The sequence below is a fragment of the Rhodococcus sp. NFXS4 genome (assembly GCF_058139645.1).
In genome coordinates this window covers 1,990,219-2,047,889 of the sequence record NZ_CP192221.1, presented here as the reverse complement: position 1 = coordinate 2,047,889, position 57,671 = coordinate 1,990,219, and the positions used below count along the sequence as shown (strand labels likewise).

The following is a 57,671-nucleotide window of genomic DNA, read 5'->3' as shown; positions in this document are numbered from 1 at the left end:
GCGGTGATGCGGCCCGCTCCCCCACGCCGCGGTGCCGGTTCGGCGGCACCGGCGATCCGGTCGGCGAAACTGCGACGGACCCCCGCCACCACGTCGTCGTGGTCGACGTTGCCGGCGACCGCCACCACCATGCGCGGCGGGGTGTAGCGCCGAGTGTGGAACGAGTGCAGCTGATTCCGCGTCATGGACTCGATGGACTCCACCGATCCGATGACGGGACGACCGATGGGGTGGTCACCGAACAGCGCGGTGAGGAAGGCGTCACCGAGCAGGTCCTCGGGGTCGTCGTCGCGCATCGAGATCTCCTCGAGCACCACCTGGCGTTCGACATCGACGTCCTCGGCGCGGCAGCGACCGCGGAGCACCACGTCCGCCACCAGGTCGAGTCCGAGGTGCAGGTCCTCGTCGAGCACGTGCGCGTAGAAGCACGTGTGCTCCTTGGACGTGAACGCGTTGAGCTCGCCGCCGACTCCGTCCATCACCTGCGCGATGTCCAGAGCCGTACGGGTGGGGGTGGCCTTGAACAGCAGGTGCTCGAGGAAGTGCGCGGCACCGGCGACGGTCCGGCCCTCGTCGCGCGAACCGACGGCGACCCAGACGCCGACCGAGGCGGACCGCACGCCGGGAACGAACTCCGTGACGACTCGGACGCCGCCCGGCAACACCGTGCGGCGGACGCCGGACGGTTCGGGTGTACGCACACGGCGGCGCGGCCGGGAGCCCGAGAGCTCCGCAGACCGCGCCGCCGCGTTCGTGTACTTCTTACTCAGCGCTGACCTCGTCGGAGGTGGCGACCTGATCGTCGGCCGGCGCGGCGGCTGCCGCGTCGTCCTCGACCGGGACGAGGCTGATCTTGCCGCGGTTGTCGATGTCGGCGATCTCCACGCGGAGCTTCGATCCGACGCTGACGACGTCCTCGACCTTGTTGATGCGCTTGCCGCTGCCCAGCTTGGAGATGTGCACCAGGCCGTCACGACCGGGGAGCAGCGAGACGAACGCGCCGAATGCCGTGGTCTTGACGACGGTTCCGAGGAACCGCTCGCCGACCTTGGGCAGCTGCGGGTTCGCGATGGCGTTGATCATGTCGATCGCGGCCTGTGCGGACGGGCCGTCCGCAGCACCGACGTAGACGGTGCCGTCATCCTCGATCGAGATGTTGGCGCCGGTCTGCTCGGTGATCGAGTTGATCATCTTGCCCTTGGGCCCGATGACCTCGCCGATCTTGTCCACGGGGACCTTGATCGCGGTGACACGCGGTGCGTACGGGCTCATCTCGTCCGGCGCGTCGATGGCCTCGGCCATGACGTCGAGGATCGTGACGCGCGCGTCCTTGGCCTGCGACAGCGCACCGGCCAGAACCTGCGACGGGATGCCGTCGAGCTTCGTGTCCAGCTGCAGGGCGGTGACGAACTCGCGGGTGCCGGCGACCTTGAAGTCCATGTCGCCGAACGCGTCCTCCGCACCGAGAATATCGGTGAGGGCGACGTAGCGGGTCTCACCGTCGACCTGGTCGGAGACCAGACCCATGGCGATGCCGGCGACCGGTGCCTTCAGCGGCACACCGGCGTTGAGCATGCCCAGCGTCGACGCACAGACCGAGCCCATCGACGTGGAGCCGTTGGAGCTGAGCGCCTCCGAGACCTGACGGATGGCGTAGGGGAACTCCTCCTGGCTGGGGAGCACGGGGAGCAGCGCGCGCTCCGCGAGGGCTCCGTGGCCGATCTCGCGACGCTTCGGCGATCCGACGCGTCCGGTCTCGCCGGTGGAGTACGGCGGGAAGTTGTAGTGGTGCATGTAGCGCTTGCTGGTCTCGGGTCCGAGCGAGTCGATCTGCTGGGCCATCTTGACCATGTCGAGGGTGGTGACGCCCAGGATCTGGGTCTCGCCACGCTCGAACAACGCGCTGCCGTGGGCGCGCGGGATGACGGCGACCTCGGCGGAGAGCTCACGGATGTCCGTGATGCCGCGGCCGTCGATGCGGAACTGGTCCCGCAGGATGCGCTGACGCACGAGCTTCTTGGTCAGCGAGCGGAACGCTGCGCCGATCTCCTTCTCGCGGCCCTCGAACCGGTCGCCCACGCTGGTGAGGATCTGATTCTTGACCTCGTCGAGCTTGCTCTCGCGCTCGGTCTTGCCGGCGATGGTGAGTGCCTCGTTGAGCGGGATCTGAGCCGCACCCTCGACAGCCTCGAACACGTCGGACTGGTACGCGGGGAAGAGCGGGAAGTCGCCGGTGGGCTTGGCGGCCGCCGTGGCGAGCTGCTTCTGCGCCTCGCACAGCGATGCGATGAACGGCTTCGCTGCTTCGAGGCCCTCGGCCACGATGGCCTCGGTGGGCGCCTGCGCGCCGTCCTCGACGAGGGCGATGACCTTCTCGGTCGCCTCGGCCTCGACCATCATGATCGCGACGTCGGCGTCCGCACCGGTGCCCGAGACGACGCGGCCGGCGACGACCATGTTGAACACGGCCTTCTCGAGCTGCTCGTTGGTGGGGAACGCGACCCACTGCTTGTCGATCAGGGCGACACGGACGCCGCCGATGGGGCCGGAGAACGGCAGGCCCGCGAGCTGGGTGGACGCCGACGCGGCGTTGATGGCCACGACGTCGTACAGGTCCTTCGGATCGAGGCTCATCACGGTGATGACGACCTGGATCTCGTTGCGCAGTCCGTCGACGAACGTCGGACGCAGCGGCCGGTCGATCAGGCGACAGGTCAGGATGGCGTCGGTGCTGGGGCGTCCCTCACGACGGAAGAACGATCCGGGGATGCGGCCGGCGGCGTACATCCGCTCCTCGACGTCCACCGTGAGCGGGAAGAAGTCGAAGTGGTCCTTGGGGTGCTTCGAGGCGCTGGTGGCCGAGAGCAGCATGGTCTCGTCGTCCAGGTATGCGACGACGGCGCCGGCGGCCTGCTTGGCCAGCCGGCCGGTCTCGAAGCGGATGGTGCGGGTGCCGTACGACCCGTTGTCGATGACGGCGGTGGTCTCGAACACGCCCTCGTCGACCTCGGTGGCCGCTGCGGTGTTCGTGGTGGTCTCTGACATGGAAGTCTTCTCGTCCTCTCGTCTTCGCCGTGCCCACCCGGGCGCGCACTCGAACCCGGTGGTCCGGTGCGGCGTCCCCGAGTCGACGTGCGAGCGGAGGCGGCCCACGATCGAAGTCCCCCGGGCCGGGTCGCGCTCCGCGCGTCCGGAAACCGAGAGACCACTACCGAAGACCGACACCGCGACGTGTGTCGGGGACGAACGGCTGATGGTGCTCACCGCCGAGTCGGCGGCCTACCTGTGGTGCTGTGCACTCCCGGAGAGGGAGTACTGCTGTGACACTACCGGTCCACGACGAACGGCCGACGAGGAACAGCCGTGGGCTGCCTCGCCGGCGCGATCGCGTGAACCATGACGGAAATTATCGACGCAGTCCCAGACGCTCGATGAGCGAGCGGTACCGCGCGACATCGACCTTCTGCACGTACTTGAGCAGACGACGACGACGACCCACGAGCAGCAGCAGGCCGCGACGCGAGTGGTGATCGTGCTTGTGCACCTTGAGATGCTCGGTGAGATCCTGGATGCGCTTGGTGAGCATCGCCACCTGGGCTTCCGGCGATCCGGTGTCCGTCTCGTGGACGCCGTACTCGCCGAGGATCTGCTTCTTCTGTTCGGTGGTCAAAGCCACAGTGAAACTCCTGATGCAGTGCCGTCCGCGCGTGGATGGTGCCGCACCCGAGGGCGCGGTGTTGCAGCCGCCGCGGACCGCAGCGAACAACAGTCGTCCATCCTACCTCAGTGGCCGAGGCCCGAACGACACCTCTTCATTCAGGCGTCCAGGGCGGCGAGGATGTCGCGGGCACGGTCGACGTCGAGATCCATCTGCGCGATCAGCTCGTCCACCGAGGCGAAGGCCTCCATGCCGCGCAGACGCTCGACGAAGTCCACCGCGACGTGCTGCCCGTAGAGATCGGCGTCGCCGTCCAGGACGAACGCCTCCACCGTGCGGGTGCGTCCCGAGAACGTGGGATTGGTCCCCACCGACACCGCTGCGCGACAACGCTTTCCGGGAGTCACGGTACCCATGATCGGTCCGGGTCCGAGCACCGTGAACCACGACGCGTACACCCCGTCCGCCGGGATGGCGGCGTGCATGGGCGGCTTGACGTTGGCCGTGGGGTAGCCGATGGTGCGGCCACGGCCGTCACCGTGCACCACCACGCCCTCGACTCGGTGGGGTCGACCGAGCGCGTCGGCGGCGGCCGCGACGTCACCGGCGTCGACGCAGGCGCGAATGTAGGTGGAGGAGAACGTGACCGACTCCTCGGCCAGCAGAGTGACACCGTCGACCGCGAACCCGAACCGCGTGCCGGCGGACCGGAGCAGATCGACGTTGCCGGCGGCCTTCTTGCCGAACGTGAAGTTCTCCCCCACCACGACCTCGGCGGCGTGCAGCCGCTCGACGAGGATGTCGTGGATGTAGCGATCGGGGGTGAGCTTCATGAACTCCGGCGTGAAAGGCATGACGCAGAAGACGTCGATGCCCAGTTCCTCGGCCAGTTCGGCACGCCGGGTGAGGGTGGTCAGCTGGGCCGGGTGACTGCCCGGACGCACCACTTCCATCGGATGCGGATCGAAGGTCATGAGCACACTCGGCACTCCGCGTGCCGCCGCCGATGTCACGGCGCGGTCGATCAATTGGGCGTGGCCGCGGTGTACGCCGTCGAACACGCCGATCGTCAGAACACATCTGCCCCAGTCGGCCGGGACATCGTCGAGACCTCGCCATCTCTCCACGACCAGGAGCCTACGGGCCGACGATCGACCGGTCACGTCCGGCGCACCGACGGCTAAGCTGTCGGCGTGCCAGCCCCTGCCCTCTCCACCGTCGCGCAGGACTACCTCAAGGTCATCTGGACCGCGAGCGAGTACTCCGACGAGCCGGTGAGCACCAAGATGCTCGCCTCCCGGATGTGCGTCTCGCCGTCCACGGTCTCCGAGGCCGTACGCAAACTCGCCGATCAGGGCCTCGTCGACCACGCCCGCTACGGGTCCATCACACTCACCGAGGCCGGGCGGCGCGCCGCCATCGGCATGGTCCGCAGGCATCGGCTCATCGAGACCTGGCTGGTCGAGGAGATGGGCTACGGCTGGGACGAGGTGCACGACGAGGCCGAGGTGCTCGAACACGCGGTGTCGGACCTGCTCGTCGAGCGCATCGACGCCAAACTCGGTCGGCCGTCACGCGACCCGCACGGTGATCCCATCCCTACCATCGACGGCACCATTCCCGCGCCGCCGGCGGTACCGCTCAGCGATTTCGTCGCGGGCCAGAAGGGCCACGTCACCCGCATCTCCGACTCGGATCCGGACATGTTGCGGTACTTCGATTCCATCGGCATCACCCTCGACCTGTCGATCACGATGGTCGAGCGCCGCGACTTCGCCGGGACCGTGGCCGTGCAGGTGGCCGACACGGTACTCGACCTGGGTCATGTTGCCGCCGAGGCGATCTGGATGACCACGGACTGACGCCGGACCGCCCCGACGAACTCAGGGGCGCAGCGTGGCCGGCCGCACGACCATCACGGTGCTGGCCCGCTTGCCGCGTTCCTGCACCAGGGCGATGGTGTGGCCGTTCTCGTCCAGTGCCGCGTAGATGCCGGGCATCCCGATCGGGTCGAGCCAGCGTCCCTGGCTCAACGATTCGGCCTCGTCCGACGTGACCGTCCGGTGCGGGAACGCCGTGCGAGCGGCAGCGTCGATGTCGAGGCTCACGTGCGGGTCGTCCCGCACCTCGTCGAGAGTGCGGGCGTGCTCCAACGTGAACGGTCCGACCCGGGTGCGCCGCAACGCGGTCAGGTGGCCGCCGACGCCCAGGGACGCACCCAGGTCTCGCGCGAGCGCCCGCACGTAGGTCCCGGACGTGCACTCGACGTGGACGTCCAGATCGATCACGTCGCTCCCCCGGCGACGCTCCAGGACGTCGAAGCGGGAGACGGTGACCGTGCGCGGTTCGAGCACGACGTCCTCGCCCTCCCGAACGAGAGCGTGGGCGCGCTTGCCGTCCACCTTGATGGCGCTGACACTCGACGGGACCTGACTGATCTTCCCGGTCAGCGCGGCGACGGCCTCGTCGATCCCGGAGTCCGTCACCGCACTCGTGTCCGCCGTCGACACCGTCTCGCCCTCGGCGTCGTCGGTGGTGGTGGCGGCTCCGAGGCGGACGGTCGCGGTGTACTCCTTGGTGGTCAGCGAGAGCAGACCCAGCATCTTGGTCGCTCGCTCGACACCGAGCACCAGCACCCCCGTCGCCATGGGATCGAGCGTGCCGGCGTGTCCGATGCGGCGCGTCTTCAAGGCCTTGCGACAGGCGGAGACGACGTCGTGGCTGGTGACTCCGCCACTCTTGTCCACCACCAGAAGTCCGGCGCCGTCGAGTCCTGTGGGGGGTTTGGGGTGAGCTGGCACGAGGGAGAAGTCTGTCAGAAGATCGCGGGAAGGCCGGAGGCCGGCCGTCAGAAGACCGTGATCGCAGTGACGACGAGGCCGTCGGAGACGGCCCAGCGTCCGTCGAAGGAGGTGAGCGGTGCGCCGCTGGTGGTGTCGCCGGGGACCAGCAGCCGGGAGCGGAAGGTACCGGTGACGGTCGAGCGTCCCGCCGAGCCGGCATCGCGCTCGAAGGTGATGTGCGCGTCCTCGAATCCGAGCCACCGCCCGGTCAGCGGGTACCAGGCCTTGTACGTCGCCTCCTTCGCGCAGAACAGCAATTTGTCCCACTGCACCTCGTCGTCGGTGCGGGTGGCCAGGACCTCACGCTCGGCCTCGATGCTCACGGCTTTCAGCACGCCGTCCGGCAGCGGTTCGTGCGGTTCCGCGTCGATGCCCACCGAGCGGACCTGCAACGCGTAGCCCACGGCGGCGGCGCGATAGCCGTCGCAGTGCGTGAGCGAGCCGACGACGCCGCCCGGCCACACCGGCGATCCCATCTCGCCGCGCAGGATCGGACCGGGCTCGAGTCCGAGCCGGCCCATCGCGAGTCGGGCGCAGTGCCGCGCCGAGGTGAACTCGCGCTTGCGCTTGTCGACGGCCTTCTCCACGAGATGCGCCTCGCGGGGGTGCGGGGTGAGACCGGGCGGATCCTCGAACAGCTCCTCGGCGACGACGCCGCGCGCGAGCAGCCCGCCGAGCAGGGAGGTCTCTCGTGCCGTCGTCACAGTCGCTTCTCCGCTCGCATCTTCTCCACTTCCGCTTCCATCTCCGGCGTGACCGTGAAGTGGCCGCCGAACTTGTTCAACGATCCCGGCGGGTACTCGGGGACCGGAAGGATCTGTCGCAGCACCTGATCCGGGAGTCCGCGGCGTTTCCACTCGCGCGGGTAGCCCACCGACACCTCCTCGAATCGGACGCCGTCGTAGTACGTCGTCCGTGGGATGTGGAGGTGGCCGTAGACCGCACACAGGGCGTTGTAGCGGGTGTGCCAGTCCTTGGTCGCCGTGGTTCCGCACCAGAGGGCGAACTCGGGATAGAACAGCACCTCGGTGGGCTGCCGCACCAGCGGCCAGTGGTTGATCAGCACCGTCGGGATCGAGGTGTCCACCTCGGCCAACCGCTTCTCGGTGATCGCCAGCCGCGCCGCGCACCACGCGTCGAGGGATGCGTAGGGCGTCGGGGTGATGAGGAACTCGTCGGTGGCCACCACGTTGCGGCTGCGCGCCAGGGCCAGACCGTCGAGCTTGTTCGTGGTGCCCGCGGGCAGGAAAGAGTAGTCGTACAACACGAACATCGGCACCAGCGTGACAGGGCCCACATATCCCGACCGGCCTCCGGCCTGCCCGACCTCCCCCTCCCACACGGGGAACGGGTCCTCGGGCGTCAGCACACCCAGTTCCCGGCACATCGTGACCAGGTAGTCGTAGCGCGCCTCACCGTGCATCTGTACCGGGTCCTTGACCGTGGTCCACAGCTCGTGGTTTCCCGGCACCCAGATCACGGTGTCGAACTTCGACCTCAGCTCGGCGAGCGCCCAGCGAATGTCGTCCGTCTTCTCCGACACGTCTCCGGCGACGATCAGCCAGTCCTCGGGGCTCTCCGGTTCGATGGCCTCGGTGACGGGCCGGTTGCCCTTGTGACCGACGTGGATGTCGCTGACGGCCCACAACTTGGCTGGCACACTCACGACCCTTCTGCGGTTGATGTTCGGCTCCCGACGGTATCGGTCCCCGTTCTGATCCAGGCGCCCGACGCGGTCCGCCAGACCACGGAGACCGCTCTCAGGCTGACGAACACCATCAGGCCCACCCAGATTCCCGGCAACCCCCAGTCGAGGATCGCCGCGAGCCAGATCAGCGGTAGGAATCCGACGACGGCGCTCGCGAGAGTCGCGTTCCGCAGGAAGACGGCATCCCCGGCCCCGAGCAGCACACCGTCGAGGGCGAACACGACGCCGGCGACGGGGATCAGCGCGACGAACAACCACCAGATGCCGTCGATGCTCGTCAGGGTCGACGAGTCGGACGTGAAGAGCGGCGGGATCACGGCGTGGGTGGCGGCGAACAGTCCTGCGAGCACCACGGCGAAACCGACGGACCACGCGGTCACCCGCGAGGCGAGCATCGACGCGGCGCGGCCACGGCCCGCTCCCAACGCGGCGCCGACCAGGGACTGTGCGGCGATGGCCAACGAGTCCAGCATCAACGCGACGAGATTCCACAACTGCAGAACCACCTGATGGGCCCCGACCGCACCGGCACCGAAGCGGGACGCCACGGTCACCGCGGACAGGAAGCAGGCCTGGAAGGCGAACGAGCGGAGCACGAGGTCCCGGCCGAGGACGAGCTGGCGGCGGATGATCGCGAGATCCGGCCGGAGCGAGCAGGTCCGCGGCCCGCGCATCAGGGCGGAGACGAACAGCGTCGCGGCGACGGCCTGGCCGATGACGTTGGCCACGGCGGATCCGACGAGGCCGAGGGCCGGAACGCCGATCAGACCGTGCACGAGGACGGGACACAGCACGGCCGACAGTGCGAGCCCCGCCACCACGTACCGCAACGGCCGCACGGTGTCCTGCACGCCGCGCATCCACCCGTTCCCGGCGAGCGTGACGAGGATCAACGGGGTGCCGAGCACGCCGACCCGGAGCCACGTGGTGGCCTCGGCGGTGATGTCTCCCCCACCGCCCAGCACCGACAGGATCGGATTCGCGAAGAGCTGGACCACCAGGATCAGCAGGAGGCCCAGCACCACTGCGAGCCACGTGGCCTGGACGCCCTCGTTGCGGGCGTCGTCGTCCCGGCCCGCACCGTGCAGCCGTGCCGCGCGCGCGGTCGTCCCGTACGAGAGGAACGTCAGCTGCGTACTCACCTGGGCGAGAACGAGGCCACCGACGGCCAGACCCGCGAGTGGGAGCGCACCGAGTCGACCCACCACCGCGGAGTCGAAGAGCAGGTACAGCGGCTCGGCCACCAGGACGCCGAGTGCAGGGAACGCGAGGCCGAACAGGGTGCGAGCGGACACCCGCCCGTCCACGGCGGAGCGATCGGTCACCCGAGCGCGGCGACCAGGGCGTCGACGTCGTCCTCGATCGGGCCCGTCGCGGTGTAGCCGGCGGAGAACTTGTGGCCGCCCCCTCCCAGCGCGGACGCCACGACGGAGACGTCGACACTGCTCTTCGCGCGCAACGACACGGCCCAGCCCGCCTCGTTCTGCTTGAACACGGCGGCCACCTCGGCCTCCGCGGTGGTGCGCACGATGTCCACGACGCTCTCGATCTCCTCGGGACGCAGTCCGCGAGAGTCCTCGAGCCGCACGATCGCGTAGACGAGCCCTCGCGAGCCGGCCGCGTCCGGCACCAGGCGCGCCGAGCCGAGGACGGCGCCCAGCATCGGCAGCCAGGCGAAGGGGTGGGTGTCGAGCAGGCGGCGCGAGATGGCGGCGCCGTCGATCCCGGTCGCGAGAAGTCGCTCGGCCAGCAGGTGGGAGCCCGGCCGGACCCAGCGGAACGATCCGGTGTCGGTCACGAGGCCGGCGAACAGGCAGTGCGCGAGGTCCCGGTCGATCTCGACGCCCCACTCGTCGAACAGCACGGCGACCACCGCTGTGGTGGACTCCGCACTCGCATCGATCACGTGATGCGTGCCGTAGAAGGTGTTGGACCGGTGATGGTCGACGACCAGGGACACGGCGCCGTCCAACCGGTCACCCAGTGACCCGAGCCTGCCTCGACTGCCGGCGTCCACGGTGACCACCAGGTCCGCGTCCGTCGGGACCTCGGCGGGCGGCACCAGGAACTCCGCTCCCGGCAGACCGATCATCGACTCGGGCAACGAGGCGGGCGCCGCGAAGGACACGGTCGGCCGCGCGCCGCGTCGCGAGAGCGCGACGGCCAGGGCGAGCGCACTGCCGATGGTGTCGGCGTCGGGTTGCACGTGGCACAGCAGAGTCACCGTCCGGGCGTCCTCGAGAAGACGGACGGCTTTCTGCATGTCTGCGCGCAGCGTGTCGGTCACCGGGGTCTCAGAGCTCGTCGGTGTCGCTTCGAGGCACCTTGTACGGATCCGGATCACCGGCGGGCTGCGCCCCCGCAGCGGCCTGAGCCACCTTGTCGTCGATCTGGCGGGCACGCTCGAGCAGTTCCTCCATGTGGCGCGCGGTGTCGGGCACCGTGTCCGCACGGAAGGTCAGCGTCGGGGTGAAGCGCACGCCGGTACCGGCACCGACCTTGGTGCGCAGAGCGCCCTTGGCCTTCTCCAGACCCAGAGCGGCAGCCTGGAAATCGGGCTCGGCGTCGAGCGTCTCGCCGCGCACGGTGTAGTAGACGGTGGCGTCGTGCAGGTCCGGGGTCACCTTGGTGTCGGTGACCGTCACGAACGACAGCCGCGGATCCTTGATCTCGTGATCGATGGCCGTCGCGACGATCGCACCGATGCGCTTGGCCAGTTTACGAGCGCGGGCTTGGTCCACCACGATGCGTCTCCTTCGTCCATCAGTCCTCTGGCCCGAACACTCGGCGCCGAACTGCGAGTAGTTGTAGTTCCGGCCTCTCGGCCACGTGTCGCTCGCACGAGTCGAGTACCTCGTGCAGGTGGGCGACGTCCCCGGTGGCGATGGCGACACCCACCATCGAACGACGGTAACGCTCCTGTTCCCCGGTCTCGGCGGCCGACACACCGAAGCGCTGCAGGGCAGCGACGACGGGCTTGATCACCGAACGTTTCTCCTTCAGCGAATGTACGTCGCCGAGCAGGATGTCGAGTTCGAGAGCACCGAGAAACACGAGCACCTCATCGATAGCAGGGTCGGACACCGTCTTCGACGAACGGGTGTGGCCCGCGGACATGCCGCGGGCCACACCTGTACGTTCTCGTCGATCAGTCGCGCGGCTTCTCCCGAAGCTCGTACGCCTCCACGACGTCTCCGACCTTGATGTCGGAGTACGTCACCGTCAGACCACACTCGTAGCCCTCGCGGACCTCGGTGGCGTCCTCCTTCTCGCGCCGGAGCGACGAGATGGTGACGAGCTCGGCGACCACGTTGTTGTCACGCAGCAGTCGAGCCTTCGCGTTGCGGCGCACCAGACCCGAGGTGACGAGGCAACCGGCGATGTTTCCGACCTTCGAGGAACGGAACAGCGCGCGGATCTCGGCCTGGCCCAGCGTGACCTCTTCGTAGACCGGCTTGAGCAGACCCTTGAGGGCCTTCTCGATCTCGTCGATCGCCTGGTAGATCACCGAGTAGTACCGGATGTCCACGCCCTCGCGGTTCGCCAGCTCCGTCGCCTTGCCCTCGGCACGGACGTTGAAGCCGATGATGATCGCGTTGGACGCCGACGCCAGGTTGACGTTGGTCTCGGTGACACCACCCACGCCGCGGTCGATGACGCGCAGTTCGACCTCGTCGTCGATCGCGATACCGACGAGCGCCTCCTCCAAGGCCTCCACGGTGCCGGAGTTGTCGCCCTTCAGGATCAGGTTGAGCTGCGACGTCTCCTTCAGTGCGGCATCGAGATCGTCGAGGCTGATCCGCTTGCGCGACTTCGCTGCCAGCGCGTTGCGCTTGCGAGCGTTGCGGCGGTCCGCGATCTGACGGGCGATCCGGTCCTCGTCGACGACGAGCAGGTTGTCACCGGCACCCGGCACCGACGTGAAGCCGATGACCTGGACGGGACGCGACGGGAGCGCCTCGATGACGTCCTCGCCGTGCTCGTCGACCATGCGACGGACGCGACCGTAGGCATCGCCGGCGACGATCGAGTCACCGACACGTAGGGTTCCGCGAGCGATGAGCACGGTGGCCACCGGTCCGCGACCACGGTCGAGATGTGCCTCGATGGCGACACCCTGTGCGTCCATGTCCGGGTTGGCGCGCAGATCGAGCGCCGCGTCGGCCGTCAACAGCACTGCCTCGAGAAGGGCATCGATGTTGGTGCCCTGCTTGGCCGAGATGTCGACGAACATCGTGTCGCCGCCGTACTCCTCGGCGATGAGGCCGTACTCGGTCAGCTGCTGCCGGATCTTGTCCGGGTTCGCGCCTTCCTTGTCGATCTTGTTGACCGCGACCACGATCGGCACGTCTGCTGCCTGGGCGTGGTTGATCGCCTCCACCGTCTGCGGCATGACGCCGTCGTCGGCCGCGACCACGAGGATCGCGAGGTCGGTGGCCTTGGCACCACGGGCACGCATGGCCGTGAAGGCCTCGTGCCCGGGGGTGTCGATGAAGGTGACCAGACGCTCGTTGCCCTCGAGCTCGGTGAGGACCTGGTAGGCACCGATGTGCTGCGTGATGCCACCGGCCTCGCCCTCACGCACGGTGGCGTTACGGATCGAGTCCAGCAGTCGCGTCTTGCCGTGGTCGACGTGACCCATGACGGTGACCACGGGGGGACGCTGCTCGAGCTCGTCCTCGCCGCCCTCGTCCTCGCCGTAGGTGAGGTCGAACGAGTTCAGCAGTTCGCGGTCCTCGTCCTCCGGGCTCACGACCTGGACGACGTAGTTCATCTCGCCGCCGAGCAGTTCCAGCGTCTCGTCGTTGACCGACTGAGTCGCCGTCACCATCTCGCCGAGGTTGAACAGCGCCTGCACGAGTGCAGCCGGGTTCGCGTCGATCTTGTCCGCGAAGTCGGACAGCGATGCGCCGCGAGCGAGACGGATCGTCTCACCGTTGCCACGGGGCAACCGCACGCCACCGACTGCGGGAGCCTGCATGGATTCGTACTCGGCGCGCTTCGCCCGCTTCGACTTGCGGCCACGACGGACCGCGCCGCCGGGACGACCGAACGCGCCTGCCGCGGCACCGCGCTGGCCGGGACGGCCACCGCCACCGGGACGACCACGGAAGCCGCCACCGGCAGGTGCGCCGGCACCGGGAGCGCCGGGTGCACCGCCGCCGCCACCGCGGTAACCGCCGCCGCCACCGGCACCGCCGGGACGACCGCCCGGTGCGCCGCCGGGACGACCCGGACGACCGCCGGCTGCGGGAGCCGGACGAGCCGAGCGGCTCGGCATGGCACCCGGGTTCGGGCGAGGAGGCATCGATCCGGGATTGGGACGGGGTCCGCCGGGGCGAGGTCCACCCTGACCTGCGGGGGGACGACCTGCTCCACCCTGAGCGGGTGCGCCGCCGGCCGGACGAGGTCCACCCTGGCCCGGAGCCGGACGCGGGGCGCCGGGTCGAGGACCGGCCTGTCCCGGAGCGGGACGCGGCGCGGGGCGCTCGACGGGTGCGGACGAGTAGGGATTGTTGCCGACGCGCGGTGCCTTCGGTCCCGGCTTGGGGCCGGGAGCAGCGGGCGCTGTGGGCGCCGACGCTGCCGGTGCCTCGGGGGCGGGTGCCGCCGGAGCAGCCGGTGCCGCGGGAGCGGCAGGTGCTGCGGGTGTCGGAGCCGGGGCAGCGGGTGCCGGGGCGGCGGGAGCCGACGGGGCCGGAGCCTGCGCGGCGGGCGCCTCGGGTGCTGCTGCGGCCGGTGCCTCGGGGGCCGCCGGAGCCGGCTTCGGACCGGGGCGGGGGCCGCCCGGCTTCGGGCCTGCGCCGTTTCCGGACGGACGGGCGCCGGTCGACGGTGCCGCGTCGCCGGACGCGGACGGGTAAGACTCACGGAGACGTCGCGCGACCGGTGCTTCCACGGTCGACGACGCCGACTTCACGAACTCGCCCTGCTCTTTCAGCCGAGCGAGTAGATCCTTGCTGGTGACACCGAGTTCTTTAGCCAACTCGTGCACGCGGGCCTTGCCTGCCACTGCTCTCCTCACTGAGAGGTCGAGCGCGGCTCCTATGGCAGGCGCCCGCACGACCTCGGGTTATCTCGAAACGATGTTCATCGTCGGTGCTTCACGGTGTGCTCATGAATTCGTGTACCTGTTCTCCTCGTGGCGCGGCGAGGTGCCGCGACCGTTCGGCCGGTCGATCGGGTGTGGTCCACACCGTCACGGTGCGAACTCTCGGGCAAGCGCGGACAGGTCCAGCGGACCGGTCACGCGCAAGGCACGCCCGAAGGCTCGACGTCGCTCCGCCTGCTGCAGACAAGTCGCGTCGGGATGCAACCATGCACCCCGGCCGGGCAGTCTGCGGCGATGATCGACCACGGCACCGACCGTGCCGGTGTCGGAGACGCCGGCGACGATCCGCACCAAGGCGGAAGGCGACTCGCGCTGTCTGCATCCTACGCACGTACGCACCGGTCCAGCTGGTGCGGACGCGGTGTCGTCGGACAACGCGTGTCGAGCCGTGTCACAGTCTAACGCGGATTCGGTCCGGTTCGGAACGTCGCCCGCTCGCGCGCGCCGACTCAGTGATCGTCCTCGGTCGGCGCGGCGTCGCTCCGGATGTCGATACGCCACCCGGTCAGGCGCGCGGCGAGCCGCGCGTTCTGACCTTCCTTGCCGATCGCGAGCGACAACTGGTAGTCGGGCACCACCACACGAGCGGCGCGGGCAGCCGCGTCGACGACCGTGACAGAGACAACCTTCGACGGTGACAACGCATTCCCGACGAACACGGCGGGATCGTCGTCGTAGTCGATGATGTCGATCTTCTCGCCGGCCAGCTCGCTCATGACGTTGCGGACACGCTGGCCCATCGGACCGATGCACGCGCCCTTGGCGTTGAGGCCGGACACCGACGTCCGCACGGCGATCTTCGACCGGTGTCCCGCCTCGCGGGCCACCGACACGATCTCCACGGACTCGTCCGCGATCTCCGGCACCTCGAGCGCGAACACCTTGCGGACCAGGTTGGGGTGCGTCCGGGACAGGGTGACCTGCGGGCCGCGAGTGCCGCGGGTGACGCCCACGACGTAGCACTTGATCCGGTCGCCGTGCTCGTACGTCTCACCGGGCACCTGCTCCGCCGGCGGGATGGTCGCGTCCACGCCCTCGGAGTCGCTGCCGATCCGCACCACGACCGTGCCGCGTGCGTTCAGCCGTGCGTCGGCCTGGATGACACCGCCGACGATCTCGCCCTCGTGCGTCGAGTACTCACCGAACGACTTCTCGTTCTCGGCGTCTCGGAGTCGCTGCAGGATGACCTGACGCGCGGTGGTCGCGGCGATGCGACCGAACCCTTCGGGGGTGTCGTCCCACTCGGAGACGAAGTTCCCGTTCTCGTCGGTCTCGCGTGCCATGACGCGGACCTCGCCACTCTTGCGATTCACGTCGATGTAGGCGTCGGACCGGTGACCGGCCGTGTGCTTGTACGCGGTGAGCAGCGCACTCTGCAGCGTCTCGATCACCGCGTCGATGGTGATGCCCTTCTCCGCCTCGATCGCGCGGAGGGCAGTCATGTCGATGTTCACGTCGTTATCGGCTTTCGTCGTCTGTGTCGTCGTCTTCGTCACCGGAGACGGGCTCCTCCGGCGGGTTCAGCGGATCGAAGCGTCCGGGCGTGACGCCGCCCGCCATCTCGAGCTCCGCAGGATTGGGCTTCTTGAACTCCACCTGCACGGTGGCCGACGTGACCGCGTCGAGCGGCACGGTGCGCAGCGTCGGACCGGTGCGCGAGCGGAGAACGAGATCCAGTTCGGTCGTACCGCCCTCCCAGGTCCTGAGCTCCCCGACGCGGGCGTCGATCGTCTCGTCCCCGAGCACGACGGTGACCATCCGGCCGCGAGCACGACGCCAGTGGCGAGGCTCGGTCAGGGGTCGGTCGACACCGGGCGTGGTCACCTCGAGGTTGTACGCGGTGTCCCCGAATTCGGTTGCCGCGTCCAGGATGTCGGAGATCTCGTGGCTCAGCCGAGCGAGCGCGTCGAGCTCGAATCCGGAATCCCGATCGACGATCACCTTGACGACGCTGTGGGCACCGGCCTTCGACACGGTGACGTCCTCGAGATCGAGATCGCCGTCGGTGAACCCCGGGCCCGCCACGTGTGCGGAGAGGAGTGCGACGACCCTCTCCCTGGATGGAACCGGCATCGCTCGACCACTCCTCGCTGAAGTTGTACAGCTCGCCACCGGCGAACTGGGAAGGGACCACGATACCGCGACCGGGGCGCGTCTCCCGACACGCTGCGTCGTCGCGCCGAGAGTGCTCGTGTCCGGCGCGGGGACGGTGTCCGTGTCTGGCACGATGACCGGGTGCCACCGACAGTTCCGCACCGACCGGTCTTCCTGCACGGCCGCAGTCTCCCGACGCTCTCGCGGCGCACGATGTTGCGCGGTGCGGCGGCAGTGGTCGCAGGCACGACGATCCTCGCCTCGACGGTCGCGTGCTCGGACGGTACGCAGGACGACGAGGCGGCGCAGCCCGATCCGCTCGCGGCTCATGCCGCCCGGGCCCGCCGCGACGCGGCCGCCGCGGCGGCGGCGATCGCGCAGAACCCGGCGGCGGTCGACACTCTCACCGTGATCGCCGATCAGCGGACCGCCCACGCCGACGCACTCGACACCGAGATCGCACGTCTCACTCCCCCGCCCACGGTGTCCGGGACCGCCACTGCGGCGACCGGCACTGCCGAGCCGGTGTCGGCTCCGGCTCTCATCGACTTGTCCACGGCGCTGTCGGACGCGGGCCGCAGCGCAGCCGACGACGCGCGTGCGCTGTCCGGTTACCGAGCGGGCCTGCTCGGGTCGATCAGTGCCGCGTGCACGCTGGCGTCCGCGGCGGTGGCCGGATGAGTGATCTCGGCCCGGAGCAGCAGGCCCTCGTGGACGCGCTGAACGTGGAGTTCGCCGCCGTCTTCGCGTACGGCGTCATCGCGGCGTTCTCGAACCCCACCCGCGATCCGATGGTCGCGCAGTACGCCGCCGACCACCGAGCGCGGCGCGACGGCACGATCGACGCCCTGACCGCGGCCAGCGTCACCGCACCGGAGCCCGCGGCCGGGTACACGGTGCCGTTCCCGGTGACCGACGCGGTGGCGGCGGCACGGCTCGCGGCGCAGGTCGAGGACGACGCCGCAGTCGCCTGGCGGTCGGTCGTCGAACGGGCCCAGTCCGGGCACACCCGCGACATCGGCATCGTGGCCCTCACGGACTCCGCTCGGCGTGCCTCGGCGTGGAAGGCGATCCTCGGCATCTTCCCGTCGACGGTGGCCTTTCCCGGCACTCCGGCGACCTGACTCCTCCGCCGGTCGGGACCTCGACTCAGGGCTGATCGGTCACGGCGGCGACGATCACCGCGGTGCCCGCGGTCCACGACGCCGCGGCGAGCCGTGGGTGACCGTCGACCATGTCCTGCACCGCCGTCCACGTCGCCCCGTCGGCGTCACCGGTGACCACCACGGCGGTCCCGGGTCGACCGAGCACCAGCGCCCACTCGAGGTACTGCACGGCCTCGGCCGCACCGGCCCTCGAGACGTCGGCGGACACCACACCGAAGGTCGTGTCGTCGTCCGTGCGGAGCTGCGGCAACGATCCGGCGGGATCGCCGGCGACGATCTCCACCCGGCCTCGTGCCGCCTCCGCGTCGGCCCGGACGGCCGCGACACTCTCGTCCGCGGCGAGCACCACGACGGATCCGCGCTCGCCGACCGCGTCGGCCGCGAGAGCGGCCGAGCGCCCGTGTGTCGGCGCGATCAGCAGGACTCGGCGAGCGTCGACGAGCCGGGTCAGGACGGCAGGGAGAGACTCGCTCGACGACGAGGTGCTCACACGGGTCGCCCGACCGCGCGCAGGACCTCCCGGCCCGCCGACTCGGCCGGAACGTCGCGAGCCTCACCGGTGAAGCGATCCTTCAGCTCGACGGTGCCGTCCGCCCAGCCGCGACCGAGGACGACGACGAGCGGCACACCGATCAGCTCGGAGTCCTTGAACTTCACACCGGGAGACACCTTGGGACGGTCGTCCAGGACGACCTCGAGTCCGTGCGCGTCGAGTTCGACGGCGAGCGCCTCGGCACCCTCGCGCGCGCCCACGTCCTTGTTGGCGATGACGATGTGCACGTCGGCGGGTGCGACGGACGCGGGCCACCGCAGACCCTTGTCGTCGTGCATCTGCTCGGCGATGACAGCCACCAGGCGGGACACGCCGACGCCGTACGAGCCCTGGAGCAGGCGGGTGGGCTTGCCGTTCTCGCCGAGGACGTCGACCGCGAAGGCGTCGGTGTACTTGGTACCGAGCTGGAAGATGTGGCCGATCTCGATGCCGCGAGCGGACACCAGTGCGCCGCGGCCGTCCGGAGAGGGATCACCGTCGCGCACCTCGGCGGCCTCGATGGTGCCGTCCGCGACGAAATCGCGGCCCGCGACCAGATCGACGACGTGCTTGCCCTTCTCGTTCGCGCCGGTGATCCACGCCGTACCGTCGACGACGCGAGGGTCGACGAGGTAACGCACGTCGTTGTCCTGCAAGGCCTTCGGTCCGATGTACCCCTTGACGAGGAACGGATTGGCGGCGAAGTCCGCGTCGCCCAGCATGACGAACTCGGCAGGGGCGAGGGAGGCCTCGAGGCGCTTCTCGTCCACGTCACGATCACCGGGAACGCCAATGGCGAGCAGTTCCCACTCACCGCCGGGGATGCGTGTCTTGAGCAGCACGTTCTTGAGCGTGTCCGCCGCGGTGACCGTGCGGCCGAGATCCGCACCGTTCGCCCAGTCGACGAGCGTCGCGATGGTCGGGGTGTCGCCGGTCTCGTGCACCGTCGGTTGCGGCAGGCCCTCGAGGGGGATCGACGGCGGAGCCGGCGTCGTGACGGCCTCGACGTTCGCGGCGTACCCGGACTCGACACACCGCACGTAGGTGTCCTCGCCGACGACCGATTCCGCGAGGAATTCCTCGGACGCGCTCCCGCCCATCGCACCGGACGTGGCCGCGACGATGACATAGCTGACACCGAGGCGCTCGAAGATTCGCTGGTACGCCTCGCGGTGGGCCTCGTAGGAGGTCTTCAGACCCGCCTCGTCCAGATCGAACGAGTACGAGTCCTTCATGACGAACTCACGGCCGCGCAGAATGCCGGCCCGCGGACGCTCCTCGTCGCGGTACTTGGTCTGGATCTGGTACAGCGTGACCGGCAGGTCCTTGTAGGAGCTGTACTCCCCCTTGACCGTCAGCGCGAAGAGCTCCTCGTGCGTCGGCCCGAGCAGCATGTCGACGCCCTTGCGATCCTTGAGCCGGAACAGCCCGTCGCCGTACTCGGTCCAGCGGTTGGTCACCTCGTACGGTTCGCGCGGCAGCAGCGCCGGCAGCGAGATCTCCTGGCCACCGATCGCGTTCATCTCCTCGCGCACCACCTGCTCGACGCGGCGCAGCACCCGGAGCCCGAGCGGCAGCCACGAGTACACACCGGGAGCGATGCGGCGGACGTAGCCGGCGCGCACCAGGAGCTTGTGGCTCGGTACCTCGGCATCGGCGGGATCGTCGCGGAGCGTGCGCAGGAACAGGTGGGACAGACGGGTGATCACAGGCGCACAGCCTAGTCCGTGGGTGTGTCGGTACCGTTCCTGCCGTGCTCGTTCTTCTGCCACCGTCCGAAACCAAGTCCGCGGGCGGCCGCGGTGATCCGCTCGATCTCGACCGGCTGTGGCTTCCGCAGCTCACCGACGTCCGATCGACGCTGGTGAACGCTCTCGTGTCGCTCGCCGACGATCCCGCGGCCTCCCGCACGGCCCTGGGACTCTCGCCGAAGCAGGACGACGAGATCGAGCGCAATGCGGCCCTGACGGTCTCGGCGACGAGACCGGCTCTCGAGCGCTACACCGGAGTGTTGTTCGACGCGTTGGACGCGGCATCGTTCACCCGGGCGCAGAAGGCCAAGGCTCGGCAGCGCCTCGCGATCGGGTCCGCCCTCTTCGGTGCGGTGCGAGCGGACGATCCGGTTCCGGCGTACCGGCTCTCGGGCGGGTCCGCACTGCCCGGGCTCCCCACGCTCCGCGCCCTGTGGAAGCCGGTGCTGCCCGCGGCGGTCACCGCCGCGGCCGACGGTCTCGTCGTCGATCTGCGCTCGGGAATCTACCGCGACCTGGGCCCCATACCCGGCGCGGTCACCGCCACCGTGCTCACCGAGCAACCCGACGGATCCCGCACCGTCGTCAGCCATTTCAACAAGCATCACAAGGGACTGCTGGCACGGGCGCTGACCGTCACCCGCGCGGAACCCACGAGCGCACGGGCCGTCGCCGCGGTCGCCGTCCGTGCAGGACTCCGAGCCGAGGTCGCATCGCCGACCGAGGTGATCGTGCTGACCGAATGAACCCGGTCCCGGAACTGCTGCAGCGCGGCGCCGATGCCGCCGTCGGTCGCACCGCCTCGCAACGCGTGGTGGACGACGTCGCGGACCAGTTGGTCGCCTGCACCGACGCGGATCCCCTCGCTCAGGGGTCCGTCACGCTCCTGTCCACGATCACGGCGCTGTACGAGGAGGGGTGGCAACCGCTCGACCTGCTGCACGTCGTCCGCCGCCACTGCACCGCCGAGGTCACCGGACTCGCCGCGGCGGCCCTCCTGCACGAGGCCGAACTCTCCGACGCCACCTCGCGCGCACCCGAGAGCTGGGTGCGCCAGGTCGAGGCGATCCGGGCGCTGCGCCCGGACGTCGAGTCGCCCGTCGACGCGTCTCCGAGTCTGCTCGCCGCGCGTCTGCGCCTCGGCGGTGCGTCCGACTACATCGCCGTCAGTGACCAGTGGATCGCCGTGCTCACGCTGCTCGGGCGGTGGCAGAGCCTGCCCCGACTCACCCGGATCGGCGCGCTGCCGTCGCAGTGGCCGTCGGCCCGGACCGCACACCTGCTGCCGCCCGACACCGTCGTCGGGTCCGGCATGCTCGGGCGCATCAGGGGGCTTCTCGCCAAGGCGGACTCGACCGAGTTCGAGGAGGAGGCCGATGCGTTCACCGCGAAGGCGCAGGAACTGATGACGAAGTACTCCGTCGACACCCTCGTGCTCGCCGAGGGCCGGACCGACGTCGTGAGCAGGCGTGTGCACGTCGACAATCCGCACGCGGATGCGCGTGCCCAATTGCTGCACGTGGTGGCGACGGTCAACCGCACCCGGGTGGTCTGGGACACCGATCACGCCCTCGCGACGGTGGTGGGTGCACCCGTCGACGTGGAGCAGACCGAGATGCTCTTCACCTCCCTCTCGGTGCAGGCGGCGCGCGCTCTGGCTCGCGCTCCCCGACCGGCTCGGCGGAAGAAGGCGGCATCCGGGTTCGACACCGCGTTCCTGTGGGCCTACGCCGTGCGGCTGGGTGAACGCCTCGCCGAGTCGGACGCGCTGGCCCTCGAGGAGGCGAGTCGACGGTCCGGCGATCTGCTGCCGATGCTGGCGACGCAGACGGTGGCCGTCGAGGCAGAGGTCGAGCGACTGTTCCCGGCCACCCGGTCGGTCCGTGGACCCCGGCTGGACCTCGCGGGATGGGAGTCCGGGCGCGCGGCGGCGAACGAGGCGGACCTGCCCGCCGACCGTCAGCGGTGAACCGCGTCCTGGGCTGCCTTGGCCTGGGCGACGTCGGCCGCGCTGTAGCGGATGAACAACGCCGAGACGGCGGCGACCGCGGCGAGAACGGCGCAGCCGAGAAGAGCGAACGTGTAGCCCTCTCCCAACGCGACGATCTCCGGCCGGGTCATGTCGACGGCCGAGCCCGTCCGACCGCCCAGTGAGAGCGTCTTCGACGCCGCCATCGCGCTGACCACAGCGAGGCCGAGTGGGCCACCCAGGTTCTGCGCGACGAGCGAGATGGCGGTGAGTGGCCCGATGTTCTTCTGGTCGACGTTGGCGATCGCGCAGAGCGGGAGGGCGATGACCGCCAGTCCGACGCCGAAACCGATGCCGCCGATGGGGAGGAACAGGTTCTTCCAGTACGTCGACTCCACCGTGATGGTCGACGCGAAGATCAGGTACCCGACGGTGAGGACCGCGCCGGTCGCGATGATCCAGCGTGGTGCGACCCGCGGCGCCAGCCACGACGACGCGACGGCGGCGAGCGCCATGCCGCCACCGAACGGGATGAACGAGATGCCGGCGCGCAGCGGGCTGTAGTCCAACACGTCCTGGACGAACACCGCGACGATCACGGTCATCGCGAACAGGGCGCCGCCGGAGAAGAAGATGGCGACGAAGGTGGCGACGCGGTCCCGGTCGCGGAAGAGTTCGAAGGGCAGCAGTGGGTTCCTGGCGCGCCGCTCGACGGTGAGGAACGCGAGCAGCAGGAACAGACCGACGACGATCGCGGTGAGGGTGACGACGTCCGTCCAGCCTCGTTCCGGACCCTCGACGATGCCGAACACGACACCGGTGGATCCGAGCGTCGCGAGGATCGCCCCCGGCACGTCGAGGGGTGCCCGTTCGCCGGCCGTCTCGGTGAGCGCGCGCCATCCCAGGGCCAGGATCGCGAGACCGATCGGCACGTTGATGAGGAAGATCCACCGCCACGAGACCTCGGTGAGCGCGCCGCCGATGATGAGACCGGAGAAGGAGCCGACACCGGTCATGGCCGCGTAGATGGCGATGGCCTGATTGCGGACGGGCCCCGGCGCGAACGTGGTGGCCACCAGTGCGAACGCCGTGGGCGACGCGACCGCGGCGCCGGCGCCTTGGATCACGCGGGCCAGCACCAGCATCGCCTCGTTCTGCGCGAGTCCGCAGGCCGCGGACGCCACCGTGAACAGCGCGACTCCGACGAGGAACATGCGCTTGCGTCCGAAGGCGTCGCCCATGCGCCCGCCGAGGAGCATGAGCCCGCCGAAGGCCAGGACGTACGACGAGACCACCCAGTTGCGACCGGCATCGCTGAGGCCGAGTTCGGCCTGCAGCGGAGCGAGCGCGAGGTTCACCACGGTGCCGTCGAGCACGGCCATCAACTGCATGCCGCTGAGCGCGATGATCGCGAGTCCGAAGGCCCGCTCGGTCACGGGATAGGTCATCGGCCGGGTCACGAGGCTGCGCCGATCACGGCCGCGGCGTCGAATCCCGCCACCGGTCCGATGACGATGATGGCCGGGGGGCGCACGTTCTCCGCACGCACCCGCTCGGCGACGGTGGTCAGATCTGCCCGCACCACCCGCTGCGACCGCGTCGTGCCCTCCTGGACCACCACGACCGGCGTGTCCGCGGGGCGCCCGTTCTCGACGAGCACGTCCGCGAAGGCTCCGATGCGCTCGACCGCCATGAGCAGCACGATCGTGCCGCGCAGCCGGCCCAGGGACGGCCAGTCGATCAGGGAGTCCGGGTGATCCGGGCGCAGATGACCGCTGACGACGACGAACTCGTGCGTGACGCCACGATGGGTGACCGGGATACCGGCGGCGGACGGCACCGAGATGGCGCTGGTGATGCCGGGAACGACGGTGACGGGAATGCCCGCTGCGGTGCACGCCTCGAGTTCCTCGTATCCGCGACCGAAGACGTAGGGATCGCCGCCCTTGAGTCGGACCACGAACCGGCCGGCGCGGGCATGCGTGATCAACGCGTCGTTGATGGCCTCCTGTGCCATGAACCGGCCGTACGGGATCTTCGACGCGTCGATCACCTCGACGTGCGGTCCCAGTTCGGCCAACAGCTCGGGCGGCGCGAGACGGTCGGCCACCACCACGTCGGCACGCGCCAGCAGGCGGCGTCCCCGCACGGTGATGAGGTCCGGGTCTCCCGGTCCACCGCCCACGAGTGCGACCCCCGCGATCGACTTCTCCGGTGCGTCCGCGATGGCCCCGGACTGCAGCCCGTCCAGCACGGCGTTGCGCACGGCGGCGGACCGGCGATGCTCTCCGCTGGCGAGCACGCCGACGGTCAGACCGTCGTACTCCGCGCTGGCAGGCGTGACCGCCGTGCCGTCTCTCGCCACGTCCGCGCGCACGCAGAAGATCCGGGAGCGCGCCGCTTCCGCGACGATGGCCGCGTTGGTCTCGGCCTCGTCGGTGCAGGCGATGGCGTACCAGGCCTCGTGCAGATCGCCGTCGCGATAGTCGCGCAGCTCCAGCTCGATCTGACCGAAGCTCGCCATGCCCTCGACGGCCGGGGTGGCCTCGCGGGTGATGACGACGACCTTCGCGCCGCACGACACCAGCAGCGGGAGCCGCCGCTGCGCGACACTGCCCCCACCGACGACGACCACGCGACGACCGGCCAGATCGAGCCCTGCGAGGTAGGGAGAATCGGTCGCGTCCACGTCGGAAGACCCTACCTGTCGTGGCACGGGCACGATCAGCGCTGCCGCACCCCGGACGGCGTGAGGTCGTAGCGAGCCGTGGTGCTGAGCGTCTGACGCCCGTTCACCACCGCAGCGTGGTTCACCTCGAGACGCAGCGCTTGCGAGTCCGTGGTCAACGACATCACCCCGTTGTCGAACCAGGGACCCGCCTCCGTGCTCCACTCCGCGTGCACGGGTTCCGCCTTGGCTCCGCGCGCCAGGCGCGCGAGCATCCTCGCCACCGGGCGACGGATCGCCAGGCGGTTGACCGCCCGGATCGGCAGGTTCAGTGGATTACGGAACGGCGACATCGTCAGCTGGTACAGAGACGTCGACGTCGACACGCGGGTCTCCGCCTTCGCGACGTAGGAGCAGTGCACGTCACCCGACAACCACACGACCGACTTCGGCGCGTCCGGCCCCACGACCACCTCGTCGACCAGATCCACCATGTCGCCGAACGACTTTCCGAACGCGGCCCAGTGCTCGAGATCGAGCGCGATACGCAGCTTCTCCCCGATCCGACCGAACCGCTTCCCCCACGCGCCCTGCGCCACCGCTTCGTTCCACTGCTCCACCGCGTGCAGCCCCGGAAGCATGAGGAAGGGCAGCGAGGAACCCAGGAGCACGTGCTCCTTGCCCGACTTCAGCGTGTGCTCGCGCACCCATGCCCACTCGACGTCGTCGACCATGGCCCTGCGCTCGGGCGACAGGTCACGCGAACATCGGCTGTCGATCATCACCAGACGCGTGTTGCCGATGTCGCGGTGATAGCTCCAGCGCGCCGAGGACGGTTCCGCGTCCGCCTTCAGGGCGAACTCGGCGAGCAGCGTCTCACGCTCGGAGTCGCTCGCGGCGGATCGCACGGCCGCGTACATCGCGTCGTCCTCGAGTTCGCGCGGGGACAGGTTGCCCAGGTGTTGGTAGACCCAGTACGAGGAGAAGGCGCCGATCACGCGGTCCTCCCACCAGGACGCCTGTGTCACCTCCGCGCGCCAGTCCGCGGAGGAGTTCCAGTCGTCCCGCAGATCGTGGTCGTCGAGGATCATGCACGTCGGGACCGTGGCCATCAGTTGGCGGACGCGGTCGTCGCCCCACGACTCCTGGTAGAGCCAGGTGTACTCCTCGAAGTCGCAGATCTCGTCCTCGACCTCCTCCGAGCGGGCGCCGGCAGCACGTTCGCCGGCCTCGCGCCGGGCGTGCAGGCGCTCGACGATCTCGGGCGACGGATCGTCCGCGTAGACCTGATCGCCGAGGAAGACCAGGAGATCCGGCCAGGTGTCGGGCTCTTCGCTCGCGACGCGGTCGGCGAGCCCGACCAGCGCGTCGGCACCGATGCGCGTCAGCGCCTCGTCGCTGTAGGTGTCACCCCGCCGACAGGATCCGAAAGCGACGGTGACGGGCTCGTCGTCGCACATCGTGTGCACGACGGCCCGGCGGTCGGGAGTGGGCCACACCTGCTCGCCGTCGATCGCGACGGTGTAGTCGACGAGGGAGTTCTGCGGCAGATCCTCGACGGCGACGAGGGCGTAGTGGTGCCCGTGGAGACCCCACGTGCGCTCGTCCACCGAGGCGCCCGAGGACGTGGTGACCGTGACGGTGCAGGAGTGCGACGTCTCCACCCAGAAGGTCGCGCGATCGGTACTGACGTAGCGGACGAACGGCCCCAGGATCAGTCTCTGGTCGATGTCGGTCATTCGATCCAGATTGCCACCAATGCCCGATTTCCGCGCCGTTCACCGGCAACCTGTCGGAAAAGTCTCCCGACGACATGTCCGGGAAAAGCCGCCACGGGGCACGTAGATGTCCCAATTGACGTGTGCGACAGGGGATGTTTACGTTGTTTGGATGACTGTGCGGATGTATTCGGTCGACGATGTCGCCGACATGCTGGGGCTGCACGTGCGCACCGTCCGCGGCTACGTGCGGTCCGGTCGCCTTCCCGCCGTCCGCATCGGCAAGCAGTACCGCATCTCCGGCGAGGACCTCGAGACGTTCACCGGGCAGGCCGCCTCCACACTGCGCACCGAGCATCGCGTCGAGGTCACCTCGATCGTCGACATCGACACCGTCGACCGCGAGACCGCGGATCGGCTGACCGCACTGCTCGCCAGAGCCACCGGGGACGCGCGACCCGACAGTGAACCGTTGCGCGTCAACACCGCCTACGACGCGCAACGCGACCGGCTCAAGGTAGTCGTCCTCGGCGCCCCGCGGGAGGTGTCACGGCTCCTGGACTACCTGGAGGGACTGCTCGCGGCGTGATCGGTGGACGACGTCGATCAACTACCGAAGAGCCCACCGGGCACAGGTGCCGGAACGGGAAGGGGGGTTGCCGGACCCTCGGACACCGTGCAGGACGTGTCGAGGTTGCTCGCAGCCGACGGGTCGGTACCGAAGATGTTGGCGCCGCACACCTGGGCGCCGAAGAACTTCGTGCCCGCGAACCGAGCATGCGACAGATCAGCGTCTCGCAGGTAGGACACGGTGAAATCCGTGCCGCTCAAGCCCGTCCGCGTCAGATCTGCCTGATCGAGCATCGTGTCCGACAGTGCTGCATTCGTCAGGTCGGCGTTCGCCAGCGACGCGTGATGGAAGTCCGCGCGGCCGAAGGACGAGCCCGCGAGATTCGCACCCCGCAGATTCGCGCCGGTGAAGCGGCCGCCGAATCCGACCACGCCGGACAGGTCCGCTCCACTGAGGTTCGAGCCCGAGAAGTCGGCTCCCGACAGATTCAAGCCCGCGAGATCCGCGCCGCTCAGGTCCATACCGGTGCAGACCGTGCCGTCTGCCGGCGAGGTGATCACGCACCCTTTGATCTCGGTGGCACCGGCTGCGGCCGGTGACGCCACGGCCAGCGCCGCCGCTGCGACGACGACGGATCCGACACTCGCCCACGAGACGCGTGCGCTACCGAACATTCTGCTGACCATGTGAAGGACCCTCTCGCCGGATGCACTCCCCAGGAAACCGGGTGCAAACAATCTTTCGGTATGTATCCGACCGACAGTAGACACCAGAAGTTTGTGAGATGCAACCAGACGGGCGCCGAGACGCTGTGGGTCAGTTCGGCCGGCAGGCCGCCACGAACCGAGCGAATCCCCGGGCCGTCGCCAGCGGATGGGTGTGCAGATACGACGCGTGCACCCGTCCGCCGGCGCCGACGGATCCCTCCTGCACGGTGCTGCCGTCGCGCCGCCAGGCCCACGCGGGTTCGAACGATCCCGACCGGACGACGTGGGTGCGGTGGAATTCGTGGCCGGTGATGCGCTGGCCGACGTCGAACATCACCGACCCCGTCAGCGCCACCGCGTCTCGATAGCCGAGGGTGAGCCGCGACCCGAACTCGACGTCGAGGTCGAGCACTGCCGCCATGCGGTGCCCGTCCAGCGAGGTGGCCAGGTACAGGAGGCCCGCACACTCACCGTGCACCGGCCACCCGGCGTCGGCTAGAGCCCGGATGTCGTGCAGCAGTGGCTCGTTGGCGGCCAGCTCGGCGGCGTGGAGCTCGGGGAAGCCGCCGGGAACGACCAGGCCGGTGGCACCCTCGGGCAACCGGTCGTGGCGCGGATCGAACACCGCCACGTCCGCTCCCGCGGCACGCAGCACCTCCGGTTGCTCGGCGTAGCCGAACGTGAACGCCGGGCCACCGGCGACGGCGACCACCGGACGCGGACCCTCGATCCGCACCCCCACCGCGGCGTCCGGACTCCACGGCTCCGCCGTCGGAACCTGCGCCGTCGCCGCGATGCGAGCGAGAGCGTCGACGTCGACATGGCGCGACACCAGCTCGGTCATCGCCGCGACGGCGTCGACCGCGGCGGAGCCGTGCTCGGCTGCGGTCACCAGGCCGAGGTGACGCGACGGCACCTCGAGCGCGCCGGCGCGAGGCACCGACCCGATCACGGGAATGCCGACCCGGTCGCAGGCCTGTCGCAGCACCGCCTCGTGTCGCTCACTGCCGACCCGGTTCAGGATCACCCCGGCGACGCGGACCGAGGGGTCGTACGTCGAGAACCCGTGGACCAGCGCGCCGATGCTCTGGCTGTGCCCTCGCGAATCCACCACCAGGATCACCGGCGCACCGATCGCGGCGGCGACCGCGGCCGTGGACCCCTCCGCAGCGGGTTCGGTGGCGTGGGGGTCGATGCGACCGTCGAAGAGACCCATGACGCCCTCGACGACCGCGATGTCGCAACCGCTCGCACCCCAGCGCAGCGCGGGCACCATCGTGTCGCGGCCCGTCATGACGGCGTCGAGGTTGCGACCGGGCCGTCCTGCTGCGACGGCGTGGTACCCGGGATCGATGTAGTCCGGGCCGACCTTGAACGGAGCAACCCGCCGGCCGGCGGCGCGCAGTGCGCCCATGATGCCTGTGGCGATGGTGGTCTTTCCGCTGCCGGACGAGGGGGCCGCGATGACGACGGCGGGCAGGTCGTTCACCATTCGATGCCGCGCTGACCCTTGCGACCCGCGTCCATGGGGTGCTTGATCTTCGACATCTCGGTGACCAGATCGGCGGCGTCGAGCAGCGCGGTGGGTGCGTTGCGGCCCGTGATGACGACGTGCTGGTTGCCGGGCCGGTCGGTGAGGGTGCGCACCACGTCGTCGACGTCGATCCACCCCCAGTGCAGCGGATAGGTGAACTCGTCGAGGACGTAGAAGCGGTGCCGTTCGTCGCGGATGCGCGCCGCGATCTCCGCCCACCCTTCGCGTGCGTCCTCGGCATGGTCGACCTCGTCGCCGCGCTTGCGCGACCAGGACCATCCCGAGCCCATCTTGTGCCACTCCACGGCGCCGCCGACGCCGGTCTCGTCGTGCAGATCACCGAGGGTGCGGAACACCGACTCCTCGCCGACCTTCCACTTCGCGCTCTTGACGAACTGGAAGACCGCGACGTCGAAGCCCTGGTTCCAGGCGCGCATCGCCATGCCGAACGCGGCGGTGGACTTCCCCTTACCGGGGCCCGTGTGGACGGCGAGGATGGGGAGGTTGCGACGCTGCCTGGTGGTCAGGCCGTCGTCGGGAACGGTGCCGGGTGCCGGAACTCCCTGTGGCATGGACGATCTCCTCAGGCTGCGGCCCGGACGACGCCGGCCACGCTCGCCGACGACAGTTCGGGCAGTGAGATGTAGGTGCCGCGCAGGGCGGTCGCGAGGTCACGGGCGAGTCCGAGGCGAACCATGCCGGACTCGCAGTCGACGACCACGGAGGCCACCTTGTCCGCGGCCAGCAGTGCGGCGGCGTGACGGGCTCGTCCCACCGGATCGGGTCCACCGGTGGCTCGGCCGTCGGTCAGGGTGACGACGAGGGCACGACGCCCCGGCTCCCGGACCCGCTCACGTGCGACGACGTCGCGTGTCGTCAGGAAGCCCGAGGCGAGCGGCGTTCTGCCACCGGTGCGTACGTCGCGGAGTCGGGCGACGGCGACGTCCACCGACCGGGTCGGCGGGAGGATCACCTCCGCGTCGCTGCCCCGCACCGAGACGACGGCGACGCGGTCGCGGCGTCGATAGGCGTCGCGCAGCAACGACACGACGGCACCAGTGACCGCCGACAGGCGGTCGCGCGCCGCCATCGAGCCGGAGGCGTCGACGACGAAGACGATCAGATTGCCTTCGCGCCCTTCGCGATCGACGCCGCGCAGATCACCGCCCGCGATGGACAACCGGCCGGACTCGGCCGCTCCCCTGCGCTCCGCGGCACGCATCAGAGTGCCGACGAGATGGAGTGAGCCGCCGGTGAAGTCGGTCGCACGCACGACACGACCCGAGGACACCCGCGCGCGTGAGCGACGGCCGGGTGCGCCGTCGCCGACACCGTCGATCTGCAGGAGCCGGGCATCGTAGCCGTCCCCGGACGCGGCGGTTCCGGAGCTGCCACCGGTCGACGGCCGCGGGGGCGGTTCGTCGGCCGACGGTGCATCGTCGGAGCTCGACTGTTCGGGAGCACCGTCCTCGGCAGCGGGATCGGGTGCGCCTCCGCCGTCGTCCGGGTCGGGATCGGGATCGGGCTCCGGTTCCGAACGTCGCACGTCCTCGTCCGCCTGCGACATCGCGTCGTCCAGCTCGCCGTCCGCGAGTCCGGGAGCATCGAACGGATCGCGCCGACGCCGATGGGGCAACGCCAGTTCGACGGCGACGCGCACGTCGTCCTCGGTCACCGTGGTGCCGCCCCGCCACGCGGCGTGAGCGGTCGCGGTGCGCGCGACGACGAGGTCACCGCGCATCCCGTCGACGTCGAAGGCCGCACACACGGCCGCGATACGACGCAGTTCCGAGTCGGGCAGCTCGACGTCGGCGACACGGTCCCGCGCACCGGCGATGCGGGCCGCGATCTCCGCGTCGGCGTCGGCATGCGCCTCGGCGAACGCGACGGCGTTGCGTTCGTAGTCGAGTCGGCGACGGACGACCGTCATCCGCGTGTCGACATCGCGGGAGGCGGCGACGTCCACGGCGAGGCCGAAGCGATCGAGCAGCTGCGGGCGCAGCTCCCCCTCCTCGGGGTTCATGGTGCCGACGAGCACGAAGGTCGACGGGTAGGAGTGCGAGATGCCGTCGCGCTCCACGTGTACACGGCCCATGGCTGCCGCATCGAGCAGCAGATCGACGAGATGATCGTGGAGAAGATTGACCTCGTCGACGTACAGAAGGCCACGGTCCGCGGACGCGAGCAAGCCGGGGGTGAAGGCGCGTTCGCCGTCGCGGACTATGCGCTCGAAGTCGATGGACCCGACGACGCGGTCCTCGGTCGCACCGACGGGCAGTTCGACGAGCCGAGCGGGCCGGGTGCCCGCCGAGTCCGTGACGGGAGGCATCAGCGCCGTCAGCGCACGCACGGCGGTCGATTTCGCCGTGCCCTTCTCACCGCGTACGAGCACGCCGCCGATGCCGGGGTGAACGGCACAGAGTGAGAGCGCCAACAGCAGTCGGTCCTGACCGACGATGGCAGAGAACGGATATCCGGGATTCACGCGTGTGGTCCTGTTCGACCTCGGTGACCGCGCCGAGGAGTCGAGACGAAGCTGCGCGTGGTCTCCTCACGCAGCAGTGACACGAACGCTCGGCGATCTGGCTCCGTGGTCCGACCTCCTGAAGGAGGCCGGACCACGTCACAGTGGCGGGACCGCGCCCGAGTCACACGGGCTTCTCCGAGACGTTCGTCGGTTGTTCAGTGTCGGTGCAGGCGAGTCAGTTCTTGTCGCCTTCGCTCCAGGGACTGCCGCCGCCGCGCCGCATGGGCGTGTGCGGGATGCCGTCCTCGAGGACTTCCTGGCCGTCCGGGTAGAAGCCGTGCTTTGCGTACATCTCCACCAGGTAGCTCTGCGCGTTGATGCGGCACGGGGACGACCCGACCTCCGCGAGCGCAGCCCGCAGCAGACGCGTGGTGTGGCCCTGCCCGCGCGAGGAGCGGTGCGTGCACAGGCGCCCGATGCGGAACGACTTCTCGCCGTCGTCGTGCTCCTCGAGGAGACGCAGTGTGCAGACCACGCTGCCGTCGCGCTCGAGCCAGAAGTGGCGGGTGTCGGAGAGCAGGTCCTTACCGTCGAGCTCGGGGTAGGCGCAGGCCTGCTCCACCACGAACACCTCCACGCGCAGCTTGAGCAGCTCGTAGAGGGTCTCGTTCGACAGGTCGAGTGCCCAGGATCGCTTGAGTGTTGCAGTCGCCGTCGTCATGTGATGGTGGTATCACACAGTTCCGGAGTGCGCGACCTGCCGGCCGGTGGCCGAGGTCGTGTCGAGCTGCAGCACTCGCGTGGTGTGCGACCAGATCTCGTCGAACAGACGCGGGTTCTCGGCCAGCTTGGTGCCCAGGGACGGAACCATGTCCTTGAGGGTCGGCTCCCACGAGCTGTACCTGTCGGAGAAGCAGCGCTTCAGCACGTCCAGCATCGCCGGCACGGCGGTGGACGCACCGGGTGACGCCCCGAGCAGGCCCGCGATGGTGCCGTCGCCCGCGTTGATCACGGCGGTGCCGAACTCGAGCACGCCGCCGCGACCCTTGCGACGGATCACCTGGACTCGCTGTCCGGCGGTGACCAGCTCGAAGTCCTTGCCTTGAGCGGACGGCATGAACTCCCGCAGCGTCTCCACGCGGTCGGTCTCGGACTGCAGCAGCTCGGTGACGAGGTACTTGGTGAGGGCCATCTCGGTGACACCGACACCGAGCATCGAGAACAGATTGTTCGGCTTGACCGAGTTGACGAGATCGGTCATCTTCCCCTGCTTGAGGAACTTGGGTGACCAGCCGGCGTAAGGCCCGAACAGGAGTCCGGGCTTGCCACCGATGACGCGGGTGTCGAGGTGCGGCACCGACATCGGGGGCGCACCGACCGAGGCCTTGCCGTACACCTTGGCGGAGTGCTGCTCGACGAGCTCGGGGGTGGTGCACCGCAGCCACTCACCGCTGACGGGGAAACCGCCGAAGCCCTTGGCCTCCGCGATGCCCGACTTCTGCAGGAGGTGCAGGGCGCCGCCGCCCGCGCCGACGAAGACGAACTTGGTGACGATCTTGCGCGTGACGCCGGTCCGCCCGTTGTAGACCTTGACGGTCCAGGTGCCGTCGGAGTTCTTGGACAGATCGCGGACCTCGTGTCCGAAGTTGACCGACGCGCCCTCCACCGCGAGGTGGTTGAGGAGCTGCTTGGTCAGTGCGCCGAAGTCGACGTCCGTGCCGCCGTCGGACCAGTTGAGCGCGATCGGATCACTGAAGTCGCGCCCCTTCGCCATCAGCGGGAGGCGACGGGCGAACTCGGTCTCGTCGTCGATGTACTCCATACCGGGGAACAGCGGGTTGCCCGAGAGCGCGTCGTACCGCGCTCGCAGGTACTTCACGTTGTCCTCGCCGTGCACGAAGCTGACGTGCGGGATGGGGTTGATGAAGTTCTTGGGGTCGGCGAGCACGCCGGCCTCCAGCGCGTGCGACCACCACTGCCGCGAGACCTGGAACTGCTCGTTGACGTTCAGCGCCTTGCTGATGTCGACGGAGCCGTCCTTGCCCTGCGGGGTGTAGTTGAGTTCGCAGAGGGCGGAGTGGCCCGTACCGGCGTTGTTCCACGGGTCGCTGCTCTCCGCGGCCGCGGCGTCGAGACGCTCGAAGACGGAGATGGACCACGTGGGCTCGACCTGACGGAGGAGCGTGCCCAGCGTGGCACTCATGATGCCCGCGCCGATCAGGACGACGTCGGTCCTCTCCACCTTCGATCCCGACTTGGTGCCGGACTGACTGTTCTGATCGTGTTCGCCCACTGCTGGATCGACTTCCTTCGTCCATCGGCACTCCCGACAGGGAGTGCGGTGCGGATGCTGCTGTCCGCGGCGCCGTGCCGCGTCACCGCGACGGTCGCCGTCTCTGTACCCGATTGTGCCCCTCGCCACCCCTGCGAAGCGGCCATTACTGTGTGAGTGTGACTACATGGGCGCCCGATGTACTCGGTGACGATTACGAGCAACTGACCATACCGCTCGGCTCCGACCCGGACGGCGAGGGCGAGGTGCGGGCCACACTCGTGCGCCTGACGCGGTCCGTGACGGGTTCCGCGACGCCGAAGGACGCAGTCCTCTACGTGCACGGTTTCACCGACTACTTCTTCCAGCGCCATCTGGCCGAGCACTTCGCCGATCTGGGACACGCGTTCTACGCACTCGATCTGCGCAAGTGCGGACGCTCCATCGGCGAGGGGCAGTCGCCGCACTTCGTGTCCGACCTGGCGCTGTACGACGAGGAACTCGACCGGGCGCTGGCGATCGTGCGCGAGGAGACGGGCGCCGAGGTCCTGATGGCGGCGCACTCGACGGGCGGCCTCATCGTCCCGCTGTGGCTCGATCGTCTCGAACGCACCCGAGGGGGCGCCGCTGCCGCCGGCATCTCCGGTCTGGTGCTGAACAGTCCGTGGTTCGACCTCCAGGGCCCGCCTCTGGTGCGCAGTGTCGGAACCGTCGCGATCGGTGTCCTGGGCCGCGTCGCTCCCCTGCGCGCGCTGCCGGGTCAGGGTCTGGACACCTACGGCCTCTCCATCAGCTCGGGTGGCAACGGCGAGTGGGACTACGACCTGTCGTGGAAACCGTTGGCAGGCTTCCCCATCAAGCTCGGCTGGATCCGCGCGGTCCGTCGCGGCCACGCGGAACTGCACCGGGGACTCGACATCGGCGTGCCGTCCCTCATCCTCCGATCCAAGGTCACGCGCTTCTCCAAGACGTACGTGCCGGACGTCGACGCCGCGGACGCCGTTCTCGACGTCCGACAGATCGCGCGGTGGGCGGGATGCCTGGGCAACCGCACGACGATCGTCCCGATCGAGGGCGCCCGCCACGACGTCTTCCTCTCCACACCCGAGCCGCTGGAACGCGCCTTCGCCGAGATGGACGACTGGCTGCGGCACCGCGGCAGCGGGTTGTCCGACGCGCCCTCGGGCGGCGACCACGCAGAACTGGCGACCGGATCGTGAGCGCCACGGAGGACACCGGGTCCGACGTCCAGCACTTCGACCTCGCGATCATCGGAACCGGGTCCGGTAACTCGATTCTCGACGAGCGCTTCGACGGGTCGAGCGTCGCGATGTTCGAGGAGTCCATCTTCGGCGGCACCTGCATCAACGTGGGATGCATCCCGACGAAGATGTTCGTCTACGCGGCGGAGGTGGCCCGCGCTGTCACCACGGCGTCGAAGTACGGCATCGACGCCCACATCGACAAGGTGCGGTGGACCGACATCGTGGACCGCGTCTTCGGCCGGATCGACCCCATCGCGGACGGCGGGGAGAAGTACCGCCGCGAAGGTTCGCCCAACGTGACGTTGTTCAGCAGCCACGCGCGCTTCGTCGGACCGCGCCGTATCGACACCGGTGACGGCCGTGTCGTCACCGCCGACAAAGTCGTCGTCGCGAGCGGCTCGCGTGCCACCGTCCCCGATTTCATCCGCGACAGCGGCGTCACGTTCCACACCAACGACGACATCATGCGGCTGCCGTCCCTTCCGGAGCGGCTGATCGTGCTCGGGTCGGGCTACATCGCCGCCGAGTTCGCGCACGTGTTCTCGGCCCTCGGCTCGCACGTGACGGTCCTGGCACGCAAGGAGCGCCTCCTCCGCAAATCGGATCTCGAGATCTCGCAGCAGTTCACCACGCTCGCGCAGGACAAGTGGGACGTCCGGCTCTCGGTCGATGCCACCGGTGTCCGTCAGGACGGCGACGACGTCGTGGTGTCCCTGTCGGACGGCACCGAGGTACGCGGGGACGCGCTGCTGGTGGCGATCGGTCGCGCTCCCAACGCCGATCAGCTCGGCGCCGACGAGGCGGGCATCGACCTGCACGACGACGGCCGCATCGCGGTCGACGAGTTCGGCCGCACGTCGGCCGAGGGCGTCTTCGCACTCGGCGACGTCTCGTCGCCGTACCAGCTCAAGCACGTCGCCAATGCCGAGGCGCGTGTGGTGCAGGAGAACGTCCTGAAGCCGTCGTGGGACGACACGACGGGGTGGAAGCGCTTCGATCACCGCTACGTCCCGTCCGCGGTGTTCACCGATCCGATGATCGCCGAGGTGGGGCTCACCGAGCAGGAGGCTCGTGACCAGGGATACGACATCGCGGTCAAGGTCCAGAAGTACGCCGACGTCGCGTACGGCTGGGCGATGGAGGACGACGAGGGTCTCTGCAAGGTGATCGCCGACCGCGCGACCGGCCGTCTGCTGGGCGCGCACATCATCGGTGAGCAGGCGCCGACCGTGATCCAACCGCTGATCCAGGCCCTCACGTTCGGGCAGTCCGTCCGCGACGTCGCACGGGGCCAGTACTGGATCCACCCGGCACTGCCCGAGGTGGTCGAGAACGCGCTCCTCGGACTCGATCTCGACTGATCGGACGCCGGGTGCGACAACACGCGGATGTCCTCGCCGCGGGACGTCGCCACTCCGTCGGACTGTGCGCCGACGGCTCGGTCACTCTCGCGGGTGACGTGACGGGTCACCGCGTCGAGGAATGGTCCGACGTGGTGGCCGTGGCCGCAGGGAACGTGCACACCGCTCGCAACACCGGACAGTCGCACACCGTGGGGCTGCGAGCCGACGGCTCTGTCGTGGCGACCGGCTGGAACGCGCACGGACAGTGCAACGTCACCGACTGGTCGCACATCGTGGGCGTTGCGGCGGGGTGGCGACGCACACTGGGTGTGGCTGCAGACGGCACCGTCAGGGCCGCAGGTCGCACCGACGAGGGTGCGTGTGAGGTGTCGTCGTGGGCCGGTGTCGTGGCGGTCGCTGCCGGGGACTGGCACTCCGTCGGACTGCGCTCGGACGGAACCGTGATCGCGGCAGGCACCGATTCGCGAGGTCAGTGTTCGGTGACAGAGTGGACGAACGTGCGGTCGGTCGCGGCGGGCCATCTCCATTCCGTCGCTCTGACCGTCGACGGAAGAGTGGCGATCGTCGGCGCGAGCGGTGGGAATGCGAACGACTGGGTCGGCGTCGTCGCGGTATCGGCCGGCAGTCGGCACACAGTGGGTCTGCTCGACGACGGTCACGTGGTCGCGGCGGGATACGACGATCAAGGTCAGTGCGATGTCGCGTCGTGGCGAGACATCGTCGCAGTGGCGGCCGGGTCGACGCACACCCTCGGGCTGAGGTCGGACGGCACCGTGATCGCGGCGGGCAACGGCGATGACGGGCAGTGCGACGTAGAAGACTGGCGTGTCCGTCTGGCGTGACATTCCTGGCCCGGAGTGTGTCGGTGGGGTGAGCTACCGTCTGATCTGGCGTCGGGGGGCGCTGCGTTCGGACGTCACCGGGGGGTGAATCGATGTACGAGACAACACTGTCGGTGGACCAGCTGACGGCTGCCAAGAGTGATGCTCAGGCCGCTCTGGCGCTTTCAGTCAGGGCGTCGTGTGCGTACGTGCAGGAGTCGTCGCGCCGGCCGGCAGTGCTCGGTCCGGGTGGGGTGTTCGACGCCGAGGCTGCTGAGACCTGTGCGGTGGCGGAGGTCGCGGCGGCGTTGTCGGTGTCGACGCGCACGGTGACCGAGTGGCTGTTCCTGACCCGCACCGCGCATCCTGCGGTGGCGGAGGCGTTCGATGCGGGCCTGTTGGCGTATGCGGCGTTCCGGACGGTGTGCCGATCCCTTGCCGGGGTTCCGAACGCCACCGAAGCACTGCTGCAACGGGTGATCGCTGCCGCATCGAGGTGCACTCCGGGTGCGGTGGCAGCGGCGGTCGATCGGATTCTCGCGGAGTTCGACGCGGAGTGGCACCGCATCGCTCGGGAGCGTGCGACGACGGAACGGTACGTCTCGGTAAGGAAGCTGCCGCGAGGTCAAGCCGAGCTGAAGGTTCGTGGCCCCGCAGAGCAGATTGCCGGGATGAAGCGGGCCATCGTCGAGGCGGCCCGAGGGGTGTGCGATCCGAGTTCGCTGCCGGCGCGGTTGTTCGACGCTGCGCATGCGATCATCACCGGCACACCTCTGCCGTGCGACTGCGTTGACGAGAGTTGCGCCCACGCGCCGTCGCCGGCCGCACCGGCCCATCATGCCGTCATCGTCCTCGACGCCGCCACGGCGGCGGGGTTGGCAGGGGAACCCGGTCACCTCGTCGGTTGGGGTCCGGTTCCTGCGGACACTGCACGGAGGATCGCCGGGGATGCGACGTGGCAGGCGATGATCACCGCCGCGGAGGTCGCGGAACCGCGGGCGGGGTGCAGGTGCCGATGCCCGGAGCACGACCCGCCGACCGACTCCGAACCACCGGGCCCGCCGGTGCCCGCCGCCGGGCGGGAAGTCCGCCGAACCCGCCGCATGCCCGCAGGCTGGACACCGACCACGGGGAAGCTGGGCAGCACGACAGCCCGCAAAGCCAGGGAGCAGGTCGAGTATCTCCGCGCGCTCCCACCAACGGCATTGGACCGCGCCGTAGCCGACCCCGCCGGCCACGGTGGCTTCGCCGTACCCCCGGCCGACGCGTTGACCTACCGGCCGTCCGAGGCGGTCGCAGCGCTGGTGACAGCCCTGTATCCGGCGTGCGTGCACCCAGGCTGCGCTGTGCCCAGCGAGGAGTGCGACCTCGACCACGTCGTCCCGTTCGACCACACCGACCCCCGGAGAGGCGGATGGACGGTCGCCGCCAACCTTCAACCCCTGTGCCGCCGGCATCACGGGTTGAAGACACGGGGGCAGTGGCATTACCGGAAGCTTCACAACGGCATCGTCCACATCCGCGACTCGCAGGGGAACGACTACCTCACCGCGCCCGGCGAATGATCACCAGGCGCTGGTGCGCATCACGATCTCGGTGGCCAGTGCTGCGGCCGCGGCGTCCGGGGTCGACGAGTCGAGCGTGACGACGCGGTAGTCGCCGTAGACGTAGCGGCTCGTCGCGGACGCCTCCTCCGCGAAGGTCGGGTCCACGACCACCATCGTCGTACGCAATTCGACTGCCGGGCAACCGGAGTCGTCACGAACAGCCGGGTGACCCCGGTCGATGACGACCAGGCTCGACACGCGCCCGAACGTGCGGGCGGCGAGCGACCAGGCGCGGTCGGCGCCCTCTCCCCTGCCGACCAGATTGACCCACGGCAACCCGAGAGCATCGAGCAGCGCCACGAGATCGGTGTCGTTCGGACTCACGCCGGGCTCGAGCGTGACGGTGCGCAGATCTGATGTCGTCAGCCGCGCCGCCGTGTCGTCGAAGACGTCTGCGCCGTCGTCGTCGGCCGGGAGCAACAGCACCGCGTGGCCACTGTCCGGCCCATCGATTCGCACGGTCAGATCGCCGGAGGGCAGGGAGACGGTCTGCTGCTGCATGGGACCCGACGCTACCCGACCCTGCACGTTCGCAGCCCTTGCCACGACCGAGCCGAAGGTTGTACGGTTCATTACATGAGTAATGAACCAATGAGGCTGCGGCGCCTCCGGGCGCGGTGGTCCCGGTGATGGACGACGGCCGGCCGATCTTCCTGCAGATCGCCGAGATGATCGAGAACTCGATCATCGACGGTTCGCTCGCCGAGGAGAGCCAGGTTCCCTCGACCAACGAGCTGGCAGCCTTCCACCGCATCAACCCCGCCACCGCAGGCAAGGGCCTGAACCATCTGGTCACGGCCGGAATTCTCCACAAGAAGCGAGGAATCGGAATGTTCGTCACCTCGGGCGCACGAGATGCGCTCCGCTTCCGTCGACGCGAGGGCTTCGCCGAGCAGTACGTCCGGCCGCTCGTGGCCGAGGCACGCAAACTCGGCCTCGGCACCGCCGAACTCCAGGACATGATCGACGCCCAGTCGCGAGCGTCGACTGTCGATTCCGTGACCATGGAGGCACGGCGATGACCGCGGCAGTGGCGACCGTCCGCGGTGTCACCAAGACCTTCGGCGACGTCGCCGCACTCGAGGACGTCACCTTCGAGTTGCAGGAGCACCGCATCCACGGACTGTTGGGGCGCAACGGCGCCGGCAAGACGACGATGATGCAGATCCTCACCGGTCAGACGTGGCAGGACGGCGGTGACGTGACAGTGTTCGGCGCCCGCCCGTACGAGAATGCGACCGTCCTGCGCGACGTCTGCTTCGTCAAGGAGAGCCAGAAGTACCCCGAGGACTTCACGGTCCGCCAGGTCCTGTCGTCCGCGGCGATGTTGATGCGTGACTGGGACGAAGACCTTGCCCGTCGACTGACCGACGACTTCGACCTCCCCCGTGGGCGCAAGGTGAAGAAACTCTCTCGCGGCATGACGTCGGCGCTCGGCATTGTGGTGGGTCTGGCATCTCGCGCGCCGTTGACGTTGTACGACGAGCCGTACCTCGGTCTCGACGCGGTGGCCCGGCAGATGTTCTACGACCACCTGCTCGCGGATTTCGCGGACCACCCGCGAACCGTCGTGCTGTCGACCCATCTCATCGACGAGGTCAGCGACCTCATCGACCGTGTCGTCGTCATCAGCGACGGCACCGTCGTGGTCGATGATGATGCGGAGAACCTTCGCGGACGCGCCGTGACCATCGGCGGATCCGCTACCGCCGTCGAGCGACTCGTGGCGGATCACGCTGTGCTGCATCGTGAGTCGTTCGGATCGATGGCCCGCACCACCGTACTGGGGCCCCTCGGCGACGCCGACCTCGTCCGGGCCGCTGCCGACGGGCTCGGCATCGAACCCGTGTCGTTGCAACAGTTCGTCGTCCACTGCACCGCACGCGGTCGGACCGCGCTGCCCGCCATGTCCGACACCCGAGAGGACGTCCCGTCATGACTACCGCGCTCGACACCCCCGCCGCCCCCGCTCGCGATCGCATCGTCTCCGTGATGCGCGTCCACACCCACTACCGGACGCTCGCCTTCGCGTGGCCGCTCGGCATCCTGGCCGTCATCGTCGGTATCACCTGGGCCGTTCTCTCCCTGGTCCCCGATGGCAGCATGTCGATCAAGACCGGCGGGGCGACCTTCGTCTTCATCTTCGGCCTGACTCTGTTCGCTCAGATCCTCACGCAGGTGTTTCCCTTCACTCTCGGGCTGGGCGTGACACGGAGAGAGTTCTTCGCCGCCACCGTCGCGGTCGCCGTCGTTCATGCCCTGATATTCGGGATCGGCCTGTTCGCACTCTCCCTGGTGGAGTCGGCGACCGACGGCTTCGGTGTGCGCATGCAGACGTTCTCTCTGGCAACACCTCTCGCGGGCAGTGCCGCCATCGAACTGTTCTTCCTCATCGCGGCGTTCCTGATGTGCAACCTCATCGGCATGCTGGCCGGCGCGATCTACGTGCGGTGGCGGGTGACAGGCATCTGGACGGCTGTGCTGGCCGAAGCTGTTCTGATCGGCGCCGTGATCTTCGTCGTAACCTGGCAGGGGTGGTGGGGCGCGGTCATCGAGACCGTCGCCGACGCACCGCGGCTGCTGACCATGGTGCTGCTGCCACTCCTCGTCGCGTCCGCGGCCGGTCTGGGAACACGCGTCATTCTGCGGCGGACGACTGCGTGACGCGCAGTTCGGGCAGGGCGGGAGCGCCCTCGGCGACGAGCGTGAGAAGCGCATCGATGTCGAAGGAGCTCTCCATGAGGTCGGCCAACAGATCCACCTGGGCGGTGCGCATCGCGTCGACATCGGTGTCCGGGGCCACCACGAAACCGGTGCGGCCGGCCTGCTCCGCCACCTCCGTGAGGAAGGCCCGACGAAAGTCGTCGTTCTCCAGCAGGCCGTGCCAGTGAGTGCCACGTACCCGTCCACGGATGCTGCCCTCCGGTTCACCGTCGGTGCCCGTGAACCAGGGCTCGTCGCCGCTTCGGGTCACCCGGCCGTGGTGGATCTCGTAGCCGGTCACGGGGACCGCGCCGGCACGCCCGCTGACCCGGGAGAGCACCTTGTCCGCAGCGAATGCGATGTCGAGGTCCAGGAGGCCTAGCCCTTGCACCTGCCCGGCACCCGACTCCACGGCGTCGGTGATCGTTCTCCCCAGCATCTGGTAACCGCCGCAGATCCCGAGGACCGGAGCACCGCGAGCCACGCGCCGCGCCAGCTCGTCTGCGATACCGGTGCGACGAAGCCAGTCCAGGTCCTGGACCGTGGCCTTGGAGCCGGGGAGCACCACCAGATCGGCATCTGCCAGTCGGGAGGCCTCGGTCGCCCAGTGCACCGTCACCCCCGGTTCGCACGCCAGGGCCTCGACGTCGGTGGAGTTCGAGATGCGCGGTAACCGCACGGCGGCGACGCGGAGCCACTGCGATCCGATCGGAGGAGCGGGCCGGCCCAGCGGTGCGTCGGCCACGGTCCCGAGGGAGTCCTCGGCGTCGAGCCACAACTCGTCGCTGAACGGAACGATGCCCAACGTCGGTCGGCCCGTGAGAGTCTCGAGGGTGTCGAGTCCCGGTTGCAGCAGCGCGGGATCGCCGCGGAACTTGTTCACGACGAACCCCGCGATCAGTGCCTGATCCGCCGCGTCGAGCACGGCCAGAGTGCCGAAGAAGTGGGCCAGCACTCCCCCGCGATCGATGTCGCCCACGACGATCACGGGAAGGTTCGCAGCGCGCGCCAGTCCCATGTTCGCCAGATCGGTGGCCCGCAGGTTGATCTCGGCGGGTGAGCCGGCGCCCTCGCAGATCACCACGTCGAAGTCGGCCCGCAGAGCGTCGAGTTCCTCCGCCACGACCGAGCGCAGATGCTGTCGGTGCGTCATGTAGTCGGCGGCGCCCACGGTGCCGGTGGCCCGGCCGCGAACAACCAGTTGCGACGTCCTGTCCCCGCCTGGCTTCAGCAGTATCGGATTGAACCGCACGCTGGGCTCGAGACCGCATGCCCGGGCCTGCAGTGCCTGCGCACGGCCGATCTCCCCTCCGTCCAACGTGACGACGGAGTTGTTGGACATGTTCTGCGCCTTGAAGGGCGCCACCCTCACACCGCGTCGAGCGAGGAGGCGGCACAACCCCGCCACGACGACACTCTTGCCCGCGTCCGAGGTGGTTCCCGCGACCAGAATGGCGCCGCGAAGGGTCAAGAGAGGGTGAGGATCTCGGCGCCCGTCTCCGTGACGACGAGAGTGTGCTCGAACTGGGCGGTCCAGGATCGGTCCCGCGTGACGACGGTCCAGCCGTCGTTCCACTGGTCCCAGTCGATGCCGCCGAGGGTGATCATCGGCTCGATGGTGAAGACCATCCCGGGCTCCAGCACCGTCTCGACGGTGGGCTCGTCGTAGTGCAGCACCACCAGGCCGTTGTGGAAGGTGGTGCCGATGCCGTGGCCGGTGAAGTCCCGGACGACGCCGTACCCGAAACGATCGGCGTACGCCTCGATGACCCGTCCGACGACGTTCAGAGCGCGACCCGGCTTGACCGCCTTGATCGCCCGCATGGTGGCCTCGTGGGTGCGCTCCACGAGCAGGCGCGCTTCCTCGGAGACGTCCCCGGCGAGGAAGGTGGCGTTCGTGTCACCGTGCACCCCGTCGATGTACGCCGTGACGTCGATGTTGACGATGTCGCCGTCCTGCACGACCGTCGAATCGGGGATGCCGTGGCAGATGACCTCGTTGAGCGAGGTGCAGCAGGACTTCGGAAAACCCTTGTAGCCCAACGTCGACGGGTACGCGCCGTGGTCGACCATGTACTCGTGGGCGATACGGTCGAGTCGGTCCGTCGTGACGCCCGGCTCGACGGCCTTTCCGGCCTCCTGCAGTGCCTGCGCGGCGATGCGGCTCGCCAGACGCATCTTCTCGATGGTCTCCGGGGTCTGCACCCACGGCTCGTGGCCTTCGCGCGCAGTCTTCTTCCACGCGTACTCGGGGCGCTCGACGGACTTGGGAACATCGAGAACGGGTGAGACGGTGCCGGGTTCGAGAACGGTGCGGACGGACATGGCACCAGCGTAGTCGCCGCCGGTCGCGGTCAGTATCCGGCGGGCAACGCGGTGATCATGTCCCGCGTCACGGCGACGGCATTGTCCGAGCTGCCGCCGCGCACGACCAGGGTCGCGAACGCGAGATCACCGCGATATCCGACGAACCAGGCATGGGATCCGCCGTCGACCTCGGCCTCACCCGTCTTGCCGTACACCTCGCCCTGGTCGGCGATCCGGTCCGCGGTGCCGCTCGTGACCACCGAGCGCATCATCCCGCGGAGTCCGTCGACCATGGCCGGCTCGATCTGCGGGTGGTCACCGTCGATCGTGGTCTCCTCCCCCTGGATCAGCCGGGGAACGGGCGTCGATCCGTGTGCGACGGTCGCGGCGGCGAGAGCCATGCCGAACGTCGACACCAGCACCTTTCCCTGTCCGAACCCGTCCTCGGTGCGCTGCACCAATTCCTCTGCGGGCGGGACGGATCCCGACTCGGTGGGCAGACCCACGACGCCGTAGTCGGGCCCGACGCCGAACATGGCCGCCGCGTCGGTGAGAGCACTCGCGGACATCTCACTGGCGAGCTTCGCGAACGAGGTGTTGCACGAGCGCGTGAAGGCCGTGTTCATCGAGACGTCCCCGAGGGAGAACTCGTTGTAGTTGGGCACGCTGCGCTCGCCGATGACGATGCGGCCCGGGCACGGCACGGTGGTCTCGGGCGTCGCGAGTCCCTCCTCGATGGCCGCACCGGCCGTGATGATCTTGAAGGTGGAGCCCGGTGGGTAGAGGCCGGTCGAGGCCACGGGACCGTCGCGATCCGCCGCCGGGTTCTGCGCCACCGCGAGGATGTCGCCTGTCGACGGCTGGATCACCACCATCATCGCCTGGTCCCGTGACACGTTGACGGCGTTCTGTGCGGCCACCTGCACCGGACGGTCGAGGCTGATACTGATCGACGGAACCGGCTGCGGCGCCGTCTCGGTCAACACACCGGTGTCCGCGCCGTTGGTGTTGACCGCCACGACGCTCCAGCCCGCGGCACCGTCGACGCGGTCCATCACGGTCTTCTTCACCTGGCTCACCAGGTCGGGGGCGAACGTGCGATCGGTGGAGACCAGGTCGGACTGCTCCGTCACCGACACCCCGGACAACGCGAGCAGACCGGGCGCGACGGCGTCGTAGTCCTCGTCCCGGAGGGTCATCAGGCGGTAAGGGCCCTGCGTCGCGGTCGCCGACTCCACGATGGACTGCGCCGTGATCGACGCGTCGAAGGGCTTCAGGATGCGTTCGAGGGTGCGCGCCGTGCCCACCACGTCGGTCGACTCGGCGGCGTCGAAGGACACCCCCTGGACCACCCCGGGCACCAGGACGTCGGACCCCGCGTGCTCGTTGACCCGCGCCCGCGGCGCCGACGTGGACCGCAGCACCATCGACTGGGTGTCCCCGAGCTTGGGGTGCAGATCGGTCGAGTTCCACCGGACCACCCAGGCCCCGTCGCGTCGGCCCATCTGCAGGGCCCCGTCGTAGGTCCAGGTGCGGTCCTTCGGAAGGTGCCACGTGTAGGTGTAGTCGACGGTCGCGGTGTCGCCGTTCACGCTCACCGCGCCGGTCGCCGCGTCGAGCGACTCGGCCTGTAGGCCGTCCCACGCCTGATCGACGGCGGCGGTCGCGAGGTCCGGCCGATCCGTGGCCTGCGCCGCGGCGGCACTGTCACGCTGGGCCAGCGCGGAAACGAACGAATCGGCCGCGGACTCGGGGCCCTGCGGTTTCGGGGTGCACGCCGAGGCCGCCACCGCGGTGATCGCCGCGACGAGCACGATCAGGACGCGGGTGGCACGGCCGTGTTCACGAGAGGTCATCGATTCTCATCGTAGGGCGACGGGACGCCCGCGGCCCTCACCCTGCCAGCGTGTCAGTCGAGCAGAACTGTGGAGAAGGTGGCGACGCGCTCGAACCCGACACGCTCGTAGGCACGGCGGGCGGGCACGTTGAAGCTGTTGACGTACAGGCTGGCCGTACGGCCGCTGTCGACCACCGCGGCCGCCACGGATGCGGTTCCCGCGGTGCCGAGCCCGCGCCCGCGGTAGAGCGGGTGCACCCACACGCCCTGGATCTGACCGACCGAGGTGGACAGCGATCCGACCTCGGCCTTGAAGACGACGCGGCCCTCCTCGAACCTCGCCCAGGCGCGACCCGCCGCGATCAACGAGGCGATGCGCCGCCGATAGCCGCGTCCGCCGTCGCCCGCGCGCGGATCGACGCCCACCTCCTCGATGAACATCGCCACGGCAGCGGTGAGGTACACGTCCAGCTCGTCGACGGTGACGCGTCGGACGTAGGGGTCCACGGCGGTGGGCGCGCTCGTCAACGCCAGCAGTGGCTGCTCGGCACGCACCTCACGCGGGGTCCCCCAGTCCGCGGCGAGCATGTCCCACAACGGCAGCGTCAGTTCGGCTCGCCCCACCAGCGACGAGCAGACGCGGGGAGAGCGCAACGCGCGCTCGGCGAAACTCCGGAGATCGTCGTAGGTACCGAACAACGGCACGAGATTGGCTCCCGAGAAACACAGGGACGATGCCGGACCTCCGCGTGACCACAGTTCACCGTGGTTGTCGCGGGGCTCCACGCCCGATTCCTCGACACGTGCCAGCACCATGCACGATGCGACGGGATCACTGCGCAGCACACGGACGACCTCGTTCGTGTCGCGGCTCGTCAGCGCCTTAGCGCCGAGCAGCTTGAGCATCCCGCCACCTCCGTGACCACCGATCCACACCGAGCACACCCGTTGTCATGGTGACACTGCCAGGAAATGTCGCCGCAGACGAGGAGAATCAGCTGACCGACACGACGGGCGATCCGCCGGCGGCTTCCTGGTCGGACTCGTACGACTCGGCGATACGCATCGCCTCCTCGATCAGGGTCTCCACGATCATCGCCTCGGGCACCGTCTTGATGACCTCGCCCTTGACGAAGATCTGTCCCTTGCCGTTTCCGGACGCCACACCGAGATCGGCGTCGCGCGCCTCACCGGGACCGTTGACGACGCAGCCCATGACGGCGACGCGGAGCGGGATCTCCATGCCCTCGAGTCCGGCCGTCACCTGGTCGGCGAGGGTGTAGACGTCGACCTGTGCGCGTCCGCAGGACGGGCAGGAAACGATCTCGAGCTTGCGGGGACGGAGGTTGAGGGACTGCAGGATCTGCGTCCCCACCTTGATCTCCTCGTTGGGCGGCGCGGACAGCGAGACGCGGATCGTGTCGCCGATGCCGTCGGCCAGCAGCGACCCGAAGGCGACGGCGGACTTGATGGTGCCCTGGAACGCCGGCCCGGCCTCGGTCACGCCGAGGTGCAGCGGGTAGTCGCACTTGGCGGCGAGCTGACGGTAGGCCTCGACCATGATGACCGGGTCGTTGTGCTTGACCGAGATCTTGATGTCGCCGAAACCGTGCTCCTCGAAGAGGCCGGCCTCCCACAGCGCCGACTCCACCAGCGCCTCGGGCGTGGCCTTGCCGTACTTCTGCATCAGGCGCGGATCGAGGGATCCTGCGTTGACTCCGATACGGATGGGGATGCCCGCGTCACCGGCCGCCTTCGCGACCTCCTTGACGCGGCCGTCGAACTCCTTGATGTTGCCGGGGTTCACGCGCACGGCGGCGCACCCGGCATCGATGGCCGCGAAGATGTACCGCGGCTGGAAGTGGATGTCCGCGATCACGGGGATCTGCGACTTGCGCGCAATGGTCGCCAGAGCGTCCGCATCCTCCTGACGCGGGCACGCGACGCGGACGATGTCGCATCCCGCGGCGGTGAGTTCGGCGATCTGCTGCAGGGTGGAGTTGATGTCGTGAGTCTTGGTGGTGCACATCGACTGCACCGAGATCGGCGAGTCGCTGCCGACACCGACGCTGCCCACCTGAAGCTGACGAGTCTTCCGTCGCGGTGTGAGCACCGGTACGGGTCCGGCCGGCATGCCCAGTCCAACGGTCACTTCGATCCTTTCGAGCTTCTGACGGCATCTGGTGCCGACTGACTCTCCCCACTGTAGTCGCGCCGGGAGGACCGCCGTGTGTTCGCGCCGTCACGCCGGACCTGCGCTTCTAGCGGAAGATCTGAATGGGGTTCACGATGTCGGCGGTGAGGGTCAGGAGCATGAACGCGCCGCCGATGAGAATGACGACGTACGTCACCGGCATCAGCTTGAGGTAGTTCACGGGCGCACCCTTGCCCAGCCCCCGCAGCGAGCGGATCTTGTTTCGGATGCCCTCGTAGACGGTCACCGCGATGTGACCGCCGTCGAGCGGGAGCAACGGGAGCAGATTGAAGGCACCGAGGAAGAAGTTGAGGGTCGCCAGCAGCGTGACGAAGACCTCCCACAGGCCGCGTTCCGCCGCCTGACCGCCGATGACGCTGGCACCGACCACGCTGATGGGAGTGTTCGGATCCCGCTCACCACCGGTGATCGACGTCCACAGTGCCCCCACCTTGCTGGGGAGATCGACGATGGCCTGCACCGTCTGCCCCGCGATGAACACCGTGTAGGAGGCCGATCCGCCGATGGCGGACACCGCGTCGTAGTCGAGGGTGAGTGGGGTGCGGGCGACGCCGATGGCGCCGACCGTGCGCAGCTCCGTAGCGTCGGGTGCGCCGTTCTCGACGGCGAAGAGACGGTCCGTCTCCTGCACGTCGACGGGCACGGTGAGGGTCTCACCGGCCCGCTCGACCGTGACGGACACCGATCCACGCTCGTCCTGGATCGCCGCGACGACGTCGCCGAACGTGGGCGTCGACTCGCCGTTCACGGCGGTGATGACGTCACCGTCCCGGATGCCCGCGGCACCCGCGGGACCGGGACCCGAGCAGGGCGCCATGTCACCCTCGACGTTCTGCGGGGCCACGCACTGGGTCCCCGCCACGGTGGCCGTCGTGTCGCGATTGGGCAGACCCCAGCCGAGGGCGAGGGTGTACACCAGCACGAACGCCAGCACGAAGTTCATCGCGATCCCGCCGAACATCACGGCGAGGCGCTTCCAGGTCTTCTGCTTGTACATCGCGCGCTCGACCTCGTCGGGAGCGAGCTCGTCCACCGCCGTCATGCCCGCGATGTCGCAGAAGCCACCGGCCGGGATCGCCTTGAGTCCGTACTCGGTCTCGCCGCGACGCCAGGAGAAGATCTTGGGCCCGAACCCGATGTAGTAGCGGCGCACCTTCATGCCGGTGGCCTTGGCCACCCACATGTGCCCGCACTCGTGGAGCGCGATCGAGATGCCGATGCAGATCGCGAAGGCGATCACACCGAGAACGAACACCATCTTCTCGTTCAGCCTTTCGATCGTGTGGCGGCGAGTGTGCGGGCGGTGCCCCGAGCCCACGTGTCCGCTGCGAGAACGTCGTCCACCGTAGACGGTTCCGCGGACCAGTCGCCGCGTCCGGCGTCGACCACGTCGGACACGACGTCCACGATCTGCGGGAACGACAGGCGCCCGTCGAGGAACGCCTCGGCGGCGATCTCGTTCGCCGCGTTGTAGACCGCCGTCATGCAGCCGCCCAGCGCGCCGGCGGTGCGCGCGAGCTCGACCGCGGGGAACACCTCGTCGTCGAGTGGTTCGAAGTCCCACGTGTGGGCTCGGGTGAAGTCCAGGGCCGTCGCGGCGCCGGCGATGCGATCAGGCCATCCGAGTGCCAGCGCGATCGGCAGCTTCATGTCCGGCGGGCTGGCCTGAGCGAGCGTCGATCCGTCGGTGAACGTGACCATCGAGTGGACGATGGACTGCGGATGCACGGTGACGTCGATGCGGTCGTACGGGATGCCGAACAGCAGATGCGCCTCGATCACCTCGAGGCCCTTGTTCACCAGGGTGGCCGAGTTCAACGTGTTCATCGGACCCATCGACCAGGTGGGGTGCTTGTCGGCCTGCTCCGGCGTCACGGACTCGAGTCCCTCGCGATCCCAGCCGCGGAACGGCCCACCGGACGCCGTGACCACCAGTCGGGCCACCTCGTCCGCGCGACCGCCGCGCAGGCACTGGGCGAGAGCCGAGTGCTCGGAGTCGACGGGAACGATCTGGCCCGGAGCCGCCGCGGACGTGACCAGCGAGCCGCCCGCCACGAGAGACTCCTTGTTCGCCAACGCCAGTCGAGCTCCCGATTCCAGCGCAGCGAGCGTCGGCGGCAGACCGAGAGACCCGACGAGCGCGTTGAGGACCACGTCGGCCTGCACCTCGCGGACCAACGACGTCGCCGCGTCGGCCCCCGAGCGCAGCCCCGGCGTGTCCACGGTCCGCGCAGCGTCGACGTCGGCCACCGCCACGTCGCGGACACCGGTCTCGGCGATCTGCCGACGCAACAGATCGACGTTGCCTCCGCCGGCGGCCAGCCCGACCACGGTGAAACGGTCCGGTCGAGCCGCCATCACCTCGAGCGCCTGGGTGCCGATGGACCCCGTACTGCCGAGCACCAGCACCCGCACGGGTCCGTCGGTCCCACGTGCCTTCTGTTCCGTCACCTGGACAGTGTGGACGACCTCACTGAGAGCACGGTGAGCGGGCAACTGCGTCTCACCGTGTGAGGATGGACCGCGTGCCCCTGCTCCCGTCCGCCGATCCGGACTCGTACTTCTCGACGCCCCTCACGTACGCCGAGATCGGAGGGACCGCGCACGAGTCGATGCCGGCGGATTACCACCACGTCGACGTGGAGAAGCGCATCGGGGCCGGCCTCGAACTCTTCGAGCGGGCCGGACGCCGCATCGTCGAGTGGGACATGCATCGCGGCGCCGGGCTGCGGGTGCGGTCGAGCGCGGCGTCGGCGACCGTCGACACCGTGGTGGTCCTGCTGCTCGGTCCGGTCCGTATCCCGTGCCGGGTCGTCGAGGTGATCGACGAGTCGCACCACCGGGGCTTCGCGTACGGCACGCTGCCGGGTCACCCCGAGTCGGGTGAGGAGCGCTTCACCGTCCGACACGATCCGGTCACCGACGCCGTGACCGCCCACATCCGCGCCTTCTCGCGGCCCGGCAACAGGGTCGTCGCACTGGGCGGGCCCCTCAACAGGGCGACCCAGCGCATCGCGACCGGTCGCTACATAGCGGCCCTCACCGCCTGACACGTCGTGGCGACTGCCCCTACGACGGCCGGTCGTACAGCGCGCTAGGATTCAGCCCACCAGGGACCACCTGCATCACAGACTTTCAGGAGGATCGGCCGTGACCGACATCAGCCGCAACCAGGCTTCGGACGTCGAGCGCGTTCCCACGACCAAGGTCAGCACCGCCGAGGTGCCGTCCGCGGAGTGGGGGTGGAGCGGCGAAGGCCCCCGTACCTCGCGCATCGCGGGCTGGGTCACCGTCGCGATCCTGCTGGTCATGATCATCGGTAACCACACGGGCCGGGTCGAGGACATCTGGCTCGTCGGCTTCGCCGTGGCCATCGCAGGCCTGCTGGTCCGCGACATCCTGCTCCGCCGCAAGCCGCGCCGCTCCTGACGGCTCAGTTCTCGGCGGCCAGCTGCCCGCAGGCCGCCGCGATCTCCTGACCCCGCGTGTCACGCACGGTGCACGAGACTCCGTGCGCACGGACGCGTCGCACGAATTCCTGCTCCACCGGCTTCGGACTGGCGTCCCACTCGCTGCCGGGTGTCGGATTGAGCGGGATCAGGTTCACGTGGACCAGCGCCCCCAGGGCGCGCTTGAGCTTCTTGGCCAGCATGTCCGCTCGCCACGGCTGATCGTTGATGTCGCGGATCAGCGCGTACTCGATCGAGACCCGTCGCCCCGTGGTGTCGGCGTAGTAGCGCGCCGCGTCGAGGACCTCGGCGATGGGCCAGCGGTTGTTGACGGGGACGAGCGTGTCGCGCAGTTCGTCGTCCGGGCAGTGCAGCGACACGGCCAGCGTCACCGTCAGACCCTCGTCGGCCAGCTTGCGGATCGCGGGCGCGAGCCCGACGGTGGACACCGTCACCGAGCGCTGTGACAGGCCGAGGCCCTCCGGCGCGGGCGAGACGATCCGTTTGACCGCCGCGACGACGCGCTTGTAGTTCGCGAGCGGCTCCCCCATCCCCATGAAGACGACGTTGGACAGTCGCCCCTCGCCGCCCTCGACCGCACCGTCGCGGAGATCCGCCGCAGCGCTCCGCACCTGGTCGACGATCTCGGCCGTGGAGAGGTTGCGTTGCAGGCCGGCCTGGCCGGTGGCGCAGAACGGGCAGGCCATGCCACACCCGGCCTGGCTCGAGATGCACAGCGTCGCGCGATCCGGGTACCGCATGAGAACCGACTCGAGCAGTGTGCCGTCGGCGGCCTTCCACAGCGTCTTGCGCGTGTCCCCGCCGTCGCAGGCGATGTGCTTGACGGGCGTGAGCAGCGTCGGGAACAGCGCGTCCCCGACCTTCTCGCGGACCGACGCCGGAAGATCGGTCATCTTCGCCGGGTCCGCCTCCAGCCGGGAGTAGTACTGCCGCGCCAGCTGGTCGGCGCGGAACGCCGGCAGGCCCAGCTCGGCGACGGCCGCTCGACGCTGGTCCGCGTCGAGGTCGGCGAGGTGCTTCGCGGGCATGCCGCGACGGGGAGCGTCGAACACGAGAGGGAGAGCGATGGGTGCCATAGTGAGCACCATTCTCTCACTGTTCGGCGACACTGTCGGGCACGGTCGGGGCAGACGTGCATTCGCCACCTCCGTACAGCATGATCTGTACATGGCCCGCTCATCGCACGACGCATCCGATCCGAACGCCCTGACCGGCACGGACGCTCCTCTGGACACCTCCTCCACCGCCGCGGGTCTCCCCGTCGAGCAGACCGGGCCCACGGACACCCGCCTGGCGCAGGGAAAGACGCCCGACGGCGTCAAGCACACCCGTGCGGCGGCGCTCTACACCGGTCTCGTGGTGGGCGCGATCATCCTGGTCGTCCTGATGGTGTTCATCATCCAGAACCTCGACAGCGTCCCGATTCACCTGTTCGGCTGGACCTTCGACCTGCCCATCGGCATCGGCATGCTCCTCGCCGCGGTCGCCGGTGCGCTCGTCATGGCCACCGCGGGTGGAGTGCGCATCCTGCAGGTCCGCCGGGCCGCCAAGCGCAAGTAGTTTCTCGGCCGCCGTCGTGAGCGATCTCACGTCGCGGCCGTCGGTGTTCCGTCGCGCACGTGAACACTATTGACACAACCTTCACGTGTGGTGGTCTGCCGTGCACAGTGGTGGTCGAACGGTACGAGTCGCAGCTCGACGCGACCCACGAGCGACACACCGAGCGAGGACTGCACACGTGACGACCTTCCTGGAGAACCCCGTGCTATCTGGAGTGGCCGCCGACAAGGCGCGCTCGTGGCTTCTCGTTCCTGCGAGCAAGCCGGAACTCTTCACCCCGGCCGCGGAGTCCGCCGTCGACGCCGTGATCCTGGACATTGAGGACGCCGTCGCACCGGGCGCGAAGCCCGCCGCACGCGATGCCGTCGTGTCCTGGCTCCGTGCCGGCGGCCGCGCCTGGGTACGCATCAACGACGCCACCACGCCGTACTGGGCCGACGATCTCGACGCGCTGCGCGGCATCGACACCCTCGAGGGCGTCATGCTCGCCAAGACCGAGAGCGGAAGCCAGGTCGAGGCCACCGCCGACCGATTGGGTCACGGTTGCCGGATCGTGGCGCTGGTGGAGTCGGCCATGGGTCTCGAGGCTGCCCCCGAGATCGCGCGCGCCGAGGCCACCTTCCGCCTGGCGTTCGGCAGCGGCGACTTCCGGCGCGACACCGGCATGAGCGACGACCCGATGGCGATGGCCTATCCGCGCGCCCGGCTCGTCGTGTCGAGCCGCGCCGCCCGGCTTCCCGGCCCCATCGACGGCCCCACCCTCGCCGTCAACGACAGCATGCTGAGCCGCGACAGCCAGCTCACCGTCTCCATGGGCATGACCGGCAAGCTGTGCATGCACTCCGATCAGGGCCCCATCGTCAACCGCGAACTCGCACCCAGCGCTGCCGATGTGGCGTGGGCTCGGGACGTCATCGCCCAGCTCGGTGAGGACGGCTCCGGCGTGCGCGACGGCAGCGATCTCCCCCGCCTGGCCAAGGCGAAGAAGATCACCGCTCAGGCCGCGGTCTTCTCGATCGGCTGACGGTCACCGCTCGACGTACGCGGCGAGGTGTTCACCCGTGAGGGTGGACCGTGCCGCGACCAGGTCCGCGGGTGTTCCTTCGTAGACCACGGTGCCACCGTCGTGCCCGGCGCCCGGTCCGAGGTCGATGATCCAGTCCGCATGGGCCATCACGGCCTGGTGATGTTCGATGACGATCACCGACTTCCCGGCGTCCACCAGCCTGTCGAGCAGGGCGAGCAACTGCTCGACGTCGGCGAGATGCAGTCCCGTCGTGGGCTCGTCGAGGACCAGGATGCCGCCCTTGTCCCCCATGTGCGTCGCCAGCTTCAGCCGCTGACGCTCGCCGCCGGACAGTGTGGTCAGCGGCTGACCGATCTTCAGATAGCCCAGGCCCACGTCGTTCAGCCGGGTCAGGATTCGATGCGCCGCCGGTAGCGCAGCGTCACCGCCGGCGAAGAACTCCTGTGCCTGCGCCACCGACATCGCGAGCACCTCGCTGATGTCGCGGCCGCCGAGGTGGTACTCGAGGACCGAGTTCTGGAACCGTCGGCCCTCGCACAGCTCGCACACGGTGGCGACTCCGGCCATCATCGCGAGGTCGCTGTAGATCACCCCGTTGCCGTTGCACGTCGGGCACGCTCCCTCCGAATTCGCGCTGAAGAGAGCCGGCTTCACTCCGTTGACCTTGGCGAAGGCCTTCCGGATCGGCTCGAGGAGGCCCGTGTAGGTCGCGGGGTTGCTGCGCCGCGAGCCGCGGATCGCGCCCTGATCGACGGCCACGACGTCCTCGCGGCCCGAGAGCGAGCCGTGAATCAACGAACTCTTGCCCGACCCGGCGACCCCGGTCACGACCACCAGGACACCGAGGGGCACGTCGACGTCCACCGACTTCAGGTTGTGCGAATCGGCGCCGCGGATCTCCACCGCTCCGGTCGACGTGCGCACCGCGTCCTTCACCGCGGCGCGGTCGTCGAAGTGCCGGCCCGTGATGGTGTCACTCGTCCGCAGCCCCTCGACGGTGCCCTCGAAGCACACCGTGCCACCGGCCGTTCCGGCGCCGGGTCCGAGATCGACGACGTGGTCGGCGATGACGATCGTCTCGGGCTTGTGCTCGACGACGAGCACCGTGTTTCCCTTGTCGCGCAACCGGATCAACAGATCGTTCATGTTGGCGATGTCGTGGGGATGGAGTCCGGTGGTGGGTTCGTCGAAGACGTAGGTGACGTCGGTGAGCGACGATCCGAGGTGTCGGATCATCTTGGTGCGCTGCGCTTCACCACCGGAGAGCGTGCCCGCCGGCCGGTCGAGACTCAGATAGCCCAGTCCGATCTCCCGGAACGAGTCGAGGGTGTCTCCCAGCGAGGTGAGCAGCGGGGCCACGGACGGTGCCGACACTCCGCGGATCCACGTCGCGAGATCGCTGATCTGCATGGCGCACGCGTCGGCGATCGACACGCCGTCGATTTTCGAGGACCGTGCACCCTCGTTGAGCCGCGTGCCGTCGCACTCCGGGCACACGGCGAAGGTCACCGCGCGTTCGACGAACGCCCGGATGTGCGGCTGCATCGCGTCGACGTCCTTGGACAGGAACGACTTCTGGATCTGGGGAATCAGTCCGGAGTACGTGAGATTGATGCCGTCCACCTGGATCTTGGTCGGCTCCCGGTACAGCAGGTCCTCGCGCTGGCGCTTGGTGAACTTCGCGATGGGCTTGTCCGGATCGAAGTAGCCGGAGCCGCGGAAGATCCTCCCGTACCACCCCTCCATGCTGTAGCCGGGGATCGTGATCGCACCCTCGTTGAGCGACTTGCTGTCGTCGAAGAGCGCCGTGAGGTCGATGTCGGAGACGGAGCCGCGCCCCTCGCACCGCGGACACATCCCGCCGGTGATGCTGAAGGTGCGCTTCTCCTTCGTCTGACGTCCGCCCTTCTCCACCGTCACCGCTCCCGCACCGGAGATGGACGCCACGTTGAACGAGAACGCCTGCGGGGAGCCGACGTACGGCTGTCCGAGACGGCTGAAGAGGATGCGCAGCATCGCGTTGGCGTCGGTGGCGGTACCGACGGTGGACCTCGGATCGGCGCCGAGCCGCTGCTGGTCCACGATGATGGCCGTCGTCAGACCGTCGAGCAGATCCACGTCGGGCCGCGCGAGACTGGGCATGAACCCCTGCACGAACGCGCTGTACGTCTCGTTGATCATGCGCTGGGACTCGGCGGCGATCGTGCCGAACACCAACGAACTCTTGCCCGATCCGGACACGCCGGTGAAGACCGTCAGACGGCGCTTCGGGAGGTCGACGCTCACGTTCTGCAGAGTGTTGACTCTCGCCCCCTGCACCCGGATGACATCGTGGGTGTCGGCGACGTGCCGTGCGGTACTCGACTTCGTGGCCATGGCTGATGTCCTTCGTGGTGCAGCGAACGGGTCAGCGGACACGGTAGCCGGTGCGCATCGGGGCTGCTTCTCGATTCCTGATCGCCGACGCGGCGGCTCAGGCCGTCTCGAGTCCGTGCGGTCTGCGACGAGTGTGCACCCGGTATCCGACCTCGACGGACGTGCCGGTGAGCTGCCGCAGCGCGCGAGCGGCCACCCGCGGCGAGAACTCGATTCCCAGCACCGCAGCGGCCTCCTCGCGGTCCGCGAACGACCACCGCGTCCGGACCCGGCGCAGGTCGAAACCCTGCGCGGCGAAGAATCGTTCGACGGTGAGGGGGTCGTAGTGCGGCAGGTCGCGGCGCATCCATCCTCCGTACGGATCGACCGTGGCGTCGAGATCCACCACCACCACCACACCCCCGGGGCGCAGGACGCGCATGGCCTCGGTGATGCCCGGCCCGCATCCCGGCCCGAAGAAGTAGGCCGTCCTGGCGTGCAGGACGTCCGCCGAGCAGTCCTCCAGCGGCAGCCGATCCGCAGTCCCCCGGAGCACCCGCACAGCGGAGCCCGCGACCCGGTGCCGAGCACGCTCGATCAGTGGTGGGTGTGGTTCGACACCGACCACGGACCGTGCCTCGCGGGCGAACAGAGGCAGATGGAATCCGGTTCCGCATCCGACGTCGACGACGTCGCGTCCCGCCCACGGCGTGAGATCCCGCAGCACCGCCTCGATCTCGCCGGTGACGTCCTGGGCGCGATTCTCGGCCTCGTACACATCGGGCCAGTTCCAGATGTTCGGACTGGCGATCACGCCGTCGCGACCGGGCACAGGATCAGACGAAGATCGTCAGAACGATCCACGTCACGAGGATGCTGGGCAGAACGGAGTCGAGGCGGTCCATCAGTCCGCCGTGACCGGGAAGCATCGTCCCCATGTCCTTGATCCCGAGCTCCCGCTTGACCTGCGACTCGACCAGGTCGCCGAGCGTCGCGGAGAAGACGATGAGCACGCCCAGCAGGGCCCCCACGAACGGGTTCGCGTCCAGCAGGAACGTGACGGTGAGGACGCACCCGACGACACTGAAGAGCAGCGATCCGCCGAGCCCCTCCCAGGACTTCTTCGGGCTGATGGCCGGCGCCATCGCGTGCCGTCCGAACAGGACTCCGGCCGCGTAGCCGCCGACGTCCGAACACACCACCGCGATCATGAGCACGAGGACGCGCGAGCCGCCGTCGTCCTCGAGGGTCAGCAACGCCGCGAACGCACCGAACAGCGGCAGCCACGACAGGACGAAGATCGAGATCGCGCAGTCGCGCAGGTAGTTCTTCGGTGCCACGTCCAGACCACCGGACAACAGGCGCCAGAC

At 69.1% G+C, this 57,671-nt stretch carries 55 protein-coding genes (2 of these 55 only partly in view); 17 read left to right on the top strand and 38 right to left on the bottom strand.

Annotation, left to right across the window (positions count from 1 at the left end; all coding sequences use genetic code 11):
- The 4 genes from J4E04_RS09610 to J4E04_RS09595 form a co-directional block, all read right to left on the bottom strand.
- A protein-coding gene (locus tag J4E04_RS09610) for a M16 family metallopeptidase (RefSeq protein WP_051613192.1) crosses the window boundary here: on the bottom strand, window positions 1-701 show its 5' portion. The gene continues 604 nt to the left of window position 1, outside the view; 701 of the gene's 1,305 nt are visible here — the first part of the coding sequence; it begins with the start codon at window positions 699-701; the stop codon falls past the left edge of the window.
- Window positions 702-762: 61 nt separating this feature from the next.
- On the bottom strand, window positions 763-3,045 hold the full coding sequence (locus tag J4E04_RS09605; RefSeq protein ID WP_027505087.1) for a polyribonucleotide nucleotidyltransferase: 2,283 nt from the start codon (window positions 3,043-3,045) through the stop codon (window positions 763-765).
- Window positions 3,046-3,406: 361 nt separating this feature from the next.
- Window positions 3,407-3,676: a 30S ribosomal protein S15 gene (rpsO, locus tag J4E04_RS09600; protein ID WP_027505086.1), complete on the bottom strand. Its 270-nt coding sequence runs from the start codon at window positions 3,674-3,676 to the stop codon at window positions 3,407-3,409.
- Between the two features lie 140 nt (window positions 3,677-3,816).
- Window positions 3,817-4,785, bottom strand: coding sequence for a bifunctional riboflavin kinase/FAD synthetase (locus J4E04_RS09595; protein ID WP_222630856.1), 969 nt, complete (start codon window positions 4,783-4,785; stop codon window positions 3,817-3,819).
- Between the two features lie 66 nt (window positions 4,786-4,851).
- Between J4E04_RS09595 and J4E04_RS09590 the strand changes: the two genes are divergently transcribed.
- Window positions 4,852-5,520: a metal-dependent transcriptional regulator gene (locus tag J4E04_RS09590; RefSeq protein ID WP_027505084.1), complete on the top strand. Its 669-nt coding sequence runs from the start codon at window positions 4,852-4,854 to the stop codon at window positions 5,518-5,520.
- Between the two features lie 21 nt (window positions 5,521-5,541).
- Here J4E04_RS09590 and truB read toward each other — a convergent pair whose 3' ends face one another.
- The 11 genes from truB to rimP form a co-directional block, all read right to left on the bottom strand.
- Window positions 5,542-6,459: a tRNA pseudouridine(55) synthase TruB gene (gene truB / locus J4E04_RS09585; RefSeq protein WP_056444968.1), complete on the bottom strand. Its 918-nt coding sequence runs from the start codon at window positions 6,457-6,459 to the stop codon at window positions 5,542-5,544.
- 47 nt (window positions 6,460-6,506) lie between these two features.
- Entirely contained in the window at window positions 6,507-7,181 is a 675-nt protein-coding gene (locus J4E04_RS09580) for a 4'-phosphopantetheinyl transferase family protein (RefSeq protein WP_490150529.1), read from the bottom strand.
- Between the two features lie 20 nt (window positions 7,182-7,201).
- Window positions 7,202-8,161, bottom strand: coding sequence for a metallophosphoesterase family protein (locus J4E04_RS09575; protein WP_328809700.1), 960 nt, complete (start codon window positions 8,159-8,161; stop codon window positions 7,202-7,204).
- 2 nt (window positions 8,162-8,163) lie between these two features.
- The gene (locus J4E04_RS09570; RefSeq protein WP_328809699.1) at window positions 8,164-9,534 is read right to left on the bottom strand and encodes an MATE family efflux transporter; all 1,371 of its coding nucleotides are present in this window, start codon (window positions 9,532-9,534) and stop codon (window positions 8,164-8,166) included.
- On the bottom strand, window positions 9,531-10,472 hold the full coding sequence (locus tag J4E04_RS09565; protein WP_051613254.1) for a DHH family phosphoesterase: 942 nt from the start codon (window positions 10,470-10,472) through the stop codon (window positions 9,531-9,533). The genes J4E04_RS09570 and J4E04_RS09565 overlap by 4 nt, the downstream gene beginning before the upstream one ends.
- A 31-nt stretch (window positions 10,473-10,503) precedes the next feature.
- Window positions 10,504-10,953, bottom strand: a complete 450-nt coding sequence (gene rbfA / locus J4E04_RS09560) for a 30S ribosome-binding factor RbfA (RefSeq protein ID WP_027505079.1) — start codon at window positions 10,951-10,953, stop codon at window positions 10,504-10,506.
- Window positions 10,954-10,972: 19 nt separating this feature from the next.
- Complete coding sequence (locus tag J4E04_RS09555) at window positions 10,973-11,263, bottom strand: DUF503 domain-containing protein (protein WP_027505078.1); 291 nt, start codon at window positions 11,261-11,263, stop codon at window positions 10,973-10,975.
- Window positions 11,264-11,357: 94 nt separating this feature from the next.
- Window positions 11,358-14,222, bottom strand: a complete 2,865-nt coding sequence (gene infB, locus J4E04_RS09550) for a translation initiation factor IF-2 (RefSeq protein ID WP_027505077.1) — start codon at window positions 14,220-14,222, stop codon at window positions 11,358-11,360.
- A gap of 186 nt (window positions 14,223-14,408) precedes the next feature.
- Window positions 14,409-14,612 (bottom strand): YlxR family protein, encoded by a 204-nt coding sequence (locus tag J4E04_RS09545; RefSeq protein WP_373425284.1) that lies wholly within the window; start codon window positions 14,610-14,612, stop codon window positions 14,409-14,411.
- Between the two features lie 158 nt (window positions 14,613-14,770).
- The gene (nusA, locus tag J4E04_RS09540; RefSeq protein ID WP_222630852.1) at window positions 14,771-15,775 is read right to left on the bottom strand and encodes a transcription termination factor NusA; all 1,005 of its coding nucleotides are present in this window, start codon (window positions 15,773-15,775) and stop codon (window positions 14,771-14,773) included.
- A 4-nt stretch (window positions 15,776-15,779) separates the two neighbouring features.
- Window positions 15,780-16,394: a ribosome maturation factor RimP gene (rimP, locus tag J4E04_RS09535; protein WP_490150404.1), complete on the bottom strand. Its 615-nt coding sequence runs from the start codon at window positions 16,392-16,394 to the stop codon at window positions 15,780-15,782.
- A gap of 162 nt (window positions 16,395-16,556) precedes the next feature.
- On the opposite strand from rimP, the gene J4E04_RS09530 reads away from it, so the two are divergent.
- Both J4E04_RS09530 and J4E04_RS09525 read left to right on the top strand, forming a co-directional pair.
- A complete protein-coding gene (locus tag J4E04_RS09530; protein WP_308119192.1) occupies window positions 16,557-17,096 on the top strand; it encodes a hypothetical protein in 540 nt (179 codons plus the stop codon).
- Window positions 17,093-17,539, top strand: a complete 447-nt coding sequence (locus tag J4E04_RS09525) for a ferritin-like domain-containing protein (RefSeq protein ID WP_027505072.1) — start codon at window positions 17,093-17,095, stop codon at window positions 17,537-17,539. Before J4E04_RS09530 ends, J4E04_RS09525 begins: the two co-directional genes overlap by 4 nt.
- A gap of 25 nt (window positions 17,540-17,564) precedes the next feature.
- Here J4E04_RS09525 and J4E04_RS09520 read toward each other — a convergent pair whose 3' ends face one another.
- Both J4E04_RS09520 and J4E04_RS09515 read right to left on the bottom strand, forming a co-directional pair.
- The gene (locus tag J4E04_RS09520) at window positions 17,565-18,071 is read right to left on the bottom strand and encodes a hypothetical protein (RefSeq protein ID WP_222645328.1); all 507 of its coding nucleotides are present in this window, start codon (window positions 18,069-18,071) and stop codon (window positions 17,565-17,567) included.
- Window positions 18,068-19,822: a proline--tRNA ligase gene (locus tag J4E04_RS09515; RefSeq protein WP_490150403.1), complete on the bottom strand. Its 1,755-nt coding sequence runs from the start codon at window positions 19,820-19,822 to the stop codon at window positions 18,068-18,070. Before J4E04_RS09515 ends, J4E04_RS09520 begins: the two co-directional genes overlap by 4 nt.
- Before the next feature lie 44 nt (window positions 19,823-19,866).
- On the opposite strand from J4E04_RS09515, the gene yaaA reads away from it, so the two are divergent.
- Both yaaA and J4E04_RS09505 read left to right on the top strand, forming a co-directional pair.
- A complete protein-coding gene (gene yaaA / locus J4E04_RS09510) occupies window positions 19,867-20,610 on the top strand; it encodes a peroxide stress protein YaaA (protein ID WP_056445002.1) in 744 nt (247 codons plus the stop codon).
- Complete coding sequence (locus J4E04_RS09505) at window positions 20,607-21,833, top strand: DUF2786 domain-containing protein (protein WP_490150402.1); 1,227 nt, start codon at window positions 20,607-20,609, stop codon at window positions 21,831-21,833. Before yaaA ends, J4E04_RS09505 begins: the two co-directional genes overlap by 4 nt.
- On the opposite strand, the gene J4E04_RS09500 is transcribed toward J4E04_RS09505, so the two are convergent.
- From J4E04_RS09500 to J4E04_RS09490, 3 genes are read right to left on the bottom strand one after another with little or no spacing between them, the layout of a single operon-like run.
- Entirely contained in the window at window positions 21,824-23,281 is a 1,458-nt protein-coding gene (locus tag J4E04_RS09500; RefSeq protein ID WP_222630838.1) for an MFS transporter, read from the bottom strand. The two genes, J4E04_RS09505 and J4E04_RS09500, sit on opposite strands and share 10 nt — an antisense overlap.
- A gap of 8 nt (window positions 23,282-23,289) precedes the next feature.
- The gene (gene cobA, locus J4E04_RS09495; protein WP_490150401.1) at window positions 23,290-24,522 is read right to left on the bottom strand and encodes a uroporphyrinogen-III C-methyltransferase; all 1,233 of its coding nucleotides are present in this window, start codon (window positions 24,520-24,522) and stop codon (window positions 23,290-23,292) included.
- A gap of 35 nt (window positions 24,523-24,557) precedes the next feature.
- Entirely contained in the window at window positions 24,558-26,240 is a 1,683-nt protein-coding gene (locus J4E04_RS09490) for an alkaline phosphatase D family protein (protein ID WP_027505066.1), read from the bottom strand.
- Window positions 26,241-26,391: 151 nt separating this feature from the next.
- Between J4E04_RS09490 and J4E04_RS09485 the strand changes: the two genes are divergently transcribed.
- The gene (locus J4E04_RS09485) at window positions 26,392-26,808 is read left to right on the top strand and encodes a helix-turn-helix domain-containing protein (RefSeq protein WP_027505065.1); all 417 of its coding nucleotides are present in this window, start codon (window positions 26,392-26,394) and stop codon (window positions 26,806-26,808) included.
- Between the two features lie 17 nt (window positions 26,809-26,825).
- On the opposite strand, the gene J4E04_RS09480 is transcribed toward J4E04_RS09485, so the two are convergent.
- From J4E04_RS09480 to mqo, 6 genes are all read right to left on the bottom strand, one after another.
- Window positions 26,826-27,476, bottom strand: a complete 651-nt coding sequence (locus J4E04_RS09480; protein WP_222649197.1) for a pentapeptide repeat-containing protein — start codon at window positions 27,474-27,476, stop codon at window positions 26,826-26,828.
- Between the two features lie 130 nt (window positions 27,477-27,606).
- Entirely contained in the window at window positions 27,607-28,989 is a 1,383-nt protein-coding gene (locus J4E04_RS09475; protein ID WP_490150400.1) for a cobyrinic acid a,c-diamide synthase CobB, read from the bottom strand.
- Window positions 28,983-29,603 carry a cob(I)yrinic acid a,c-diamide adenosyltransferase gene (gene cobO / locus J4E04_RS09470; protein WP_027505063.1) on the bottom strand — a complete coding sequence of 207 codons (621 nt, stop codon included), beginning with the start codon at window positions 29,601-29,603 and terminating at the stop codon, window positions 28,983-28,985. The genes J4E04_RS09475 and cobO overlap by 7 nt, the downstream gene beginning before the upstream one ends.
- Window positions 29,604-29,614: 11 nt before the next feature.
- The gene (locus J4E04_RS09465; protein WP_490150399.1) at window positions 29,615-31,516 is read right to left on the bottom strand and encodes a VWA domain-containing protein; all 1,902 of its coding nucleotides are present in this window, start codon (window positions 31,514-31,516) and stop codon (window positions 29,615-29,617) included.
- Between the two features lie 217 nt (window positions 31,517-31,733).
- The gene (locus tag J4E04_RS09460) at window positions 31,734-32,219 is read right to left on the bottom strand and encodes a GNAT family N-acetyltransferase (protein WP_027505061.1); all 486 of its coding nucleotides are present in this window, start codon (window positions 32,217-32,219) and stop codon (window positions 31,734-31,736) included.
- A gap of 12 nt (window positions 32,220-32,231) precedes the next feature.
- Window positions 32,232-33,791 (bottom strand): malate dehydrogenase (quinone), encoded by a 1,560-nt coding sequence (gene mqo, locus J4E04_RS09455; protein ID WP_081821172.1) that lies wholly within the window; start codon window positions 33,789-33,791, stop codon window positions 32,232-32,234.
- Between the two features lie 158 nt (window positions 33,792-33,949).
- Here mqo and J4E04_RS09450 point away from each other — a divergent pair, with 158 nt between their 5' ends.
- The 4 genes from J4E04_RS09450 (at window position 33,950) to J4E04_RS09435 (ending at window position 38,785) form a co-directional block, all read left to right on the top strand.
- Window positions 33,950-34,990, top strand: a complete 1,041-nt coding sequence (locus tag J4E04_RS09450) for an alpha/beta hydrolase (protein WP_490150398.1) — start codon at window positions 33,950-33,952, stop codon at window positions 34,988-34,990.
- Window positions 34,987-36,396: a mycothione reductase gene (gene mtr, locus J4E04_RS09445; RefSeq protein WP_490150397.1), complete on the top strand. Its 1,410-nt coding sequence runs from the start codon at window positions 34,987-34,989 to the stop codon at window positions 36,394-36,396. The genes J4E04_RS09450 and mtr overlap by 4 nt, the downstream gene beginning before the upstream one ends.
- Before the next feature lie 11 nt (window positions 36,397-36,407).
- A complete protein-coding gene (locus J4E04_RS09440; RefSeq protein ID WP_490150396.1) occupies window positions 36,408-37,241 on the top strand; it encodes an RCC1 domain-containing protein in 834 nt (277 codons plus the stop codon).
- A 92-nt stretch (window positions 37,242-37,333) separates the two neighbouring features.
- Entirely contained in the window at window positions 37,334-38,785 is a 1,452-nt protein-coding gene (locus tag J4E04_RS09435; RefSeq protein ID WP_490150395.1) for an HNH endonuclease signature motif containing protein, read from the top strand.
- Here the strand turns inward: J4E04_RS09435 and J4E04_RS09430 are convergent, their stop codons facing one another.
- Window positions 38,786-39,328 (bottom strand): alpha/beta hydrolase, encoded by a 543-nt coding sequence (locus tag J4E04_RS09430; RefSeq protein WP_307092670.1) that lies wholly within the window; start codon window positions 39,326-39,328, stop codon window positions 38,786-38,788.
- 125 nt (window positions 39,329-39,453) lie between these two features.
- Between J4E04_RS09430 and J4E04_RS09425 the strand changes: the two genes are divergently transcribed.
- The 3 genes from J4E04_RS09425 to J4E04_RS09415 are packed head-to-tail and all read left to right on the top strand — an operon-like array spanning window position 39,454 to window position 41,491.
- The gene (locus tag J4E04_RS09425) at window positions 39,454-39,849 is read left to right on the top strand and encodes a GntR family transcriptional regulator (protein ID WP_328809688.1); all 396 of its coding nucleotides are present in this window, start codon (window positions 39,454-39,456) and stop codon (window positions 39,847-39,849) included.
- Window positions 39,846-40,766 carry an ABC transporter ATP-binding protein gene (locus tag J4E04_RS09420; protein WP_490150394.1) on the top strand — a complete coding sequence of 307 codons (921 nt, stop codon included), beginning with the start codon at window positions 39,846-39,848 and terminating at the stop codon, window positions 40,764-40,766. Before J4E04_RS09425 ends, J4E04_RS09420 begins: the two co-directional genes overlap by 4 nt.
- A complete protein-coding gene (locus J4E04_RS09415) occupies window positions 40,763-41,491 on the top strand; it encodes an ABC transporter permease (protein WP_222637699.1) in 729 nt (242 codons plus the stop codon). Before J4E04_RS09420 ends, J4E04_RS09415 begins: the two co-directional genes overlap by 4 nt.
- Here the strand turns inward: J4E04_RS09415 and J4E04_RS09410 are convergent.
- From J4E04_RS09410 to dxr, 7 genes are all read right to left on the bottom strand, one after another.
- The gene (locus J4E04_RS09410; RefSeq protein ID WP_490150393.1) at window positions 41,466-43,001 is read right to left on the bottom strand and encodes a cobyric acid synthase; all 1,536 of its coding nucleotides are present in this window, start codon (window positions 42,999-43,001) and stop codon (window positions 41,466-41,468) included. The genes J4E04_RS09415 and J4E04_RS09410 overlap by 26 nt on opposite strands.
- Window positions 42,998-43,855, bottom strand: coding sequence for a type I methionyl aminopeptidase (gene map / locus J4E04_RS09405; protein ID WP_490150392.1), 858 nt, complete (start codon window positions 43,853-43,855; stop codon window positions 42,998-43,000). The genes J4E04_RS09410 and map overlap by 4 nt, the downstream gene beginning before the upstream one ends.
- Before the next feature lie 29 nt (window positions 43,856-43,884).
- On the bottom strand, window positions 43,885-45,693 hold the full coding sequence (locus tag J4E04_RS09400) for a penicillin-binding transpeptidase domain-containing protein (protein ID WP_490150391.1): 1,809 nt from the start codon (window positions 45,691-45,693) through the stop codon (window positions 43,885-43,887).
- Between the two features lie 53 nt (window positions 45,694-45,746).
- Entirely contained in the window at window positions 45,747-46,580 is an 834-nt protein-coding gene (locus tag J4E04_RS09395; protein WP_027505050.1) for a GNAT family N-acetyltransferase, read from the bottom strand.
- An 88-nt stretch (window positions 46,581-46,668) separates the two neighbouring features.
- The gene (gene ispG / locus J4E04_RS09390) at window positions 46,669-47,832 is read right to left on the bottom strand and encodes a flavodoxin-dependent (E)-4-hydroxy-3-methylbut-2-enyl-diphosphate synthase (protein WP_155956970.1); all 1,164 of its coding nucleotides are present in this window, start codon (window positions 47,830-47,832) and stop codon (window positions 46,669-46,671) included.
- A 103-nt stretch (window positions 47,833-47,935) separates the two neighbouring features.
- On the bottom strand, window positions 47,936-49,147 hold the full coding sequence (locus J4E04_RS09385) for a M50 family metallopeptidase (RefSeq protein ID WP_222630776.1): 1,212 nt from the start codon (window positions 49,145-49,147) through the stop codon (window positions 47,936-47,938).
- An 8-nt stretch (window positions 49,148-49,155) separates the two neighbouring features.
- A complete protein-coding gene (gene dxr, locus J4E04_RS09380; protein ID WP_490150528.1) occupies window positions 49,156-50,298 on the bottom strand; it encodes a 1-deoxy-D-xylulose-5-phosphate reductoisomerase in 1,143 nt (380 codons plus the stop codon).
- Window positions 50,299-50,405: 107 nt separating this feature from the next.
- On the opposite strand from dxr, the gene J4E04_RS09375 reads away from it, so the two are divergent.
- A complete protein-coding gene (locus J4E04_RS09375; protein WP_490150390.1) occupies window positions 50,406-50,939 on the top strand; it encodes a DUF1990 domain-containing protein in 534 nt (177 codons plus the stop codon).
- Window positions 50,940-51,039: 100 nt separating this feature from the next.
- Window positions 51,040-51,318, top strand: coding sequence for a DUF2631 domain-containing protein (locus J4E04_RS09370; protein ID WP_037185298.1), 279 nt, complete (start codon window positions 51,040-51,042; stop codon window positions 51,316-51,318).
- Window positions 51,319-51,322: 4 nt separating this feature from the next.
- On the opposite strand, the gene rlmN is transcribed toward J4E04_RS09370, so the two are convergent.
- Window positions 51,323-52,435, bottom strand: a complete 1,113-nt coding sequence (gene rlmN, locus J4E04_RS09365) for a dual-specificity RNA methyltransferase RlmN (protein ID WP_027505044.1) — start codon at window positions 52,433-52,435, stop codon at window positions 51,323-51,325.
- 91 nt (window positions 52,436-52,526) lie between these two features.
- Here rlmN and J4E04_RS09360 point away from each other — a divergent pair, with 91 nt between their 5' ends.
- Entirely contained in the window at window positions 52,527-52,919 is a 393-nt protein-coding gene (locus tag J4E04_RS09360; protein WP_027505043.1) for a LapA family protein, read from the top strand.
- A gap of 178 nt (window positions 52,920-53,097) precedes the next feature.
- Window positions 53,098-53,943: an HpcH/HpaI aldolase/citrate lyase family protein gene (locus J4E04_RS09355; protein ID WP_197027755.1), complete on the top strand. Its 846-nt coding sequence runs from the start codon at window positions 53,098-53,100 to the stop codon at window positions 53,941-53,943.
- Between the two features lie 3 nt (window positions 53,944-53,946).
- Here J4E04_RS09355 and J4E04_RS09350 read toward each other — a convergent pair whose 3' ends face one another.
- From J4E04_RS09350 to J4E04_RS09340, 3 genes are all read right to left on the bottom strand, one after another.
- A complete protein-coding gene (locus tag J4E04_RS09350; RefSeq protein WP_490150389.1) occupies window positions 53,947-56,322 on the bottom strand; it encodes an ATP-binding cassette domain-containing protein in 2,376 nt (791 codons plus the stop codon).
- A 97-nt stretch (window positions 56,323-56,419) separates the two neighbouring features.
- On the bottom strand, window positions 56,420-57,115 hold the full coding sequence (locus J4E04_RS09345) for a class I SAM-dependent methyltransferase (protein WP_222631482.1): 696 nt from the start codon (window positions 57,113-57,115) through the stop codon (window positions 56,420-56,422).
- Window positions 57,116-57,137: 22 nt separating this feature from the next.
- Window positions 57,138-57,671: the 3' portion of a phosphatidate cytidylyltransferase gene (locus tag J4E04_RS09340; RefSeq protein ID WP_037185291.1), read on the bottom strand. 333 nt of this gene lie beyond the right edge of the window; the window shows 534 of its 867 coding nt (coding positions 334-867); its start codon lies off the right edge, out of view; the stop codon is at window positions 57,138-57,140.

What these genes read in the sequence shown, in the direction of transcription:
- J4E04_RS09480 (WP_222649197.1), bottom strand. Translation starts at nt 27,476, where the DNA reads ATGGTCAGCAGAATGTTCGGTAGCGCACGCGTCTCGTGGGCGAGTGTC.
- J4E04_RS09385 (WP_222630776.1), bottom strand. Translation starts at nt 49,147, where the DNA reads ATGGTGTTCGTTCTCGGTGTGATCGCCTTCGCGATCTGCATCGGCATC.
- J4E04_RS09605 (WP_027505087.1), bottom strand. Translation starts at nt 3,045, where the DNA reads ATGTCAGAGACCACCACGAACACCGCAGCGGCCACCGAGGTCGACGAG.
- J4E04_RS09415 (WP_222637699.1), top strand. Translation starts at nt 40,763, where the DNA reads ATGACTACCGCGCTCGACACCCCCGCCGCCCCCGCTCGCGATCGCATC.
- J4E04_RS09400 (WP_490150391.1), bottom strand. Translation starts at nt 45,693, where the DNA reads ATGACCTCTCGTGAACACGGCCGTGCCACCCGCGTCCTGATCGTGCTC.
- J4E04_RS09350 (WP_490150389.1), bottom strand. Translation starts at nt 56,322, where the DNA reads ATGGCCACGAAGTCGAGTACCGCACGGCACGTCGCCGACACCCACGAT.
- J4E04_RS09430 (WP_307092670.1), bottom strand. Translation starts at nt 39,328, where the DNA reads ATGCAGCAGCAGACCGTCTCCCTGCCCTCCGGCGATCTGACCGTGCGA.
- J4E04_RS09475 (WP_490150400.1), bottom strand. Translation starts at nt 28,989, where the DNA reads ATGGTGAACGACCTGCCCGCCGTCGTCATCGCGGCCCCCTCGTCCGGC.
- J4E04_RS09485 (WP_027505065.1), top strand. Translation starts at nt 26,392, where the DNA reads ATGACTGTGCGGATGTATTCGGTCGACGATGTCGCCGACATGCTGGGG.
- J4E04_RS09565 (WP_051613254.1), bottom strand. Translation starts at nt 10,472, where the DNA reads ATGCAGAAAGCCGTCCGTCTTCTCGAGGACGCCCGGACGGTGACTCTG.
- J4E04_RS09360 (WP_027505043.1), top strand. Translation starts at nt 52,527, where the DNA reads ATGGCCCGCTCATCGCACGACGCATCCGATCCGAACGCCCTGACCGGC.
- J4E04_RS09375 (WP_490150390.1), top strand. Translation starts at nt 50,406, where the DNA reads ATGGACCGCGTGCCCCTGCTCCCGTCCGCCGATCCGGACTCGTACTTC.
- map (WP_490150392.1), bottom strand. Translation starts at nt 43,855, where the DNA reads ATGTCCGTCCGCACCGTTCTCGAACCCGGCACCGTCTCACCCGTTCTC.
- J4E04_RS09500 (WP_222630838.1), bottom strand. Translation starts at nt 23,281, where the DNA reads ATGACCTATCCCGTGACCGAGCGGGCCTTCGGACTCGCGATCATCGCG.
- J4E04_RS09460 (WP_027505061.1), bottom strand. Translation starts at nt 32,219, where the DNA reads ATGACGACGGCGACTGCAACACTCAAGCGATCCTGGGCACTCGACCTG.
- J4E04_RS09435 (WP_490150395.1), top strand. Translation starts at nt 37,334, where the DNA reads ATGTACGAGACAACACTGTCGGTGGACCAGCTGACGGCTGCCAAGAGT.
- J4E04_RS09490 (WP_027505066.1), bottom strand. Translation starts at nt 26,240, where the DNA reads ATGACCGACATCGACCAGAGACTGATCCTGGGGCCGTTCGTCCGCTAC.
- rlmN (WP_027505044.1), bottom strand. Translation starts at nt 52,435, where the DNA reads ATGGCACCCATCGCTCTCCCTCTCGTGTTCGACGCTCCCCGTCGCGGC.
- J4E04_RS09505 (WP_490150402.1), top strand. Translation starts at nt 20,607, where the DNA reads ATGAACCCGGTCCCGGAACTGCTGCAGCGCGGCGCCGATGCCGCCGTC.
- J4E04_RS09525 (WP_027505072.1), top strand. Translation starts at nt 17,093, where the DNA reads ATGAGTGATCTCGGCCCGGAGCAGCAGGCCCTCGTGGACGCGCTGAAC.
- J4E04_RS09420 (WP_490150394.1), top strand. Translation starts at nt 39,846, where the DNA reads ATGACCGCGGCAGTGGCGACCGTCCGCGGTGTCACCAAGACCTTCGGC.
- J4E04_RS09395 (WP_027505050.1), bottom strand. Translation starts at nt 46,580, where the DNA reads ATGCTCAAGCTGCTCGGCGCTAAGGCGCTGACGAGCCGCGACACGAAC.
- rimP (WP_490150404.1), bottom strand. Translation starts at nt 16,394, where the DNA reads ATGCCGGTTCCATCCAGGGAGAGGGTCGTCGCACTCCTCTCCGCACAC.
- cobO (WP_027505063.1), bottom strand. Translation starts at nt 29,603, where the DNA reads ATGCCACAGGGAGTTCCGGCACCCGGCACCGTTCCCGACGACGGCCTG.